57 protein-coding genes, 1 other RNA gene, 1 pseudogene and 2 other annotated features (1 of these 61 cut by a window edge) are annotated in these 57,671 nt (G+C 40.1%); of the genes and pseudogenes, 19 read left to right on the top strand and 40 right to left on the bottom strand.

The features are described from left to right. Positions 1-43: 43 nt before the first annotated feature. Complete coding sequence (locus BET01_RS18135) at positions 44-1,762, bottom strand: VanW family protein (RefSeq protein ID WP_120198280.1); 1,719 nt, start codon at positions 1,760-1,762, stop codon at positions 44-46. 182 nt (positions 1,763-1,944) lie between these two features. Between BET01_RS18135 and BET01_RS18130 the strand changes: the two genes are divergently transcribed. Further along, entirely contained in the window at positions 1,945-2,802 is an 858-nt protein-coding gene (locus BET01_RS18130) for a PHP domain-containing protein (protein ID WP_120198279.1), read from the top strand. Here the strand turns inward: BET01_RS18130 and hemB are convergent, their stop codons facing one another. Beyond that, positions 2,803-3,786 carry a porphobilinogen synthase gene (gene hemB, locus BET01_RS18125; protein WP_120198278.1) on the bottom strand — a complete coding sequence of 328 codons (984 nt, stop codon included), beginning with the start codon at positions 3,784-3,786 and terminating at the stop codon, positions 2,803-2,805. Between the two features lie 131 nt (positions 3,787-3,917). Here hemB and BET01_RS18120 point away from each other — a divergent pair, with 131 nt between their 5' ends. Continuing rightward, positions 3,918-4,172, top strand: a complete 255-nt coding sequence (locus tag BET01_RS18120; RefSeq protein WP_120198277.1) for a hypothetical protein — start codon at positions 3,918-3,920, stop codon at positions 4,170-4,172. A gap of 100 nt (positions 4,173-4,272) precedes the next feature. Then, positions 4,273-4,509 carry a polya polymerase gene (locus BET01_RS18115; protein ID WP_120198276.1) on the top strand — a complete coding sequence of 79 codons (237 nt, stop codon included), beginning with the start codon at positions 4,273-4,275 and terminating at the stop codon, positions 4,507-4,509. Between the two features lie 60 nt (positions 4,510-4,569). On the opposite strand, the gene BET01_RS18110 is transcribed toward BET01_RS18115, so the two are convergent. Further along, entirely contained in the window at positions 4,570-5,718 is a 1,149-nt protein-coding gene (locus tag BET01_RS18110) for an AI-2E family transporter (protein ID WP_120198275.1), read from the bottom strand. Beyond that, complete coding sequence (locus BET01_RS18105) at positions 5,705-6,883, bottom strand: alanyl-tRNA editing protein (protein ID WP_120198274.1); 1,179 nt, start codon at positions 6,881-6,883, stop codon at positions 5,705-5,707. Before BET01_RS18105 ends, BET01_RS18110 begins: the two co-directional genes overlap by 14 nt. A 154-nt stretch (positions 6,884-7,037) precedes the next feature. Between BET01_RS18105 and BET01_RS18100 the strand changes: the two genes are divergently transcribed. Continuing rightward, positions 7,038-7,304, top strand: a complete 267-nt coding sequence (locus tag BET01_RS18100; protein WP_120198273.1) for a hypothetical protein — start codon at positions 7,038-7,040, stop codon at positions 7,302-7,304. 55 nt (positions 7,305-7,359) lie between these two features. On the opposite strand, the gene BET01_RS21770 is transcribed toward BET01_RS18100, so the two are convergent. Next, complete coding sequence (locus BET01_RS21770) at positions 7,360-7,509, bottom strand: hypothetical protein (RefSeq protein WP_166428745.1); 150 nt, start codon at positions 7,507-7,509, stop codon at positions 7,360-7,362. 76 nt (positions 7,510-7,585) lie between these two features. On the opposite strand from BET01_RS21770, the gene BET01_RS18095 reads away from it, so the two are divergent. Together BET01_RS18095 and BET01_RS18090 are read left to right on the top strand one after the other, a co-directional pair. Continuing rightward, positions 7,586-8,119, top strand: a complete 534-nt coding sequence (locus tag BET01_RS18095; protein ID WP_120198272.1) for a hypothetical protein — start codon at positions 7,586-7,588, stop codon at positions 8,117-8,119. Positions 8,120-8,170: 51 nt separating this feature from the next. Then, on the top strand, positions 8,171-8,458 hold the full coding sequence (locus tag BET01_RS18090; protein ID WP_120198271.1) for a hypothetical protein: 288 nt from the start codon (positions 8,171-8,173) through the stop codon (positions 8,456-8,458). A gap of 51 nt (positions 8,459-8,509) precedes the next feature. Here BET01_RS18090 and BET01_RS18085 read toward each other — a convergent pair whose 3' ends face one another. The 7 genes from BET01_RS18085 to BET01_RS18055 all read right to left on the bottom strand — a co-directional run bounded on the left by BET01_RS18085 (position 8,510) and on the right by BET01_RS18055 (position 17,802). Further along, positions 8,510-9,136: a DedA family protein gene (locus tag BET01_RS18085; RefSeq protein ID WP_120198270.1), complete on the bottom strand. Its 627-nt coding sequence runs from the start codon at positions 9,134-9,136 to the stop codon at positions 8,510-8,512. Positions 9,137-9,423: 287 nt separating this feature from the next. Then, positions 9,424-9,684, bottom strand: a complete 261-nt coding sequence (locus BET01_RS18080; RefSeq protein WP_120198269.1) for a hypothetical protein — start codon at positions 9,682-9,684, stop codon at positions 9,424-9,426. Positions 9,685-10,127: 443 nt separating this feature from the next. Further along, positions 10,128-12,542 carry a leucine--tRNA ligase gene (gene leuS, locus BET01_RS18075; RefSeq protein WP_120198268.1) on the bottom strand — a complete coding sequence of 805 codons (2,415 nt, stop codon included), beginning with the start codon at positions 12,540-12,542 and terminating at the stop codon, positions 10,128-10,130. Positions 12,543-12,762: 220 nt separating this feature from the next. Next, positions 12,763-13,014: a binding site (T-box leader), on the bottom strand. Between the two features lie 46 nt (positions 13,015-13,060). Beyond that, positions 13,061-13,975: a CPBP family intramembrane glutamic endopeptidase gene (locus tag BET01_RS18070; protein ID WP_120198267.1), complete on the bottom strand. Its 915-nt coding sequence runs from the start codon at positions 13,973-13,975 to the stop codon at positions 13,061-13,063. Between the two features lie 152 nt (positions 13,976-14,127). After that, positions 14,128-16,230, bottom strand: a complete 2,103-nt coding sequence (locus BET01_RS18065; RefSeq protein ID WP_120198266.1) for an elongation factor G — start codon at positions 16,228-16,230, stop codon at positions 14,128-14,130. A 154-nt stretch (positions 16,231-16,384) separates the two neighbouring features. Then, positions 16,385-16,777: a hypothetical protein gene (locus tag BET01_RS18060; RefSeq protein WP_120198265.1), complete on the bottom strand. Its 393-nt coding sequence runs from the start codon at positions 16,775-16,777 to the stop codon at positions 16,385-16,387. Between the two features lie 44 nt (positions 16,778-16,821). Continuing rightward, complete coding sequence (locus BET01_RS18055) at positions 16,822-17,802, bottom strand: reverse transcriptase family protein (RefSeq protein WP_120198264.1); 981 nt, start codon at positions 17,800-17,802, stop codon at positions 16,822-16,824. Positions 17,803-18,212: 410 nt separating this feature from the next. Between BET01_RS18055 and aroF the strand changes: the two genes are divergently transcribed. Genes aroF through aroA form a run of 3 tightly spaced genes read left to right on the top strand, consistent with a single transcriptional unit; the run spans position 18,213 to position 21,613 of the window. Beyond that, positions 18,213-19,229 (top strand): 3-deoxy-7-phosphoheptulonate synthase, encoded by a 1,017-nt coding sequence (gene aroF, locus BET01_RS18050; RefSeq protein ID WP_120198263.1) that lies wholly within the window; start codon positions 18,213-18,215, stop codon positions 19,227-19,229. Continuing rightward, positions 19,226-20,323 (top strand): prephenate dehydrogenase, encoded by a 1,098-nt coding sequence (locus BET01_RS18045; protein ID WP_120198262.1) that lies wholly within the window; start codon positions 19,226-19,228, stop codon positions 20,321-20,323. The genes aroF and BET01_RS18045 overlap by 4 nt, the downstream gene beginning before the upstream one ends. Before the next feature lie 12 nt (positions 20,324-20,335). Next, complete coding sequence (aroA, locus tag BET01_RS18040; protein ID WP_120198261.1) at positions 20,336-21,613, top strand: 3-phosphoshikimate 1-carboxyvinyltransferase; 1,278 nt, start codon at positions 20,336-20,338, stop codon at positions 21,611-21,613. A gap of 173 nt (positions 21,614-21,786) precedes the next feature. On the opposite strand, the gene BET01_RS18035 is transcribed toward aroA, so the two are convergent. Further along, complete coding sequence (locus BET01_RS18035; protein WP_120198260.1) at positions 21,787-22,299, bottom strand: cysteine hydrolase family protein; 513 nt, start codon at positions 22,297-22,299, stop codon at positions 21,787-21,789. Positions 22,300-22,498: 199 nt separating this feature from the next. After that, positions 22,499-22,743 (top strand) — a binding site (T-box leader). Between the two features lie 231 nt (positions 22,744-22,974). Here BET01_RS18035 and BET01_RS18030 point away from each other — a divergent pair. From BET01_RS18030 to BET01_RS18020, 3 genes are read left to right on the top strand one after another with little or no spacing between them, the layout of a single operon-like run. Continuing rightward, positions 22,975-23,988 carry an ABC transporter substrate-binding protein gene (locus tag BET01_RS18030; RefSeq protein WP_120198259.1) on the top strand — a complete coding sequence of 338 codons (1,014 nt, stop codon included), beginning with the start codon at positions 22,975-22,977 and terminating at the stop codon, positions 23,986-23,988. Between the two features lie 36 nt (positions 23,989-24,024). Beyond that, complete coding sequence (locus BET01_RS18025; protein WP_207667653.1) at positions 24,025-24,912, top strand: ABC transporter permease; 888 nt, start codon at positions 24,025-24,027, stop codon at positions 24,910-24,912. Continuing rightward, the gene (locus tag BET01_RS18020; RefSeq protein ID WP_120198257.1) at positions 24,905-25,678 is read left to right on the top strand and encodes an ABC transporter ATP-binding protein; all 774 of its coding nucleotides are present in this window, start codon (positions 24,905-24,907) and stop codon (positions 25,676-25,678) included. Before BET01_RS18025 ends, BET01_RS18020 begins: the two co-directional genes overlap by 8 nt. 136 nt (positions 25,679-25,814) lie before the next feature. Here BET01_RS18020 and BET01_RS18015 read toward each other — a convergent pair whose 3' ends face one another. The 4 genes from BET01_RS18015 to BET01_RS18000 all read right to left on the bottom strand — a co-directional run bounded on the left by BET01_RS18015 (position 25,815) and on the right by BET01_RS18000 (position 29,546). Continuing rightward, a complete protein-coding gene (locus BET01_RS18015; protein WP_120198304.1) occupies positions 25,815-26,840 on the bottom strand; it encodes a sugar kinase in 1,026 nt (341 codons plus the stop codon). Between the two features lie 119 nt (positions 26,841-26,959). Next, positions 26,960-27,991 (bottom strand): sugar kinase, encoded by a 1,032-nt coding sequence (locus BET01_RS18010; RefSeq protein WP_120198256.1) that lies wholly within the window; start codon positions 27,989-27,991, stop codon positions 26,960-26,962. Between the two features lie 33 nt (positions 27,992-28,024). Further along, the gene (locus tag BET01_RS18005; protein ID WP_120198255.1) at positions 28,025-28,675 is read right to left on the bottom strand and encodes a bifunctional 2-keto-4-hydroxyglutarate aldolase/2-keto-3-deoxy-6-phosphogluconate aldolase; all 651 of its coding nucleotides are present in this window, start codon (positions 28,673-28,675) and stop codon (positions 28,025-28,027) included. 109 nt (positions 28,676-28,784) lie between these two features. Next, on the bottom strand, positions 28,785-29,546 hold the full coding sequence (locus BET01_RS18000; protein WP_120198254.1) for an IclR family transcriptional regulator: 762 nt from the start codon (positions 29,544-29,546) through the stop codon (positions 28,785-28,787). A 214-nt stretch (positions 29,547-29,760) separates the two neighbouring features. Here BET01_RS18000 and BET01_RS17995 point away from each other — a divergent pair, with 214 nt between their 5' ends. Both BET01_RS17995 and uxaC read left to right on the top strand, forming a co-directional pair. Continuing rightward, on the top strand, positions 29,761-30,762 hold the full coding sequence (locus BET01_RS17995; RefSeq protein ID WP_120198253.1) for a LacI family DNA-binding transcriptional regulator: 1,002 nt from the start codon (positions 29,761-29,763) through the stop codon (positions 30,760-30,762). Between the two features lie 27 nt (positions 30,763-30,789). Continuing rightward, the gene (gene uxaC / locus BET01_RS17990) at positions 30,790-32,187 is read left to right on the top strand and encodes a glucuronate isomerase (RefSeq protein WP_120198252.1); all 1,398 of its coding nucleotides are present in this window, start codon (positions 30,790-30,792) and stop codon (positions 32,185-32,187) included. A 68-nt stretch (positions 32,188-32,255) separates the two neighbouring features. Here uxaC and BET01_RS17985 read toward each other — a convergent pair. From BET01_RS17985 to BET01_RS17930, 12 genes and pseudogenes are all read right to left on the bottom strand, one after another. Next, positions 32,256-32,525, bottom strand: a pseudogene (locus tag BET01_RS17985) ((Fe-S)-binding protein); the annotation flags it as partial. Between the two features lie 18 nt (positions 32,526-32,543). Further along, the gene (locus tag BET01_RS17980) at positions 32,544-33,119 is read right to left on the bottom strand and encodes an electron transport complex protein RnfA (protein WP_120198250.1); all 576 of its coding nucleotides are present in this window, start codon (positions 33,117-33,119) and stop codon (positions 32,544-32,546) included. A 12-nt stretch (positions 33,120-33,131) separates the two neighbouring features. Further along, entirely contained in the window at positions 33,132-33,830 is a 699-nt protein-coding gene (gene rsxE / locus BET01_RS17975; protein WP_120198249.1) for an electron transport complex subunit RsxE, read from the bottom strand. A gap of 11 nt (positions 33,831-33,841) precedes the next feature. Then, complete coding sequence (locus tag BET01_RS17970) at positions 33,842-34,456, bottom strand: RnfABCDGE type electron transport complex subunit G (RefSeq protein ID WP_120198248.1); 615 nt, start codon at positions 34,454-34,456, stop codon at positions 33,842-33,844. Between the two features lies 1 nt (position 34,457). Beyond that, positions 34,458-35,381: an RnfABCDGE type electron transport complex subunit D gene (locus tag BET01_RS17965; protein ID WP_120198247.1), complete on the bottom strand. Its 924-nt coding sequence runs from the start codon at positions 35,379-35,381 to the stop codon at positions 34,458-34,460. Beyond that, on the bottom strand, positions 35,374-36,714 hold the full coding sequence (gene rsxC / locus BET01_RS17960) for an electron transport complex subunit RsxC (protein ID WP_120198246.1): 1,341 nt from the start codon (positions 36,712-36,714) through the stop codon (positions 35,374-35,376). The genes BET01_RS17965 and rsxC overlap by 8 nt, the downstream gene beginning before the upstream one ends. Positions 36,715-36,956: 242 nt before the next feature. Next, positions 36,957-38,819, bottom strand: a complete 1,863-nt coding sequence (locus BET01_RS17955) for an ABC transporter ATP-binding protein (RefSeq protein ID WP_120198245.1) — start codon at positions 38,817-38,819, stop codon at positions 36,957-36,959. Beyond that, positions 38,820-40,559, bottom strand: a complete 1,740-nt coding sequence (locus BET01_RS17950; protein WP_120198244.1) for an ABC transporter ATP-binding protein — start codon at positions 40,557-40,559, stop codon at positions 38,820-38,822. A 4-nt stretch (positions 40,560-40,563) separates the two neighbouring features. Then, complete coding sequence (locus BET01_RS17945) at positions 40,564-41,067, bottom strand: MarR family winged helix-turn-helix transcriptional regulator (protein WP_330513156.1); 504 nt, start codon at positions 41,065-41,067, stop codon at positions 40,564-40,566. A 345-nt stretch (positions 41,068-41,412) separates the two neighbouring features. Continuing rightward, the gene (locus tag BET01_RS17940; RefSeq protein ID WP_120198243.1) at positions 41,413-41,622 is read right to left on the bottom strand and encodes a hypothetical protein; all 210 of its coding nucleotides are present in this window, start codon (positions 41,620-41,622) and stop codon (positions 41,413-41,415) included. Then, entirely contained in the window at positions 41,615-42,256 is a 642-nt protein-coding gene (locus BET01_RS17935) for a hypothetical protein (protein WP_158585099.1), read from the bottom strand. Before BET01_RS17935 ends, BET01_RS17940 begins: the two co-directional genes overlap by 8 nt. A 237-nt stretch (positions 42,257-42,493) precedes the next feature. Further along, positions 42,494-43,069 carry a thymidine kinase gene (locus tag BET01_RS17930; protein WP_120198241.1) on the bottom strand — a complete coding sequence of 192 codons (576 nt, stop codon included), beginning with the start codon at positions 43,067-43,069 and terminating at the stop codon, positions 42,494-42,496. Between the two features lie 390 nt (positions 43,070-43,459). Here BET01_RS17930 and BET01_RS17925 point away from each other — a divergent pair, with 390 nt between their 5' ends. Together BET01_RS17925 and BET01_RS17920 are read left to right on the top strand one after the other, a co-directional pair. Beyond that, complete coding sequence (locus BET01_RS17925; RefSeq protein WP_120198240.1) at positions 43,460-44,062, top strand: hypothetical protein; 603 nt, start codon at positions 43,460-43,462, stop codon at positions 44,060-44,062. A 174-nt stretch (positions 44,063-44,236) separates the two neighbouring features. Continuing rightward, on the top strand, positions 44,237-44,437 hold the full coding sequence (locus BET01_RS17920) for a cold-shock protein (RefSeq protein ID WP_120198239.1): 201 nt from the start codon (positions 44,237-44,239) through the stop codon (positions 44,435-44,437). 302 nt (positions 44,438-44,739) lie between these two features. On the opposite strand, the gene BET01_RS17915 is transcribed toward BET01_RS17920, so the two are convergent. From BET01_RS17915 to BET01_RS17905, 3 genes are all read right to left on the bottom strand, one after another. Next, entirely contained in the window at positions 44,740-45,438 is a 699-nt protein-coding gene (locus BET01_RS17915; protein WP_120198238.1) for a class I SAM-dependent methyltransferase, read from the bottom strand. A gap of 70 nt (positions 45,439-45,508) precedes the next feature. Next, positions 45,509-46,030, bottom strand: coding sequence for a hypothetical protein (locus BET01_RS17910; RefSeq protein WP_120198237.1), 522 nt, complete (start codon positions 46,028-46,030; stop codon positions 45,509-45,511). A 161-nt stretch (positions 46,031-46,191) separates the two neighbouring features. Then, positions 46,192-46,683, bottom strand: coding sequence for a pyridoxamine 5'-phosphate oxidase family protein (locus tag BET01_RS17905; protein WP_120198236.1), 492 nt, complete (start codon positions 46,681-46,683; stop codon positions 46,192-46,194). A 639-nt stretch (positions 46,684-47,322) separates the two neighbouring features. Here BET01_RS17905 and BET01_RS17890 point away from each other — a divergent pair. Continuing rightward, positions 47,323-48,123, top strand: coding sequence for a hypothetical protein (locus BET01_RS17890; RefSeq protein ID WP_120198235.1), 801 nt, complete (start codon positions 47,323-47,325; stop codon positions 48,121-48,123). Between the two features lie 114 nt (positions 48,124-48,237). Here BET01_RS17890 and ssrA read toward each other — a convergent pair. The 4 genes from ssrA to BET01_RS17870 all read right to left on the bottom strand — a co-directional run bounded on the left by ssrA (position 48,238) and on the right by BET01_RS17870 (position 53,073). Next, positions 48,238-48,580: a transfer-messenger RNA gene (gene ssrA, locus BET01_RS17885) on the bottom strand. A 90-nt stretch (positions 48,581-48,670) separates the two neighbouring features. Beyond that, positions 48,671-49,714, bottom strand: coding sequence for a ribonucleotide-diphosphate reductase subunit beta (locus BET01_RS17880; protein ID WP_120198234.1), 1,044 nt, complete (start codon positions 49,712-49,714; stop codon positions 48,671-48,673). Between the two features lie 49 nt (positions 49,715-49,763). After that, positions 49,764-52,022: a ribonucleoside-diphosphate reductase subunit alpha gene (locus BET01_RS17875; protein WP_120198233.1), complete on the bottom strand. Its 2,259-nt coding sequence runs from the start codon at positions 52,020-52,022 to the stop codon at positions 49,764-49,766. Between the two features lie 103 nt (positions 52,023-52,125). Continuing rightward, a complete protein-coding gene (locus BET01_RS17870) occupies positions 52,126-53,073 on the bottom strand; it encodes a tRNA dihydrouridine synthase (protein ID WP_120198232.1) in 948 nt (315 codons plus the stop codon). 140 nt (positions 53,074-53,213) lie between these two features. On the opposite strand from BET01_RS17870, the gene BET01_RS17865 reads away from it, so the two are divergent. Then, positions 53,214-54,164 carry an N-acetylmuramoyl-L-alanine amidase family protein gene (locus tag BET01_RS17865; RefSeq protein ID WP_120198231.1) on the top strand — a complete coding sequence of 317 codons (951 nt, stop codon included), beginning with the start codon at positions 53,214-53,216 and terminating at the stop codon, positions 54,162-54,164. A gap of 69 nt (positions 54,165-54,233) precedes the next feature. Then, positions 54,234-55,907: a S8 family peptidase gene (locus BET01_RS17860; RefSeq protein WP_120198230.1), complete on the top strand. Its 1,674-nt coding sequence runs from the start codon at positions 54,234-54,236 to the stop codon at positions 55,905-55,907. Positions 55,908-55,975: 68 nt separating this feature from the next. Here BET01_RS17860 and rd read toward each other — a convergent pair whose 3' ends face one another. From rd to BET01_RS17840, 4 genes are all read right to left on the bottom strand, one after another. Continuing rightward, positions 55,976-56,137 (bottom strand): rubredoxin, encoded by a 162-nt coding sequence (gene rd / locus BET01_RS17855; RefSeq protein WP_024835565.1) that lies wholly within the window; start codon positions 56,135-56,137, stop codon positions 55,976-55,978. A gap of 92 nt (positions 56,138-56,229) precedes the next feature. Further along, positions 56,230-56,574: a cupin domain-containing protein gene (locus BET01_RS17850; RefSeq protein ID WP_120198229.1), complete on the bottom strand. Its 345-nt coding sequence runs from the start codon at positions 56,572-56,574 to the stop codon at positions 56,230-56,232. Positions 56,575-56,584: 10 nt separating this feature from the next. Next, a complete protein-coding gene (locus tag BET01_RS17845) occupies positions 56,585-56,926 on the bottom strand; it encodes an arsenate reductase family protein (RefSeq protein WP_120198228.1) in 342 nt (113 codons plus the stop codon). Between the two features lie 64 nt (positions 56,927-56,990). Beyond that, a protein-coding gene (locus BET01_RS17840; protein WP_120198227.1) for a mannitol dehydrogenase family protein crosses the window boundary here: on the bottom strand, positions 56,991-57,671 show its final stretch. It continues 942 nt past the right edge of the window; only the last 681 of its 1,623 coding nucleotides appear in the window; its start codon lies off the right edge, out of view — the gene reads right to left on this strand; its stop codon occupies positions 56,991-56,993.

The following is a 57,671-nucleotide window of genomic DNA, read 5'->3' as shown; positions in this document are numbered from 1 at the left end:
CGGACAGTGTGAAATGTCCAGTCTTTTCTATCTTAAATACCTATCAGTTCATTGGATTTGGTGGAACAATATTTTCCGTAGCCGAGGAAGCGTCTCCTCCATTATCGGAGGGCCCCTGTGGTTTTGTAGGCTGTGTCTCAGGTGCAGTTGGCTTTTCCTGCTGCCCTTCCGTTGCGGATGGAGTTACAGGAACCTCATTCCCATGAGGAGCCGTTGTTTCCCCTGGATTTTGAGAACCTGTTGGATTACCAGTATCAGACGGATTGGTGCCTGGCACTACTACACCAGAGGTGTTTCTCTTAATAGTAGCTGGTTTTCCCCGGTAAGTGCTGTTATGAAAAAACTCATCACTGGTTACTACACCATCCTTTTTCTTCACCAAATTGGTTACCCACCGGCTTCCCTTAGTTTCCGCTTTAACAATCTTTTGCTCATTGGGTTGTAGTGTCTGGTCCTCCTCATAGTTCGGAGCAGGGGCATCTAGCTCTGCGGTCTTTTTGGAAGACATGGAATAGGTAATTCCATCCTCTAAAATCGGGATACCAACAATGGATATTTTAAGTTTTTGTTTAGAAAAACTTGCTCTGATGGCGATGGCACTGGAAGAACTATTTACGAATTTCATATCCGGTCCACCAAAGCTTACCATAGCATCTTCTCCTGGTGTTACATAGGAAGGTTCATAGCTGTGAGCGTGGCGCTCTGTTGTCGTAAGACCAGAGAAAACCACTGCATTATATAAGGTAGAAGAAACCTGGCATACACCACCTCCTGGCTCTTCAACCAATACTCCGTTTAGATATGCTCCTGCTGGACGGTAACCTTTAGCAGAGGATCTTTCCCCAGTTGCTTTATTAAAGGAAAACTCTTCTCCGGGCTTTAATATCAGACCGTCTAATGCATTAGAGGCCAGTTCGATATTCTTATTACGTTCACTGTTTGATGTGGTTGTGGTACCATAAGTACCAATTGTTTTATAAAGCTTTTTCGCCTGAGCTTCTGTAATCTTTGGAGCTACTTCTTTGCCTGTTGCGGGAATTACAGCCTGAAAATTCTTTGTTTTAAGCTGTGCCAGTAAATCTGCAGTAAGTTTATCCTGATCGATTACAACACCATTTTGTTCACCCGCATAAGTGAATTCTCCAGTTTTTTTGTCAAATCCGGATATGGAACCGTTTTTCGCTTGAACATCCCATTTTTCAGCAATTGCTTTCACTTCAGCCTTAACATCCTCTTCCATTCCATCGAGGCTTAAGGTGTAGCTTTCTTTCGGATCTTTTGTATAAATCTCCTCTAATAAGGCGTCTACCTTTTTATCCAAAAGATTTTTAAATTTATACTCATCGTCTTTATAAGTAATATTTATTTGCCACTGATACTTTTTTTCAATCGCATCACGAGCTTCTTCTCTTGACATTCCTGTAATGGAAACATCCTCAATTTTTACATCCTTTTTTAACTCAGTCTGCTGCACCGTTGATGAAATCACTTCTGTCTCCTTGGCTTTACCACTTCCGACCAACTTAACAGCCGCCATAACCCCGATTACCGAGATAACAGCGATAATAATCCCCAACAACACTTTCGTTATGTCGTACTGAGGACCTCTTCTTCTTTTCTTACCACGTCTTAACTGATTCGAGCCGTTTTGCCTATAGGACTGGCTTGTTCTTCGGCTTGTTCCCTGCGTGTTTCTTTTGTCTTCGTTCTGGGAGGAGTTGGTTCTTCCTCCACCTCTTTGTCTGTTATCCACCTGACTCATTAATTTCACCTTTTTACATGATTATGTAGTTTTACATTGAGTAGTATACCATACTTTGTGGTAAATGCTATTACGATTTTATGAATTTTATTTATTTAGTTTTCGAGTTTTTTCTACATTTTACAGAATGTAAAAAACATGTTATTATAGTGTTACCAAACTATTTCAATTTGGAGGTTTCTATGAATTTAGTTGATTTACACGTTCATTCCAATGCCTCGGATGGAACCTTGACTCCATCTGAGATTGTGTCGCTTGCCGTCAAAAAAAAACTGACAGCCATTGCGCTGACAGATCACGATACCATTGACGGTTTAGAAGAAGCGAAAGAGGCTTCTTTTAACCAGCCCTTAGATATTATCCCGGGCATTGAACTTTCCTGCGTCTATAAAGGTCAGGAAATTCACATTCTGGGACTATTTGTGGATTCTTCCGATCCGCATTTCATTTCAGAAATCAGCGTACTTAAAAATATCAGGGACAAAAGAAATCAGGAGATAATCCGACGCTTCCAGGAAGCCGATATGAAATTTACCCTGGAAGAAGTAACCGCCGGCAACCCAAGGACAGTCATAACCCGTGCTCATTTTGCCCGGGTGCTCTGCGAAAAGGGATATGTTAAAACCATGGATCAAGCATTTAAAAAGTACTTGACTTATGGTTGTCACTTCTGCCCGAAAAAGGAAGATATCACTCCAGAGCATGCCATGAAAATCCTGAAGGATAATCATGCATTTCCAGTTCTGGCTCATCCCTATCTATATCACATGGGAGATAAAAAAACGGAAGAGCTGGTAATGGATTTAAAAGATCTGGGACTTCTTGGTCTGGAGGTTTATCACTCTTCCAACAATTCCTATGAAAGTGGAAAACTAAAAAAGCTTACAAAGCAATACGGACTCTTCCCAACAGGAGGTTCAGACTTCCATGGAAGCAACAAACCTGACATTGATTTAGGCAACGGTCGGGGAGGACTTCGTATCTCTTATCTTCTGCTTGAAGACATCAAAAAGTACCGTCAGGAACAGTTGGAGCTTTAATCAGCCTATTTTTCCTTCTTCCATAAAACCTGCCAATTCTATTGCAAAATAAGTGATTAAGATATCTGCCCCAGCACGGAAGATGCTGACTGCAGATTCGCATATCACCTTTTCTTCATCTATAAAGCCTGCTTTTGAGGCTGCTTTTATCATGGCATATTCCCCACTAACGCTGTACGCGGCAACTGGAACTTCATGTCGGTCTGCCACTTCTCTTATAATATCAAGATAGGAAAGGGCAGGCTTAACCATGATAATATCAGCACCTTCGGATACATCTAGGTCTGTTTCCTTTAATGCTTCTTTCCGGTTATGATAATCCATCTGGTAGCTTTTTCGATCTCCAAAAGACGGTGCAGATCCGGCTGCTTCCCGGAATGGACCATAAAATGCCGAAGCATATTTTGCAGAATAAGCCATAATGGGCACATTTAAGAATCCGGCTTCATCGAGGGCCTCCCTCATGGAGCCGATACGCCCATCCATCATATCAGAGGGAGCCACCATATGCGCGCCTGCAAGGGCATGAGATACTGCAATCTTATTTAAATATTCAAGCGTCTTATCGTTATCCACGTTTTCCCCGCAGAGAATGCCACAGTGGCCATGAGACGTATATTCGCACATACAGACATCTGTAATAATATATACATTAGGATAGTTCTTTCTAATAAAGCGGATTGCCCGCTGAACAATACCCTCATCATCAAATGCCTGGCTTCCACAGGTATCTTTTTGTGCCGGAATACCAAATAGCATTAATTTTTCCACTCCGGCACTTACCAATCGGTCCATAATAAGAGAAAGCCTGTCTACGCTGTAGCGAAACTGCCCTTCCATGGTGGAGATTTCCTCAGTAATGCCTTCTCCATCTATAACAAACAGGGGATAAATCAGAGACTGCTTGGAAACTCTTGTTTCCCTTACCATTTTTCTCAAAGTATCCGATGTTCGCAGCCTTCTTGGTCTGTATAATAAATCCATTTATCTTACCTCCATTTTATTCCTGTCCTATTATACACCCTCTTTTATAAGATTCAAGTAATTCTTGCAGTCAAATGAAAAAATGCTTATAATAGTATTTGTATAATACGAAATAGAAATGAGGTACCTTTATGGAAGAACTGTATCAGGCAATAGAAGAAACCATCCGCATGAGCGGTTATAACGGCCCAGTGAATGGGGAAGAGATTTATAATGAAATCAGTGATGAGATTGAAGACAAAGAACCAGGTGCTTATGTCTTCATGTCCAAAAAGACAGATGATATTTTTTACGAATACAAAATACAGATTTTTGATGACCAATTTAACTTGAGTTCAATGGATGTTCATACGCCCACCCAGGTCTTTCATGCAGACTTTGATTAAGGCATTTTCTTAATTTCATATTGTAGAATCTGGGAATCATTGGTATAATATAAGCGTAGAAACATTGACATTTCCACCCCTATCCTAAGGAGGGATTTATATGAAAGTTCATAATATTAAAGATGTTGAGAAGTTTTTTAAAGTCATCGAGGAATGTAAGGGAACAGTAGAATTGGTTTCCTCGGAAGGGGACCGAATCAATTTAAAATCAAAACTAAGCCAGTATTTTTCTATGGCTACTATCTTTTCCAACGGCTTCATTGATGAGCTTGAGCTCGTTGCCCATGATCCGGAAGATGTAGAACGACTGATCAAATACATGTATCAAGGAATATAAAACTTAAAATCCCCTGGAATCTTGGACCGATGTTGCAATGCCAAGATTCCAGGGGATTTCTTATGGTATTAAGGTTTTTTTACTTTTGACTGCCTTCTCTTTTTTTAGTCTCACATTGACTGCTTCCCGTAGAAGGGTATACAATACAGAGCTCAAAGGAATGAATATAAGCATTCCCACGACTCCCATGGTGCTGCCTCCAAGGGTGACAGCTACCAGTACCCACATAGAAGGAAGACCAACAGAATTTCCAACTACATGAGGATAGATTAAGTTTCCTTCAATCTGCTGAAGTACAAAGAATATGATAAGAAATATCAATGCTTGCAGAGGCTGAACCATGAGCATTAAAAACGCTCCGATCGCACAGCCTATAAACGCTCCAAACATAGGTATCAACGCAGTAAATGCAATTAATACGCCGATTAAAAGAGCATAGGGAAGCTTAAAGATGGATAGTGTAACAAAAAACATACTTCCAAGTATCACTGCCTCCAGACACTGCCCCGCAAAAAAGTTGGCGAATGTAGTATGGACAAGATCCAGTATTTCCAACGTGCGTGTAGTCACTGCATCCGGGAGATAAGCTCTCATCACCGTTTTAAACTGGCGTGATAACGTTTCTTTCTGTAGCAGAATATAAACAGCAAATACAAAACCAATAACAAAGGTGGTAACCCCACTTATAATAGACATAGCTGCGGATAGTGTAGATGATAACACCGTTCCTGCCCCATTGGATAGAAACTCTACCACTCGGTTTAAAAAGGATTTCCAGTCTATTTCAATGCTATTAATATAATCTGCAACTTCCGGGAACTGGGCAAATAGCTTCTCTGCCTCAGTTTTAACTCCTGTTAAGAACGCAGGCATGCTATTTTGCAAACTTAAAAGAGTATCAATCACCTGAGGCATAACTACGAAGGTAACCAAAACTACAACTCCAACCACAAAGATGATGGAAATACATAAACTTAATGGCCGAAGTAGCTTGCTATCTCTCTTTAAAGGCAAAAGTGTTTCAATTCTCTGCATAGGAACATTGATAATAAATGCCATAACCCCACCCAGTAAGAATGGTGTAATAAATCCAAATATCTTTACAACGTATCCAAATACACTTCTGTAGTTAAAACCTATAACTACGGCTGCCACTGCAAATACAATCAGCCAACGAATTTTCTTAATTGTAGCCTCACTTAACTCCATCTTGTTCTCCTTTTATCTCGTTTACAAATATCTCTTCTATCTCCTTTGCAAAAGCACGGAAGGTTCCCTGTGCCATCAAAGAATTTCCGCCACCACGACCGCTAAGCTTCTCATTTAAAACCTTTGATAAGGAACGCATATCCATTAAGCTGCTTCCAACTGCATACTGATACATATCATCTGCACCGGAACACACAAGAACCACATTTCCTTTTTGCGCTTCATACAGCATGGTACAAAGTTGTCTAAGTTGAACCGGAGTTAATCCATCTTCAAATACTGCAAGAGGCTGTTCAGATATGGGATATTCCAACACTTTTCTCTCTAGTAGCTCCTTAAACAAACGGCCAATCAAGCCGTCCTTTTTCAACCCTTCCTCTTTTAATTTATCCACTGCATCCAAAATCCCATCAGGCTTGGCCGATAAAAGGGCAGAAATAGTGGATACGGATTTCATTTTCTTACGATAATCAAGAAGGGCCAACTTCCCACACAGCATTGACATTCTTACTCCGCCTTTGTAATTCATAAGACTGGTCACTTTTACCATGCCAATCTCTCCTGTATTCATTACATGAGTTCCACAACAGGCACAAACATCTCCATTTGGAATTTCTATGATACGGACCTGCCCGCTTAATTCTTTTTTGCTGCGGTAATCCATAGAAAAAAGTTCTTCTTTGGAAGGATAACATTCATTTATGGGTACATTTTTCCAGATAAGGTCATTTACCTCTTCTTCGATAGCTTCTGCCTGATCCCAAGTAAGCACTCCATTAAAATCTACTGTAATCTCGTCTTTTCCCATATGAAATCCCACATTATCATAACCATAATGTTTATGTACGATGCCGGACAAAATATGCTCCCCGGAGTGATTCTGCATGTGGGAGAACCTTCTATCCCAGTCTATGATTCCTATCAACTTACTTCCAGGCAATAGCTGCATGTCAACGATATGAACAATCCCCTCTGCCCTTTCCTGGACATCAAGAACCTTAGCTTCTCCAAGCCTGCCTGCATCTGCTGGCTGGCCACCGCCTTCTGGGTAAAACGCTGTCCGATTCAAATAAACCTCGTACTGTCCGTTCTTTCCCGGCCTGCAGTCAACGACTTCGGCTTCAAAATTCGTTACATATGGTTTTTCATAATATAATTTTTCCATCTTCTGCACCTCTTTTTCCTGTTGTTACTTATTATACACAACAATTGGATAAGTTCAATCACATGAAAACTAAATTTTTTCAAAATATTTGGAAACAGTGGCAAGCTGACATTCATACACTTACATTGTAAACAAAATATTTGGAGGAACCAATATGAGTGATCTGGCAGCAACTAACTGTGGATGCGGATGCGACAACGGAGGATGTAACAATGGAAGTGGCTTTAATTTTATATGGCTTATCCTGATCCTTTGCTGCTGCGGTGGCGGCGGCAATAGCGGTTGTGGCAACAATTGCGGTGGCGGTTGTGGCGGTAATGATGGTTGTGGTAGTTGGATTTGGATCATCATTCTTCTGTCCTGCTGCGGCGGCGGTGGCGGTTTTGGTGGTTTTGGTGGTGGAAATAATTTCTGCTGCTAAAAACGAACATAAAATGGGGCCCGATTCCTTATGAATCGGGCCCTGTTTTCATCCGTTAGCGGCTCTGGCCGCCGTTCTGGTCTGGCCTCATATATGGGCCTTGGTTTTCGCTTCCCTTACTGGGGTTACGGGTCTGTTTCCTCTTCATACACTCATCATCAATTTCGTATACGGCATTACCATCTATAATTAATCTACTTCTCATATCAATATCACTCTCCTGTAATACTAATATATGCAGCCGCATATATTGTCAACAAGAAAATTAAGGATCTTAAGCTATGAACGATGAACAAAATATGCGCGCTAATGATCTAGATTCTCGCATCGAAAATAATCATTTACAGATGATGAAGGCCGCTCTGCCTTTCATGGAAGCGCCTCAGCAGCGTTTTATCTCTTACTTTGTTAAATTCAACGAGCTGCAGCGCACTATAAACCTATTTGAGGAGGAAGAGGTCGCAACTATGGGAATCTGTTCTGCCGATAATCGTCAGTCACCAGACTCTCCCATCGAGATGCTTAACACCATCAAGCACTTTGCTAACCAGAACGAACAGGACTTAATAGACTTAATCCTCAATACTTTTCAGGGATTTAAAATTGCGGGTGCGTATCAGGACTTTGTCCCTACTTCCAGCGTCCCTGTACAGGCTCAGTCCGAAGGAGAGAACAAAACGCAAAATACCAAGCGTCAAAACAATCCTTTTGGCAGAATGCCTTTTGATCAGATAAAGAATTTTATGCCACCAGAACAGCAGTCCATGTTTGACACAATGCAGCTAATGATGTCCGCCATGCAGCAGATGAATTAACACGCCACCAGAAGAATTTACATATTCACGCAGAAAGGAAGATCGCAATCCATGAACTCAAACTGGAAACAGGACCCAAGGCTTAAAAAGATGAATTCCCAGAAAATTGCTTTGCTAAACGAATTTGCTAACCGGGTAGAAAAAACCCCACAAAACCAGCTCATGACTACACTCATGTCTTTGAACGCAGAAGCTAGTCAGAAAGGGATCCAATTTAATAACGAGGAAACCGACCTGCTCATCTCTATTATGAGTGCTAACATGTCTCCAGCGGAGAAAAACCGTATGGAGACCCTCCGCATGCTATCAAAGAACCTAATGAATCGGAATAAGAAGTAAAAAAGGGACATTATGGTTGATTGTAAAATCAACCATAATGTCCCTTTCCCTCTATTCTTCTATCTTCGCTTCTTTAATCCGCTTTTTTAAGAATAATAAAAATGCTGCACCACAGGCACAAAGAACCACTGCACCAATTACTGAGGTTGCAAACCCTAGTTTATGTACAATGACTTTCCAGTTATTTCCTGCCGCTGCTCCCATATTTACAAGTATCAGGTTCCAAAATAACGAACCGATAAAGGTAAATAAGATAAATATTGGCAAGTTCATCTTAGAAGTACCAGCTGGCAGTGAAATGAGACATCTTAAGACTGGAACGCATCTACAAAACAATACCGAATATTTTCCTTTTTTTTGAAACCACTCCGTGGATTTATAAATATCGTCTTTTTTAAAACCAAGGAGCCTTCCTAGTTTTGTATCCACCAAAGCAGCCAGCCTATCTTCCGATATAAAGCGTCCTATGCCATATAGCCCAAGAGAACCCACTACCGATAAAACAGTGGCGTCTATGATGACTCCTGGCACTGTCATGGCAGTTTGAGTGGTCATAAGCCCCGCAAATGTCAACACAAGTTCTGACGGAACAAAAGGGAGAATATTTTCAAGTACTACAAAAACCATGATTGCAAGATATCCGTAATGATTCATTGCCTGAATGATAAATTGATCCATTTTAATGCCTTTCTATGAAAAGGACATTATCAGCCATATTAATATGCCATAATGTCCTTAATGTATGTTATTTAATTGATATCGCTTGATTGATTAAAATTACATTGATAGTATAGGCTACATATGCGTTATCGTCAAGGTTATACAAACTTAACAAAAGATTTACCTGAATTTGATACCGCCAGATAAGCTATGTATCTTACCTTATTTCCTATCAACTTAAACATTCTTCATGTCTGGAATATCAAACTTAATGTTTATTTACAGCTTATTCGTACATTGTAATCTTATTTTTCATCTAATAAATGAAACAACTCATCCTGATCAAAATACAGACCACTGATCGTTAGATCATTAACTATTTTATTTATCATAAAAAGTTGACATTCTTTATCCCACTTGCTTAGCTCACTCTTAATCGTATCAAGCCCACCTTGTTTGTTAAATCTATAGCGATCTTTTAAGCATTCAAAATAATACTCATATTGATTGGTGAAATGTTTATTACTTACTTCTTTCATCTTCTCTAAATCTTGTAATGTTTTCATTGGTCTTCTCCCATAGATTATCTTAATTACCCTAATCATTTGCCTATATAAAACTATTATTGTAACTTCCATGAAACAATAATAGAATCACTATTAAAGCGATTATACTTCCTATTTGAATAACTTGCAATGCTTTCCTGCTAAACCTACAATTTTTAAATAAAGTACCGTTATTCTAAAATATTTAAAGTTTATCTTGATCCTAACAATACGTAAATTCCACTACTAGTTTGCAAGTAAACGCTGTAACCCACTCCACAAAAACTATACCTCATAAGGTATTAACAACCCTATTATGTAATACAAAAACAAGGACATTAGAACCGCATTTCTACAGTCATAATGTCCTTATCATAATGCTATAATTAATCAATTTACTTGATCAATTATAAGCTCTTTCATTAGTTCGGCTATTCCAAATATTAATTATAGCTCAGATGTCTCTATTTACAAACCACATTAATGATTCTACCTGGAACGTAAATTTCTTTTACAATGGTTCCTGTAATTTTATCAAGAATCATTTCCTTACCTGCTAATATGGCATCTTCCTTTGATACATCAGCAGGAAGCTTAACCACTGCCTTTGTCTTACCATTTACTTGAACTGCGATCTCAACTTCATCATCTTTCATTGCTTCCTGGTCACACATAGGCCACTGATCATGGAAAACAGAATCGGTTCCACCAAGCTGGTTCCATAATTCCTCTCCGATATGAGGAGCAAATGGAGCAAGTAAAACCACGAAGGTCTTAAGTGTCTCTTTATCAATGCCGCCTGTCTTTTTGGACAATTCAATGAATTTATTGTTATATTCCATGAAACCGGAAATTACAGTATTTAAATTAAACTGATTGAATCTCTGGTCAATATCAAAAATCATCTTATTACGAAGACGGATCATGTCTCTGGTTGGCTCTATGTCCTTTTTGCTGCTTTCTGCAACTAAATTCCAGAAACGGTTTAAGAAACGGCTGACTCCTTCAATTCCTCTGTCATCCCATTCTGCATCCAAATCTGGTGGTCCAACAAAAAGCTCATACATACGAAGGGAATCACAGCCATAATCACGAACCAGTTCATCAGGAGAAACTACATTTCCTTTTGACTTACTCATCTTAATTCCATTCTTACCAGTAATCATACCCTGGTTGAACAGTTTTACGAACGGCTCATCAAAATCTACCACTCCAATGTCATTTAAAAACTTGGTGTAGAAACGGGAATATAAAAGATGAAGCACTGCATGCTCTACGCCTCCGATATACATGTCTACTGGAAGGAATTTATCTGCTTTTTCTCTGGAAACCAGTTCATTGTCATTGTGGCTATCTACATAACGAAGGAAGTACCAGGAAGAACCAGCCCACTGTGGCATGGTATTGGTTTCTCTCTTAGCTGCACCACCACACTGAGGACAGGTAGTGTTTACCCATTCTTCGATGTCTGCTAGAGGTGATTCTCCTGTTCCAGTTGGCTGATAGGTTTCAACCTCTGGAAGTGTGAGTGGAAGCTGATCTTCTGGAACCGGTACATTACCACAATGTGGGCAATGAATGATAGGAATTGGTTCTCCCCAATAACGCTGTCTGGAAAATACCCAGTCACGAAGTTTGAAGTTTTCTGTTTTCTTGCCAAGACCTCTCTCTTCAATCATGGCAGGTGCTTCTTTTTTAAGAACGGAAGATTCCATGCCGTTCCATTCTCCGGAATTGATCATGATTCCGCTGGCATCGGTATATGCTTCTGTCATGTTCTCAATTTCTTTTCCGTCCTTTGCAATAACCTGGATAATCGGAACATTATATTTCTTTGCAAAATCAAAATCTCTATCATCATGAGCTGGTACACACATGATAGCACCGGTTCCATAATCAGCAAGAACGTAATCAGAAAGCCAGATCGGCACCTTGGCACCATTTAACGGATTGGTGGCATAACTGCCGGTAAATACGCCAGTCTTTTCCTTGTCCTGAAGACGGTCTACGTTGGATTTCATGGAAGAATCATAAATATAAGCCTCCACTGCTTCCTTATTCTCAGGAGTAGCAAGGGACGTTGCAAGACCATGTTCTGGTGCCAATACCATAAAAGTAGCACCAAATAAAGTATCAGGTCTTGTGGTATATACGGTAATCGCTTCGTCTCTTCCTTCTACCTTGAAATCGATCTCAGCGCCGTAAGATTTACCAATCCAGTCGGTCTGCATCTTTTTTACTTTATCCGGCCAGTCCAGCTTATCTAAATCATCTAACAATCTGTCTGCATAAGCAGTGATCTTTAACATCCACTGTCTTAAATTCTTCTTTGTTACAGGAGTTGCGCAACGCTCGCAGCAACCATTTACTACTTCTTCATTGGCAAGACCTGTCTTACAGGAAGGACACCAGTTGATTGGGAATTCCTTTTCATAAGCCAATCCCTTTTTAAACATCTGAACAAAGATCCACTGAGTCCACTTGTAAAACTTAGGGTCTGTGGTATTAACTTCCATATCCCAGTCATACACTGCTGCAATCTCATTGATCTGACGTTTGATATTTGATACATTTTCTGCTGTAGATTTTGCTGGATGAACCCCCATCTTAATGGCATAATTCTCTGCCGGAAGACCAAATGCATCCCAGCCCATAGGATGGATCACATAATGTCCTTTTAAAATCTGATAACGGCTCCACACATCAGAAATTACATATCCTCTCCAGTGACCTACATGAAGACCGCTGCCTGACGGATATGGAAACATATCCAAACAATAATATTTTGGTTTTTTTCCATCATTAATATTGATGGGGGCCTCCGCCCAGTTCTCGCGCCATTTCTTTTCAATGGCACTGTGGTTGTAAGATGTTGCCATAACATTTCCTCCTTTTAACTAGGGCTATCCCTTTCATTTAATGTCTGAGGAGCAAGGACAAAGAGTCTGGCTTGCCAGACCCTCGCACTGACACGCTGCCACGATCGTGGCAATCTTCCTTATGCGTGTCATGTGCATCCCGCCCGGTAGGGCTTTTTGTGTAATAAGACATGATCTCCTGTTACACAAAAAAAGCGCCTCAGGCCATTATAAAATCAGCCATAGAGACGCAGATTCATCCGCGTGGTACCACTCTATTTCATACAATACTCGTATGCTCTCAATTGGATATGAAATTCATATCCTCCCGTTATAACGGTCGGGTTTCCGGCAATACCTACGCAGAAAAAGATATTTTTCCTTCAGTACGCTACTCAAAGGCCAGTTCAGCAATCGTCCCCAACCAGCTCTCACCTACCGCTGGCTCTCTGCATGCTTCAGACTGCTTACTACTCCTAATCACTGTATTTTTGCTAACTGTAAATGTAACATAATAGAAGTACTGTGTCAACCGCATTTTACCGTATTTCTGAAAGAACAAAGGTCGCGGTAGAAAGTAGGAAAAAGAAAATCATACCGAAGTTTAAGAACAAAGTCTTAAAGCTTCCCCTTCCCCAAGTCTCTTTTTGCCCCGGCTGGAATATAAGGTTTTTTCGGTTTTGAAAGAAAATAACGATGCCTGCTGCCACAGCCATAAGCATAATGATTGAATAAATGGGAATCAGCCACCTAACTTCCTGAACCTTTAATCCAAGTATGGAACCAATGAAATTGATTGCCATATGAAAAAGGATTGTATAACGGAGTTTTCCCGTGTGTATGTAAATATATGCAAGTACAATGCCAATAAAAAACGCATAAAAAAACTGATAAAAATTGCCGTGGCTAAGTCCAAAGATAAAACCAGACATAATGATAGCCGCTTTGTCACCATAAACTCTTACTCGGTCGATTAACACCTTACGAAACAAGATCTCTTCAAAAATAGGTGCCATAATTACCATGACAAGTAAAATTGCCCAGCCGCTCAGACCATTTAAAATCTCTGTCACAGGGTTCACCATTGGTCTTCCCTGCAAAACAGATACCACTTTCATCAATGCAAGCCCCATTAAGTTGCCAATATATAAACCACTCATGCAGACCAAAAAGCCTGCAAAAAGTGTTTTTGCACTTACTTTTTCAGAATTCGTACTTAGAGTCACAGGCATACTACGGATAATGAGATACGAGATTCCACCTCCCACTACATAATTAGCCAGTGAACTAACAACTATGTACCAGTTTCCTATGGGGATATGAATGTTAAAGATTGATAACACTGCAATAAATACTCCAAATCCTAACTGCAATAAAAGAGTTGTGGCTATGAAAGCCCCATACCCAAATCCAATTCTGGAAAATGCCTTTACTACCTTTTTTTTGTCTTCCACGATTGATTGATACCTCCTGCTAGTTGTTAATAGTCTACCATAGTTGAGGCAAAAGCGCAATTCTTCTAGCGTTACAGGAGCTTTTAAGACACAATAAGAGGCGGCAAATGTTTGCCGCCTCGCAACTAACTATTTCCTTTGATTCTATGATATTAAGCAGTTCCTTTATCAACTTTTGAGGCCCGTTCTTCCACCTCTCTCTTCTGGATATCTCCAGGAGCTAGTTCGTAACGGCTAAATTCATATTCATACGTTCCCATACCGCCGGTCATAGAACGAAGATCCGTGTTATAACCAAACAGTTCGGAAACTGGTATATCCGCTTCAACAATCTGCTTTCCGTGATGGTCCGAATTCATACCAAGAACACGGCCTCTTCTCCGGTTTAAATCTCCCATGACATCTCCGGTAAATTTATCAGGAACTCTTACCTTAAGGGAGGCAATTGGTTCTAATAAAACGGGGTTTGCTTCCATAAATCCTTTTTTAAAGGCAGTAGTGGCCGCCATCTTAAAAGCTAATTCAGAAGAATCTACCGGATGGTAGGAACCATCTAAAAGCGTGGCCTTAAGCCCAACCACTGGATAAGCAGCTAACGGTCCTTTTAACACACATTCTGCTATGCCCTTTTCAACCGCAGGGAAATAGTTTCTAGGTACGGATCCACCAAAGACACTTTCCTCAAATATATAAGGTTTTTCCAAGTTGTCGGAGGGTTCAAAGGACATCTTAACATCTCCATACTGACCGTGTCCTCCGGACTGTTTTTTATATTTTCCCTGAACCTCTACTTTTTTGCGTAAGGTCTCCCGGTACGCAAATTTAGGCTTGCTCAGTTCGATTTCAACTTTATAACGGTTTAACAGCTTGCTAACAGCTACCTCAAGCTGCTGATCTCCAATGGCACACAATAGGGACTGGCGATTCTCTGTATCGTTTACCACCTTTAGAGTCCAATCTTCTTCCGTTAGCTTTGATAAAGCATTCGAAACCTTATCATCATCTCCTTTGGTCTTTGTGCGATAGCGCATGTAGGTATAAGGTGTTGATATCTCTGGTTTATGATATACAATAGGAGCAGAACGAAGAGCTATGGTATCTCCGGTCTGGGTGACGTTAAGTTTTGAGACTGCTCCAATGTCACCTGCTCTTAATTCAGAAACTTCAATGGCTTCCTTTCCTCTTAATACATATAGTCTTCCGAGCTTCTCTTCTGAGTCCTTATTTACATTAAATATGATAGAATCCGGTTTTAATGTTCCGGTACAAATTTTAAGAAGAGAATATTTGCCGATAAATGGATCTACGACGGTCTTAAACACTCGAGCCGATAAAGAAACATTATCATTATATTTGGCAGTGAATCGTTCTCCTGTGGATATATCCACACCAATGCATTCGTAATGATCTGGAGCAGGGAAATATTTATCAATTGCCTGAAGCACCATCTTTGCTCCCTGAGCATTAAGGCCTGACCCTAACATGACCGGAACAATGTTGCCTTCAGTGACGTGCTCCCTAAGAGCAGATGATATCTCATCCAGGGTGAATTCCTCCCCTGTAAAATAACGTTCCATGTATTCTTCGCTAGTCTCTGCTACCGCTTCCATAAGAGCTTCTCTGGCAATTACCAAGTTCTTTTGACTGTACTCCGGAATCTCACATTCCACGTAATCACTGTTGACCGTAAAGCGTCTTCCTGCCATCTTTACTACGTTGACAAAACCGATAAACTTCTCATTCTCACGAATGGGAAGATGGAAGGGTGCAATTTTTCTTCCAAATTCCTTTTCCAGCTTTAAGAGTAGTTCCCGGAAGCTGGCCTGATCATCATCCATATTGGTCACAAAGAAAAGTCTAGGAAGCTTGTACTTCTCACACATCTCCCATGCCTTATATGTCCCAACTTCAATTCCTGCTTTGCAGTTAACAACAATTACGGCTGCATCCGCTACACTGATGGCCTCTTCGACCTCTCCTACAAAATCAAAATACCCGGGAGTATCAAGCAGGTTAACCTTTATGGGTCCATCTTCTCCTTCATACTCCAAAGGAATCAGAGAAGTGGAGATAGAAAACTGTCTCTTGGTCTCTTCTTTGTCATAATCGCTGATGGTATTACCATCGATAATTTTACCCATTCTGCCAATGGCTCCGGTCACGTATGCCATCGCTTCAGCCAGTGTGGTTTTACCGGCTCCCCCGTGCCCTAATAAGGCAACGTTGCGGATCTGTTTGGTTCCATACACGTTCATAAGCATTCCTCCTGTTCCGTATTTAAGTCTATGATAATATTTTACTAAAAATGTCGTATAATTGCAAGCATGTCAGGCAATTTGCACAATTATTTTTCGACATTTTTCTTTTTCTGCAAAAAAAAGAGGGCTAAGCCCTCATTCTCAGTTAATCTTATTCATAAAAACTTTTGTTCAGTTTCCCACTAGATTCAAAATAATAATAGGCCTGTCCGACATAGGTTGGACCAGTGACCATATGACCATCAGCCTCAAAATAAAACCAATCATCACTAACTTGCTGCCAGCCTGTAACCATGTAACCATCCTGATCAAAATAGTACCATATGTTTTCCACAGCTCCAAAGCAGCCCCTTGCATAGGAACCATCGCTGTTTTTTAACCTCCAGCCGTCTAATTCCTTCTGCCAGCCAAACGCAGAAGCGTCTGAATTTGTCTGAGCATAGGCTTCCATCTGAACAGGGGTCCCGGACATACATGTCATAGCTCCAATGAAAAGCATACAACATGTCCCATAGGCAGCCAGTTTTTTCCATAATGTTCTCATATCTATCCCTCCACCTGTTTTATCTATTATATCAGACAATCCGCTTAGTGATCAAGTATACTTCGTATCTTTCCTTCCGCCTGCTTAAACCACAGATCCTGAGGATTAATAAATAGTAGGTAATTGATCTTTCCAAGAAGGGAAAACAGATAGTGACGCTCTATTTCTGGTTTAGGCTCTTCTCTCCCCGTCATTGTAATATGAGACTTCACTCCATATTTCAGGCAGTAATACACCTCTTGGCGTAGCCTCCTTCTGTAATCGGGTGAAACATGGGGTCTTTCATTGACCACAATTCCTGTTACCGTCTGTCTTCTTCCAGAGGAAAGAATCTTGGTTTTCTCCCGATTTAAGGCAAAGCCCATCGCATCTAAAAATCCAGATACTTTATTGATCACATGTCCAGGCTGAAAATCTCCTGAAAAGGTCATATCATCACAATATCTTGTATACGAAATATTCTTTTCTTCACACCATACCTTCATATAATCATCAAATGGCTTCATAACCAGATTGGAAATAACAGGGGAAGAAGGCGCTCCTTGAGGAAGATAATCATGATAACAGCAAAGAGCTGTCAGCAAAGTTCCCACAGTTGGTGGAAAATACTTGCTGGAAAATGCGCCATTTAAAACCATGGGAAACGTAATGCTTCCAAAAAAATCTTCTATATCTAGCTTAAGCACCAATCGCTTCCCTGTATGAATCGAAGCATTCTTAAGCACAGAGGTTCCTTTGCAATACGCAGACGCACAAGAAGATAATTCAAACCCAGACAATACATTCCTTGCAATGTTTCTCTGAATCATCTTTAATAAATCATCCGGTACTAAAAGCTGGCGCTTTGTTCCATCACTTTTGGGTATCATAGCTGTATGGTAATGGCGTTCCGTATGATTGCTGACTCCATAAAGGCATGCAATTACTTTTTGATCCGGCCAGTCCTCGCCCAAAAGCTGAAAAGATAATAACATGTCCTGGCAATGCTTTTTTGTACTATATTTCCAAAGTTCAGTCTGATACATAGGCCAAATCCCTCCGCTCTGTATGTAATCTAGAAATATAACAGCAGAAGCAATACTAAAATGATACCGTAAGATGCGAAGATGTACGCGCGCATGTCTTGCACATGCGTATGCACATGCAATGTGCGGAAGTACTTCGCAGCAGATTGCGGTCTATTGTAACCCTATGATAATCCGAACAACGACTCGCTGCCCAGCCGGCAGTTTTACCGGAAAAACTATAACTTCTGCTGTTATGTCAAATATTCTATCACATAATATTTTTTTAATCCATCCTTTTCATGGCAATGTATGGTCTAAATACGAATATGCGTTAAAGTGTTAAACTTTAAAGTATAAAAGCGTTGACAACGAGGATATCATCAGATACAATGGGGATTAAATATTTGAAAAAAGGGAGAACATAGATTATGATAATCATTATGAAGCCTAACGCTTCCGAGGAAGCTGTACTTAAAATCAAACAAATCATTGAGGATAATGGTCTTCAGGCTCACTTATCCAAAGGTACCCAAGTCACCATCGTCGGAGTGGTTGGCGACAAATCAAAGCTCCTTAGCGCAAACATCGAGCTCATAGAAGGAGTTGACAAAATTGTGTCTGTTACAGAATCTTACAAATTAGTAAATAAAAAGTTCCATCCTGATGACTCCGTTATCTCTGTGGGAACTGCTAAAATTGGCCCGGGACACTTTACCATGATGGCAGGTCCATGCGCCATTGAAAATCACGATATGCTTTTAGAAACTGCTTTCGCTGTCAAAAAAGCTGGCGCACAGTTTTTAAGAGGTGGCGCTTACAAGCCAAGAACTTCTCCTTACGCATTCCAAGGCCTTGAAGAAGAAGGTTTAAAATTCATGCAAGAGGCAAGAGAGGCTACCGGTCTTAACATCATTTGTGAAGCTACTAGTTTACGTTCCCTGGAAACTGCGGTAAAATATGTAGATATGGTGCAGATTGGCGCCAGGAACATGCAGAATTTTGAGCTTTTAAAAGAAGCTGGTAAGGCAGGTGTCCCTGTCCTTTTAAAGAGAGGGTTATGTGCCACCATCGACGAATGGCTCAATGCGGCTGAATACATTGCCTCAGAAGGAAATCCTAATATCGTTCTTTGCGAACGCGGCATTCGTACCTATGAGACTGCCACCAGAAACACCTTAGACATCAGTGCGGTTCCTGTAATCCGTTCTAAGAGCCATTTACCAGTCATCATTGATCCAAGCCACGCAACCGGCGTACGCGCTTACATCGAACCAATTTCAAAGGCATCACTGGCAGTTGGAGCCGATGGACTTATTGTAGAAGTACATCCATGTCCAGCCTGTGCATTATCAGACGGTCCTCAGTCCCTGACCTTTGAGCAATTTGATCATCTGATGGACGAACTTAGGCCTTACGCAGAACTCTCCAGGAGGAATACGAAATGAGTGAACCTTCCATTGCCTTTATCGGGCTTGGTTTGATTGGTGGCTCCATTGCCAAAGGAATCAAGCGTGAACACCCCAAATCCAAAATCATGGCTTACATGCGCTCCAAGTCAAAGCTATTAAAGGCTCAGGAGGAAGGAATTGTTGATGTGGTCCTAGACGGAATCGGGGAAGAATTAAAAGAATGTGATTTGATCTTTCTTTGTGCTCCTGTGGAATACAATGCGAATTACTTAGAACAGATTAAGCCCTATCTCAAATCGGGAGCCATTATAACCGATGTAGGCAGTACTAAGACAGATATACACGAAGCTGTGATTCGTGCTGGTCTGGAGCACTGTTTTGTCGGAGGGCATCCTATGGCTGGCTCTGAAAAAACAGGATATGAAAATTCCTCTGTACATCTTCTTGAGAATGCTTATTATATCATCACGCCTACTGCCCTTTCCTCTGAGGATCAGGTAAACCACATGGTTGATATGGGGAAATCAATCGGTTCCATTCCACTTGTAATGGATTATAAGGAACACGACTTCGTTACCGCTGCCATCAGTCATCTCCCACATATTGTAGCTTCCAGTATGGTAAACCTGGTAAAGGATTCTGACAACAGCCAGGAGTTGATGAGAAGGCTCTCTGCCGGTGGATTTAAGGATATAACCCGAATTGCCTCCTCCTCACCAGAGATGTGGGAGCAAATCTGCATGACCAATAGCAATAACCTTTCTCTCATTTTAAAGCGCTACATTGACTCCTTAAACGATATCCTTAAGGTGCTTGAGGCGAAGGACAATCAATATATCTATCAATTATTTGAAACATCCAGAGATTACAGGAATTCTTTTTCAGAGAAAGCAACCGGTCCCATTGAATCGGATTATTTCTTTACGGTAAACATGGCAGATGAAGTAGGAGCGATCTCCACATTGGCGGTTATTCTTGCGTCAAAGGGCATTAGCATAAAAAACATTGGCATTAATCATAACAGAGAACATGGAGAAGGTACTTTACGGATCGCATTTTACGATAAAGAATCTATGGACAACGCCTGGAAACAGTTGGAAAAATATCATTATGACTTAATACCGAACTAAGAGAGGTACTTTATGAAATTTACAAAAGCCTCCCCTTTAAAGGGAGAAATCACCATCCCAGGGGATAAATCCATATCTCACCGAAGCGTTATGTTTGGCTCCATTGCAAAAGGAACGACTGAAATCAGCCATTTTCTTTCCGGTGCCGACTGTCTCTCTACCATCTCTTGCTTTCAGAGCATGGGTGTTTCCATTGACATAAAGGGAGACTCCGTTATTGTAGAAGGAAAGGGCCTGCGTGGTCTAAAAAAGCCAGTCGATACTCTTGACTGCGGCAACAGCGGAACTACCACTCGCCTGATTTCTGGCATCTTGGCTGCTCAGAACTTTGACGTCACACTGACCGGTGACGATTCCATTCAAAAACGTCCTATGAAGCGAATCATGGAGCCACTATCCCTCATGGGAGCACAGATCACGAGTATAAAGGACAACGGCTGTGCACCTCTTTCCATCAGTGGTAAAAAGCTTCATGGCATTCACTATACCAGCCAGGTTGCTTCTGCCCAGATAAAATCTTCTATTTTATTAGCTGGCCTATATGCAGAGGGTGAGACAACGGTAACCGAGCCGTATATATCCAGAAATCATTCAGAAATTATGTTAAAATACTTTGGTGCTGATGTAAAGACTGAAGGAACCACAGCATGCATTGCTCCTCCAAAGGAATTATATGGCAACAAGATTAAGGTTCCGGGAGACATCTCGTCTGCCGCTTTCTTTATCGCAGCAGGGCTTATGATTCCTGGTTCTGAGATACTCATCCGTAACACGGGCATTAATCCTACCAGAGATGGCATCCTCTCCGTATGTCGTGATATGGGGGCTAATATCACCCTTTTAAACGAAAACACGGATTCCGGGGAACCAACGGCAGATATTCTAGTCAAATACTCCTCTCTCCACGGTACCACCATTGAAGGAAGTATCATTCCTAGACTTATTGACGAACTTCCTATGATTGCTGCTATGGCTTGCTTTGCGGAAGGGGAAACAGTAATCAAAGATGCAGCTGAGTTAAAAGTGAAAGAATCCAATCGAATTGAAGTTATGGTTCAAAACTTAACAGCTATGGGAGCCGATGTTACAGAAACAGAGGATGGCATGATTATTCGAGGCGGGAGACCCCTCCACGGTGTTGTCATTGATAGCAAGTTAGATCACCGAATCGCCATGACCTTTGCAGTCACCGGTTTATGCGCAGAAGGTGAAACAGAAATTCTGGGAGCGGACTGCGTAAATATTTCATATCCAGGCTTTTATAAAGATCTGGAAAAGCTGGGACATTGATTTCAAAGATAACAATTATTTGATGGTAATTATATATCTTAACTTTATGGGATCACGTGAAAACACGTCTTGTCTTGATACGGCTTTGTAAGCCACCAAGACAAAACGTGTTTTTGTTTTTGTATTCCATTTTAACATTTAATTTATTAGAAAACAAACTTTTTTTAAAAGAATCAAAACACTTCGATGTGACATATCTTCATTGCATTTAGCGCGTTTTCATGGCTTTTGGGGGTAACTCCAGCACAACAGGAGGAATCCACACGAATGGGAATCTCCGGTTCAAATGCCTTTAAAAGAAGGGCATTTGAAATTACACAGATATCCGTGCATAGACCAATAAGCTCGATAGAATCATATCCTTTATCTTTGATAAACACACCTAATTCTTCACTGCCAAATGTGTTTTTCTCAAATCGTTCTCCTTTATAACTCTTAAGTGAGTCGTGAAGCTCCCAGCCATTACTTCCCCGAGCGCAGTGTAGAACCGGAAGATTTTTCCCTTCTTGAGTCTCCAGATAGTTTTCTTCGTGAGTGTCCAGCGTAAAAACCACCTCGTCATCTAACGCCAGATATTCTTCTATCTTCTTCTTTACTTTTGGAACTATGTTTAAAGCTTCTAAGGTTCCAAGGGAACCGTCGATAAAATCATTTTGCATATCCACAACAACTAGTAATCTTTTCATAAGTAAAAACCTCCAGTCATATTTTGATTTCTTTTTCTAATCATGCAAACAATCCATGGTATGTGCGTATATTATAACAAATTACTTATGTAATATGCAAGTCTTCTAGGTGCTTCCAGGAATGGAAATATACTTATAGACGATTTTTCAAATATATATTGACAAAATGACTTTAACGCATTAAGATAGTGACTAATAAAACAAACCGTTGAAAAAGAGAAGTAAGCTTTACCTGCAATATTTCAGAGAGCCGCCGGTGGTGTGAGTGCGGTATAGAGCGGATAGCCGAATGGACTTTTGAGGGCAGCCTTGAACCTAGTGTTTTGTAGGGGCTGACGGATTCCACAACCGTTATTACTAGTGGCATATATGTCTGTATATGATAAGTGGACTTTTTTAAAGTCAAATTGAGTGGCACCGCGGATTGTATAATTCGTCTCAAGTACGTTTATTTACGTACTTGAGACTTTTTTTTATTTTATAGGAAAATTCTACGAACTCCCCTATAAAATAAAAAGCACTCCGTGCAGGATGCACATGACGCTTAAGAGGAAGATGTCACTAAAGTGACAGCGCGTCAGCGCCAGAGCCTGACAAGTCAGACTCTGTCTTGTTTCACGATATTTAATCTTCAATCAACCAATTAACAAAAATCAATGAAGGAGGATATATTTTATGAAAAAATCTGTTAAACTGTTATTAATCTCAGCAATTGCTGCTACTGCTCTCTCTGCCTGTTCAAAAGCTCCAGAAAAAGGTGCTGCAGGTTCCAAAGATGCAAATTATACCATAGGTGTGGCTCAATTTGCAGAACATGGATCACTGGATAACTGCCGGGAAGGTTTTATTCAAGGCCTAAAAGAGGAAGGTATTGAGGATGGCAAAAATCTTACAATCATGTATGAAAATGCTCAGGCCGATGGTGGCACTGCAAGCCAGATTGTAAATAACTTTATTGCTAAGAAAAGCGACCTTATCTGCGCCATTGCAACTCCTATGGCTCAGGCAGCATACAGCGGCGCAAAAAAAGCAGATATACCAGTTATCTATACTGCTGTCACAGATCCCGTAGCCGCAGCATTGGCGAAAGAAGATGGAGGTTCTGTTGGAGAAATTACAGGAACCAGTGATAAACTTCCCGTAGAAAAACAGCTTGAGATGATTCGCAAGATACTCCCTCATGCAAAAAACATTGGAATTCTCTATAGCACAAGTGAAGTGAATTCAGAAACCACCATTGCAGAATATAAAAAAGCCGCTCCAAATTATGGCTTTGAAATCGTAGAAGGACCAATCTCTGCTTCTGCTGATATCCCTCTTGCAACCGACAACCTCTTAGGAAAAGTGGACTGTTTAAATAACTTAACCGATAATACGGTTGTCAGCTCTCTTCCACTTATTATAGATAAAGCTGGCAAGAAAAACATACCGGTATTTGGAAGTGAAATCGAGCAAGTTAAAATCGGCTGTATCGCTGCCATGGGACTTGATTATGTAGATTTAGGCAAGCAAACTGGCAAAATGGCCGCTAAGGTTTTAAAAGGTGAGGCAAAAGCAAGCGAGATAAAGTATGAAGTGATCAAAGATGCAGCATTCTATGGTAATACAAAGGTAGCGGAAAATCTTGGAATCACCTTACCAACCGAACTTACAGATTCTGCAGCTGAGCTTTTTAAAGAAATTAAATAATACGACAATTAATAGAAACATATTGGAGGAAGTCATATCATGTCAATTATATTTGGCGTTATAGAAGAAGGCTTGGTTTATGCCATCATGGCACTGGGCGTTTACATTACCTATAAGATCCTGGATTTTCCAGATCTGTCTGTGGATGGTACCTTTCCACTGGGAGGCGCAATCACCGCAGTTTTAGTTTTAGCTGGAGTCAACCCTCTCATCGCTTTGCTCCTCGCTTTTATTGCAGGCGCTTTGGCTGGGTGCATTACAGGTATTATCCACGTAAAATTAAAGGTAAGAGATCTTTTGTCGGGTATTATTGTCATGACTGCACTTTACTCCGTTAACTTAAGACTTGTGGGGAAGTCTAATGTGGCATTTTTTAATAGTGACTCTATTTTTGAAAATCCATTTATCAACAAGATTATGCCTCAGGGACTTTCTGAAGTAAGTGTAATTGCTATACTGGTAGTTATTGTGCTGATTGTTAAAATACTTCTTGATTTATTTTTAAAGACCAGATCCGGCTATCTTTTAAGAGCTGTAGGGGATAACGAAACACTTGTTACTTCACTTGCCAAGGACAAAGGAACTGTTAAAATTCTGGGCCTTTCCATTGCTAATGGGCTTGCTGCCCTGGCTGGATCGGTTTATTGTCAGCAAAATGGGTTCTTTGACATCAGTATGGGAACCGGTACTATCGTAATTGGTCTTGCCAACGTTATCATTGGAACTAAGCTACTAAAACGGTTCGGTGCCATAAAAGCAACAACTGCCGTAATCGTTGGTTCCATCGTTTACAAGGCCTGTGTATCACTTGCAATCTTCTTTGGTATGGAGGCTTCCGACTTAAGGATTATTACCTCCGCTCTATTTTTAGGAATACTGGTAATAAGCAACGGAAGAGAAAAGAAGGTGAAAAATCATGCTTGAACTTCGTAACATCAATAAATATTACAATCATGGAACAGTCAATGAGATGTGCCTGTTTGAGAACTTTAAGCTGACCATAGAAAATCAACAATTTGTATCTGTAGTAGGAAGTAACGGTTCTGGCAAGACCTCTCTTTTAAACATTATTTGTGGCAGCATTCCTTTAGACAGCGGTTCCATTCAAATTAACGGCACAGATATCAGCAACATGCCAGAGCATAAACGCCTTCGACGTATTGGTAGGGTTTATCAGAACCCATCTGTTGGAACTTGTCCCAATATGACGATTCTTGAGAATATGGCAATTGCAGATACCAAGGGTAAGCCTTTTAACCTGCTTCCTGGTACCAACAAAAGCCGCATTGATTTTTACAGGGATCAGCTTCGCTCTCTAGGTCTTGGTCTTGAAGATAAGATGCATATAAAGGTAGGTGTATTATCAGGAGGACAACGACAGGCTATGGCCCTTCTCATGTCCACCATGACGCCGATTGAGTTTTTGATCCTTGATGAACATACTGCCGCATTGGATCCCAAAACTGCTGAAATCATCATGGAGCTGACAGATCAGATTGTAAAAGAAAAACAACTGACCACCATCATGGTAACCCATAACCTACGCTATGCGGTGGAATATGGAAACCGTCTTTTGATGATGCATCAGGGCAATGCTGTGATTGACAAGGCCAATGATGAGAAAAGCAGCTTAAATATAGAATATATTTTAGAAAAGTTTAATGAAATCAGCATTGAATGCGGGAATTAATTAAAAAACGATACAAAAATACGCCTTAATCTGGCTTACACAGCCGCTTGGTGTGCTCCTGTCCATAAGACAGTGATCACGCCAATGATTAAGACGTATTTTTTGATTCCATATTATAATAGTAATGCAATACTTCTTATCTACTCATCTCACTTTGAGGCCCTTTATCATTATGTTCCCGTATTACCGTATTAACCTCACTTAAATCTGAGGTTGGCAAATCTCCAGGAATGGTATTCTTTAAAGCTGCAGTGGCATTGCCGTACTGAACTGCTTTCATGCAGTCACCACCGCTGCTTAAGAGACCATAAAGCGCTCCCGCAATATAGGCATCTCCGCTTCCGATTCGATCTACTACATCAATGTTGTGATATGGATCTTCTTCGTAATATTCTCCTCTGGAGCCATCGTATATAACAGATCCAAAGGTATGGCTTTTGGGGCTATGTACGATTCTTTGAGTGGAGGCTACAATGGAAATTGGATATTCTTCTGTAAAGCTCTTCATCATCTCTTTGACGGTTCCCTCTTTTTTAAAGGTCAGTCTAGCCGTATCTTCGGAGCAAAAGAAAATATCTACATAAGGAAGAATCTGCTCGATGCATTCCTTCGCCTCTTCCCCTGTCCATAAATTGCCACGGAAATTTACATCAAAGGATATAATTGTTCCGGATGCCTTAAATTTTTGAATCATATCTATGGCAGTCTTTCTGGTATTTTCACATAGGGCAAGAGTTATGCCTGTTGTATGAAAGCAAGTAGTTGCTTTGTACATATCGTCTGGAAATGAATCTTCATTAATGTAGACAAAGGAACTGTTCTTTCTATCATAAACAACCTTAGGTTTTCTTGGATATGCACCATACTCATAGTAATAAAGTCCCAGTCTTGCATTGGAACTCTCATCATAAACAAAATAATCATCGCTAATTCCATAGGAACGAACTTTATTCTTTGCAAATTTACCCATATCGTGAGCCGGAAGTTGGGTAACCAAACCGGTATGAAGTCCTAAAAGGGCTGCACCTACTGCAACGTTTAACTCCGCTCCCCCAACCTGTTTCTGAAAGGAATCGCCTCTGACAAGCCTCTCCACACCTGCCGGAGACAGACGCAAAAGCAGTTCACCAAGGGTTAATAAATCAAATGGTCTGTCGCTCATACTGATATTTCCTCCATAAGTTTTAAAAAAGGGGGTCATTCAACATGACCCCCAATGTTTTATCCCTATTTAAATGGCAGGATTTAATTCTATCCTGTCTTAAAACAGCCGATCCGTGATTATCTCTGAACACGACCTGATCCGTCTCCGCCTGCAAGAGTCTCAACATCTTCTCTTGTTACCAGGTTGAAATCTCCAGGAATTGTGTGCTTTAATGCAGAAGCTGCTACTGCATACTCAAGAGCACCCTTAAAGTCTTTTTTGTCAACCATTCCACAGATAACGCCTGCTGCGAAGGAATCTCCGCCGCCTACACGATCTACAATAGGGGTAACATGATATTTTTTGGAGTGATAGAATTCACGGCTTGCACCATCCATGATACATGCAGACCACCCATTATCAGATGCAGAACGGCTCTCACGTAAGGAGCTTACTACATACTTAAAGCCAAATTTGTCGATCATCTGATTAAAGATATCTACATATCCCTGTAATTCAAGTTCTCCGCTTGTTACATCTGTATTACCTGGTTTAAATCCAAGAACTTTTTCTGCATCCTCTTCATTACCAATACAAACATCAACATACTGCATTAAGTTTGTCATAACCTTCTGCGCTTTTTCAGAAGACCATAATTTCTTACGGAAGTTTAAATCTACAGAAACAGTTACGCCATGAGCCTTAGCTGCCTTTAAAGCTGCTTCAGTCAGTTCAGCAGCGCCGTCGCTTACTGCTGGTGTAATTCCAGTAAAGTGGAACCAGTCAGCGCCTTCAAAGATCTCATCAAAGTTGAAATCAGAAGCTTGTGCTGTAGAGATAGAAGAATGTGCTCTATCGTAAACTACGGTAGAAGCTCTCATAGCGGAACCTGTCTCTAAGAAATAGATACCAAGTCTCTCTCCGCCTCTAGCTACATGCTTTGTTCCTACATTATATTTTCTAAGTGCTGCAACTGCACATTCACCAATTGGGTTCTTTGGTACTGCAGATACAAACTCAGCTTCATGTCCATAATTTGCTAAAGAAACAGCTACGTTAGCTTCTCCGCCGCCGTAGTTTACATCAAATTCATCTGCCTGAATAAATTTTTCGTTGTTCGGGGTAGATAATCTTAACATGATCTCGCCCATGGTTACGATCTTTGCCATTGTGTATTCTCCTTAATTTCTGATGTTTGTTTTTTATTTGCGTGCTGCTTCTACTGCTTCAACAAATTCTTTTGCTTTTGCAGTAACTGCTGCGAAATCGCCTGTATTAGCGCCCTTTGTTAAACTGCTTCCTGTACCAACTGCATATGCGCCAGCTTTGATCCATTTGTCAACATTATCAACATCAACACCACCAGATGGCATGAAATCGCCCTGTGGAAGAGGTCCTTTAAAGGAGCTAATTGCAGATGGCCCCATGATATTGCCTGGGAAGATCTTGATGATGTCACAACCAGCTTCTAATGCTGTGATCGCTTCGGTTGGAGTCATAACACCTGGAAGCATTGGTACTCTGTAACGGTTGCAAAGTTTGATTGTATCTACGTTTAAGCCAGGGCTTACTACGTAATTTGCACCTGCAAGGATGACTGCTCTTGCTGTTTCAGGATCAAGTACAGTACCTGCACCGATAACAACATCCTCATTACTCTTATATTTTTCAGACATTTTTGCGATGAATTCCACTGGGTTTCCTTCATCCATGGTCATAGTGATTTCAATAAAATTAATACCGCCTGCGATGATAGCGTCAACTAATGTTTCACCCTGCTCTAAGTTCTTTGCACGAACAACAGCTACAAGGCAATCTTTTTTCATCTTAGATAAAACTTGTTCTTTTTTCATGATTCTTGCTCTCTCCTTCTCTTAATTCGCATATACGAATCAACTTCATATTTACGATTCTTATATTTGAATATTAATCGTTTCTATTGATTTTGTCAACAGGTATTCCTCATATTTTTCCAAGATAACCTAATAACCTGGAAACCTCCATTGCCTTTTCCGATATCATGTTTCCAAGAGCAACATAGTCCTCCGCAGGCTTATAAAGCGTGGACATACTGATGGCTCCTAATACATTGCCTCCCCGGTCAAATATGGGGGCGCCGACACACTGCATATGCTCTTCCATCTCTCTTGCGTCAAAGGCATATCCCCTCTCTTTCACCTCTTCAAGTTCTTGAAGTAGTTGGTCTCTGTCCTTTATAGTACGCTCGGTAAACGGAGTAAATTTGATCCGGCCGATCATCTGCTCCCTCTTTTCTTCGTCACTGTATGCTAAAATAACTTTTCCAAGGGAGGTGCAGTACATAGGATTTCTTGACCCGACGGTTGCTGTGGTGATAATCGGGTTTTCCGGCTCAAACTTGCATATGTATACCACATGATGGTCGGAGGGCACTCCAAAGAAGATTGTCTTCCCTACTTCTTTCGCAAATGCCTTTAATATTGGTTCTATGGTGCCTATGAAATTCAGATTGTTTGTATAATTGACTCCTATGCGGTAAGACATTAAGCCTATGGTATAATTTTGCTTTTGCCCTCGCTTAACATTTATCATTCCCATCTCTGCAAGGGTGGTCACAATATCATAGGCACTTGTCTTAGGCAAATCCAGTTTTTCACAGAGATCGTCTAATGTGGCACCTTCCGGTGACCGGGAAATAAGCTTTAATATTTCCACTGTTCTTTGGGTGGTTCTATTGAGTTTCATAGCTTGCCTCCATTTCTCCATCTTAGTATACTCCTTAGGAACAAAATAATGCAAGTCAATTTTCGCATATACGAAGTTTTTGAAAGCATTTACATTTTCGTACTCATTTACTAGCATATTTATCGAAAAAAATAAATCAGGGATTGTATTATACATCATAATTAGGTATAATAAGTGAGGTATGTAAATACTTACAATTACGGAGGTGTTGCTTTTGAATATCTATGATGTTTCCAAACATGCCCACGTTTCAATTGCCACCGTTTCACGGGTAATTAATGGAAATCCTAATGTCAGTGAAAAGACCAGACAACGGGTTGTTGCTGTCATGGAGGAGCTGGGTTATACCCCTAACGTATTTGCAAGAAGCTTGGGGCTTAATACGATGAAGACCATAGGTATCATGTGCTCTGACTCCTCAGACCCATGGCTTGCGGAGGCTATTTCCTATCTTGAGAAAGAGCTTAGAAGCAATGGCTATGATTCCATCCTCTGCTGCAGTGGTTATCTTCCTGAAACAAAGAAGAAATACTTGGAACTCCTTTGTTCTAAGCGGGTGGACGCCATTATTTTAACTGGTTCCCATTATATAGAAGCAAAAGCAAAGGACAATGCTTATCTGTTAGAGGCGGCGAAGGACATCCCTATTATGCTAGTCAACGGCCATCTCGATGGGGAACAGATCTATAGCACAGTCTGCGATGACCAGGCGGCGGTATACGATGCTGTAACAAAACTGATTCAAGCTGGACGTACCTCTATACTTTACCTTTATTCCGGCAACTCTTATAGTAATTTATTAAAACTTTCCGGGTATCGTAAAGCATTGGAAGATGCTGGTTTACCACTTCGTGATGAGCTTTTGGTACTTTGCCCAAAGGATATCGACTCCGCTATGGAGCATCTTAAGCTTCTTTCCTCAAAAGGAATTCATTTTGATGCAGTCTTTGCTGCAGAAGACATTTTGGCTGTCAGTGCGGTCAAATATGGAGATCAGTCCGGTCTAAAGATTCCAGAGGATATTAATATAATTGGTTATAATAACTCCATTCTGTCAAGATGTACGACTCCTGAGATCACTTCTGTAGATAATAAAGTGGAAGCCATCTGCACCACTACGATTCATACTTTGATGAAGGTGCTAAACAATGGAAACGTACCGGCAAAGACAACCATAACACCGGAGTTAGTCAAACGAGGTACTACTAATTTTTAATCATATATACAAGGAGGACTCACTAACATGAAACAATTTATGGACCAGGATTTCTTACTGTCTAACGATTCTGCAAAATCCCTTTTCCACACCTATGCAGAGAAAATGCCCGTTGTGGATTACCATTGCCACATCAATCCTCAGGAAATCTTCGAAGACCGCAAGTTCGACACCATGACTCAGGTATGGTTGGGCGGTGACCATTATAAATGGCGCCAGATGCGTTCTAACGGTGTGGACGAAAGATATATAACTGGCGATGCTACAGATCGTGAGAAATTCCAGAAATGGGCAGAGACACTTTCAAAGCTCATCGGCAACCCTCTCTATCACTGGAGCCACTTAGAACTTCAGAGATACTTTGGCTATACTGGTTATTTAAACGGCGATACCGCTGAAGAAGTATGGAATTTATGCAATGAAAAGCTTCATGATGCTTCTATGAGCGCACGCAATATTATCAAACAGTCTAATGTAACTGTTATCTGCACCACGGACGATCCTGCGGATACCTTAGAATGGCATCAGAAGATTGCTGCTGATTCTTCTTTTGACACTAAAGTTCTTCCAGCTTGGAGACCGGACAAGGCTATGAACGTAGAGAAACCAGATTTTAGCTCCTACATTGCTAAATTGTCAACGGTAAGCGGTATGGAGATTAAGGATTTTGCATCCTTAAAGGCTGCTCTTATTAATCGTATGGAATTCTTTAAGAACCAGGGCTGTTCTGTTTCTGACCACGCACTTGAGTATGTTATGTACGTGCCAGCAGATGACGCTGAACTGGAAGCAATCTTTGCAAAAGGTCTTTCTGGAGAGACTATCTCAAAAGATGATGAACTGAAATACAAGACTGCATTCATGTTATTTGCCGCGAAAGAATACAACCGCATGGGCTGGGTAATGCAGCTTCATTATGGCTGTAAGCGTGATAACAATGCAATGATGTTTGAAACAATTGGTGCTGATACCGGCTTTGACTGTATCAATAACTACGCTCCATCTGCTCAGATGGCAGATTTTTTAAATGATCTAAGTGCTACCAACGAGATCCCTAAGACCATTATTTATTCCTTAAATCCAAATGACAACGCTTCCATCGGAACTATCCTTGGCTGTTTCCAGAGTGAATATCCAGGAAAGATCCAGCAGGGTTCTGCATGGTGGTTTAATGATCATAAGACAGGAATGACAGAGCAGATGACTTCTCTTGCAAACCTTGGCTGTCTTGGTAACTTCATTGGAATGTTGACTGATTCCAGAAGCTTCTTATCTTACACAAGACACGAGTATTTCCGCAGAATCCTCTGTGAATTAATCGGTGGCTGGGTAGATAATGGAGAATATCCAGATGATCAGAAAGCATTAAAAGAAATCATCGAGGGAATTTCCTATAATAACACAATCAAGTATTTTAACTTTTAATGAAAGAAATCCCCCCGGAATGCGACAAGCACTTCAGGGGGATTTCTTATTTTTATCTATGGGCTGGTCATTATTTCAAGGATTTTCTCCGCTGTTTTTGCTCTGCCTACAGGACAGGCTGTAGTTGGAGCACTGCCTTCCGCAATGGCCTTAGCCAGCGCATCACAGCCCGCATAGCCGCATCGGCCGCAGTTAATCCCCGGCAGTGCCTTTCTTACCAAACCTTCTTTATGGTCAGTCTCTAATTTCAATTTCTCGCCGGCTATGCCAAGGAGTAATCCAATGAAGAGACCCGTAATACCTAAAACAGCAGCTGCATAAAGCATACCAGTTATCATGTCAATCGTTCTCCCTCCTTATATCAACCCTGCAAACCCAAAAAATGCAATTGCCATAAGTCCTGCTGTTATTAAAATAATAGGAGAACCTTTAAAGGATTCAGGGATATCATTATATTTAATTTTCTCCCTGATTCCTGCCAGCATGACGATTGCTATTGTAAAACCAACGGATATACCGATTCCATTTACAACGCTTTGTATGATTCCATAGTTTTTTGAAACATTGGTAAGAGCCGCTCCAAGCACTGCACAGTTGGTAGTGATTAGTGGCAGATAGATTCCCATGGTCTTATGAAGAGGCGGCATGTTTTTTTTCATAAACAGCTCAACAAGTTGAACAAGAGCCGCAATCACCAGAATAAATGCCATAGTCTGGAGATATTCCAGATGAAGATTTACCAAAATTCCATTGTAAATCATACTGGTAACCAGGGAGGAAATAGTGATGACGAAAACCACCGCGGCTCCCATTCCAGATGCAGTTTTTACGTCTTTTGAGACCCCGAGAAACGGGCATAAACCAAGAAACTGACTGAGTACTACGTTGTTCACCAGAGCAGCGCCCACAGCAATTAACAACAGTTCTTTCATCCTTTTATCCTCCTATTCTTTCTTATTCCCATGGTTTCCAGCTACCAGACTCTTCTTCCCAGAAAGTTCCCCGCAGGAGCCGCAGCCCACACTACAGGAGCCAGATCCGCCATTGGTTGCCGATGGAGCCTTGAATTTGTTTTGTAAAGCAGTGAGTACGGCAAGGGCAAAGAACGCACCTGGCGCCAATACAAAAGCAGTAATGTGATATTTTTCTGGTATCACCACCGTGCCTAACACGGAACCTGCACCAAGAATCTCACGAACAAAACCAATTAAGGTCAAAGCAATGGTAAATCCGATCCCCATGCCCAGTCCGTCAAAAGCTGAGAGTATCACATCATTCTTAGAAGCAAAAGACTCCGCCCTGCCTAAGATGATACAGTTTACCACAATAAGCGGAATGTATATTCCAAGTGCGGTATAAAGAGACGGGATATATGCCTGTAAAAGCATCTGTACCGTCGTTACCAGAGTGGCAATAATCACAATATACGCTGGTATCCGAATATTGTCAGAAATGATCTTACGGAGAAGTGAGATTAATATATTGGAAAACATTAATACTAAAGCTGTTGAAATCCCCATTGCAAAGCCGTTGATTAACGAAGTAGTAACAGCTAGGGTGGGACACATGCCAAGCATCAAGACAAACGTAGGATTCTCCTTTCCTATGCCATTCCATAAGCGTTCCATATTCTGATTTTTCATCTCTTCACCTCCTATTGGTCCACATTATGAGATACAAGATAAAGGACTGCATTGACTGCATTTGTAACTGCACGGGAGGTTATGGTTGCTCCGCTGATGGCATTGATCTCGGCATCGCCTGCATTTCCTGATTTGATGACCGTCAGGCTTTCTCCCGATTTTCCAGAGTACTGTCCCTTAAATTCCGGTTCTTCTGCCCTCTGACCCAGGCCAGGAGTGTCATTAAGCTCTAACATTTCAATTCCTTTTATTGTCTTGTCTTCATTCACCCCAACCAGAATTTTAACCACACCATCATAGCTGTCATTGGAATGTGACGTAACCAAGTAACCAATGATAGCTCCATTTTTGTCGATTACCTGCAATGCCTGATCGATCCCCACATTGCCATAATCTTGTGTAGGTAGCTCTTCATTGGTCTTTTTAAGAGCCTCTTTCAGCTTATCATCTTCTTTAAACTCAGCGGCATCAGGAAAAACAGTTTTGTAAGCTTCCATATAGGCAGAATTGGAAGACTCTGCAATGATATCCTTTGTTAGTTCATGAACACCGCCAAGAATTAGTCCGGATATTACAGTTATGGCAAATAGTATGAACGCATCTTTTATGATTGTTTTACTCTTCATCTTATCTTCTCTCCTTTCCAAATGGGATTGGAAAAGATATTTTCTCAATCAACGGTACGAAAAGGTTACTGATAATAATGGCATAAGAGACACCTTCTGCAGAACCGCCAAATAAGCGGAACAATCCAGTCAATATACCCAGAAGAATTCCAAAGAGAATTTGACCTTTGCTTGTAATGGGGCTGGAGGAATAATCCGTTGCCATAAAGAAGGCACCGAAGATAATGCCGCCTCCACATAAATGAGCCAGGACATAGCTTAAGTCTTGTCGCCCAAAAATAAAGACAAACAAAGCAAAGGTAATTAGATAAGCGGCTGGTATTCTTAGGGTAATTACCTTGCGGACCAACATATAAACAGCGCCAATTAAAAGGGCAATTACAGATACTTCGCCCATAGATCCTGGGATTTTACCAATAAACATGGCAGTTAGATCTACAGACTGTCCTGCCTTTAGTGCAGCAAGTGGAGTTGGGCTTACAACCGTGTCATGGTATGTAAACGTGGTCATCTCACCTGCAAAAGATATAAGCAGAAAACATCTGGCTGCCAGAGCTGGGTTCATGAAATTCTGACCTATGCCTCCAAATAACTGTTTTACAACAATAATAGCAAAAATACCGCCTAAAAAGGGAATCCATAGAGATATGGTTGGTGGCATATTAAGTCCAAGTATCATGCCGGTAACCAAAGCACTTCCATCACTTACTGTAACTGGTTTGCCCATGAGTGATTGATAAACAAATTCACTGAGCACACAAGAAATTACAGTGACAAACAAAACCAGGGCCGCTTTGATTCCAAACTGATATACTCCGTATGCAGATGCAGGAATCATGGCAATTGCAACATCAAACATAATGTTTGGGGTTGTTACCTGACTTCTGATATGAGGTGACGCTGAGATGCTTAAAGATTTAGTCATTTTGATTCCTCCTACCCGATTTTTTAACCTCGTATACCTTACGGTTCATCATGGAAAAGTTCTCGGTAAGGGGAATCCTGGCCGGACAGATATAGGAACAGCTCCCGCATTCGCAGCAGTTAGTTCCATTTAATTTCAAATACCGATCCATATCAGAATGAACTGCCGCTATAATCATCTGCTGTGGTACGATACGACCTGGACAGACACTGACACATCTGCCACAACGGATACAAGATGTGACCGGATCATTGGTTCCCTCATCATCCGCCATACAAAGAAGCGCGGAGGAAATCTTGGTAACCGGGATGTTTGTATCAGCCAAGGCACGTCCCATCATCGGTCCACCCGAAATCAGCTTAACTGGCTCTGCCTTAAATCCTCCCGAAGCTTCCACTAGCAGTTCATAACTGGTGCCTATCCTTACGTTATAATTCTGAGGATTTTCTATGGCATCTCCTGTCACGGTTATAATTCTACGGATCAGGGGCTTACTCTCTGCCACCGCCTCGTAAATGGAAATCACGGTATCCACATTGTCTACGATACAGCCAACTTCTGCAGGCAGAAGATTCGTGCCTACCCTTCTTCCGGTAATGCTAAAAATCAAGGTCTTCTCCCAACCTTGAGGATACTTTGATTTCACAGGGAATATGGTGATCCTTGGTTCATCCTTTACAAGCTCTTGAAGCTTTTTTATCGCTTCCGGCTTATTGGATTCAATTCCAATTACTCCCCGTGCATTTTCAAACAAACGAAGTATAATTTGAAGACCTTTGATAAGCTTTTTAGGCTCCTCTATCATCATGCGATAATCAGAGGTCACATACGGTTCACATTCTGACCCATTAACAATTACCGTATCGATCTTAGCCTCTTCTCTTGGCGAAAGTTTTATGCAGGTAGGAAATCCCGCCCCTCCAAGGCCCACTATACCTGATTCTTTTATTATTTCACGAATCTCTTCTTTTGTTAATGTCTCTATATCCCGCTTTATGCCAAAAGATTCCACGGTCTGTTCCTGTCCGTCATTTTCAATAATAATAGAAGGGACTATGAAACCACCTGCTGTCATTCTTGGTTCAATTCCTTTTACTGTGCCTGATACAGAACTGATGATACAGGCTGAAATAGCACCATCCATTTCTCCAATTTTCTGGCCTATTAAAACCTTATCCCCTACTGCCACCAAAGTCTTGGCGGGAGCACCGATATGCTGGGACAATGGAAATACCATCTCACCCTTTGGTTCAAGTAAGACTATCGGTTTATTTTCAGACAATTCCTTACCTTCATAAGGATGAATACCGCCTTTAAATGTAGGCAAACCCATCTAACTACCCCTTTCTATGCAAACGCTCATGGTTTTAACAGTATACCATAATTTGTAAGCTGAAACAACGAAAAATCTTGCGTCATATAATGACAGTTTCTCATCTTTCTCACCATCATATTTTATTTCATACTAGCTTTTCTATTCCTTTTTTCTAAAAATCCTTCATTTCTCTTACAAAAAACTAGGAGCATGGACAAAATATATCCCTGCTCCTGGTATCAGCCAGTCAAACTTGACTCTTAATCAAGCTCTACTACACCTGTATAAAGTTGATAATATCGGCCTTTTTGAGCCAACAGTTCCTCATGATCGCCCCGTTCAATGATTTCTCCATCTTCCAGCACCATAATGGCATTGGAATTGCGTACCGTTGACAGACGATGAGCGATAATAAAGGTAGTTCTATCCTCCATTAGACGATCCATTCCCCTTTCAATATGCTTTTCCGTCCTGGTATCTACAGAACTGGTTGCTTCATCAAGAATTAGAATGGGTGCCTTAGAGATGGCCGCCCTTGCAATATTTAGTAGCTGTCTCTGCCCCTGGCTTAAATTAGCTCCATCACCTTCCAAAACCGTATCAAATCCAGAAGGGAGTCTTGTAATAAAGGAATATGCTGATGCTGTTTTTGCCGCTTCTATTACTTCTTCATCACTAGCATCAAGCCTTCCATAACGAATATTTTCCATTACGGTACCGGTAAATAAATGTGTATCTTGCAGTACCATGGCAATGTTTTCCCGCAAATTATGCTTCTTCAAATGACGGATATCCGTACCATCAATGGTGATTTCGCCGCCCTGAATATCATAAAAACGATTTAGTAGATTTGTTATGGTAGTCTTACCAGCTCCGGTTGATCCCACGAAAGCGATCTTCTGTCCAGGTTTTGCATATAGGCTTATATTTTTTAATATTACCTTATCTGGGCTGTAACCAAAAGTTACATTTTTCAATTCCACATTCCCGCTCATTGGTTCTAAGACAACAGCGTCCTTATCATCTTCAGGCTCTGGCTTTTCATCCATAATAGTAAAGACACGCTCTGCTCCTGCCAAGGCAGAGAAGACATTGCTAAGCTGCATGGAGATCTCATTAATAGGACGGCTAAATTGTCTGGAGAAAGATAAAAAGACAGTTAGTCCTCCCACATCAAATCCACGAAGAACACATAAAAGTCCACCAATACATGCGGTCAATATATAATTAAGCTGACTCAAATTTCCCATGATAGGCATGATAACACCGCCGAAAAATTGTGCGTGAACCATGTTATTTCTTAAATCTTCATTTAAAATTCCAAACTCTTCTTCCGCCACATCCTCATGACAAAATACCTTAACTACCTTCTGACCGGTGATTGTTTCTTCAATATATCCATTCACCGCACCCAAAGAAGCCTGCTGTGCTGAGAAGTACTTCTGACTTCTTGTCGCAATTGCCTTCCCCGCATTTACCATAATAGGGACAAGGACAACAGTCACGAGAGTCAGCCAGATATTGGTATAGATCATAAGTATCAGTGTTCCCACAATGCTTAATGCTCCCGAAAAAAGCTGAATCAAAGTATTGCTTAGCATCTGCCCAATGGTGTCTACATCGTTGCTGAAACGACTCATAAGATCGCCGTTATTGTTGCTATCATAAAATCGAACTGGCAAAGACTGCATTTTCCCAAAGAGGTCATTTCTAATTTTCTGGAGCGCATTCTGAGCAACGGTCAACATGAGTCTGGATTGCACGTAGTTCGCCGCTACACCTATTAATAAAACTGCTGCCATTAATGTGATTCCTCTTAACAGACCGGCTACATTTCCTGGACTGCCATCTGGAGGGGCAATGAACTGATTGATTATAGGCCTTAACATATAAGCTCCAGAAAGCTGTGCTAGAGTTCCTACGATCACAGAAATAAGCGCCAGACCCATGTTGAGCTTATAATCATTTAAATAGGATAAGAGGCGTCTTATGGTTGCTTTTGTATTATTAGGCGCACCTGTTTTTATCGCTCTTCTTCCACCCATACCGCCATTATGTTTGGTGGGTGGTACCGAACGTCCGTAACGATGTTTTAAGCTTTCAATTCTTTGTATATTGTCCATCTATGCACCCACCTCCTCTTTTTTGTCTCTCTGTGAATAATAAATTTCCTGATATGCTTCACAGTCTTTCATTAGATTCTCGTGAGATCCCATTCCTACGATCTCTCCTTCATCAAGCACAATAATCTTATCCGCCATTTCTACGGAACCAATTCTCTGAGCAATGATAAATTTAGTCGTTTCCTTTAAGGTCGTTTGAAAGCATTCACGGATCTTTGCTTCTGTTGCAGTATCCACTGCAGACGTACTGTCATCTAAAATCAATATTCTTGGTCTCTTTAACAGGGCTCTGGCAATGCAAAGCCTTTGTTTTTGACCGCCAGACACATTAGATCCACCCTGCCCAAGATCAGTCTGATATCCGTCCTTAAAACTTGTAACAAATCCATTGGCCTGGGCGCTTTCTGCCATTTGAATCACATCTTCTGTTGAAGCAGACTCATCTCCCCAGAGAAGATTTTCTTCAATGGTTCCTGAAAACAAAACATTTTGTTGTAATACCATGGCAACACTTTCTCTTAAATTTCGAAGAGAATAATCCTTAACATCAATGCCGTCCACCATGACTTTGCCCGAATCCGCATCATAAAGACGTGGGATAAGCTGCACCAAAGAAGTCTTGCCGCTTCCGGTAGAACCGATGATACCGATGGTTTGTCCTGGCTCGGCTGTGAAACTGATTTTTTTCAAAACCATATCTTCTTTGCCTTTCAGATATTGAAAGCTAACATCACAAAACTCAACCTTACCCTTTGTAACGGTTGCAGTTTTTTGAGCCGCTTCTTCATCAGTCAGATCAATTTCAGTATTTAAAATTTCATTGACACGTTTTAGAGAAGCCATAGCACGAGAAGCCTGCAAAAATACCATGGATAACATCATAAGGGACATGAGTATCTGTATGATATAAATGGTGAATGCAGTTAGATCTCCTACCGGCATTTTTCCAGCGATTATCAAATTGCCACCATACCAAACTACGGCGATGGTAGTGATGTTCATAGCAAGAATCATGACTGGAAAGGCGGTAACGACTACCTGCATCGCTGCAAGACTGCCTTCCTTTAAGTCTCTGTTGGTAGCTTTAAATCTCTCTTCCTCATGATCCTCTCTTACAAAAGACTTAATTACCCGTACATTAGTAAGAGCTTCCTGAACACCAGAATTTAATCGATCAATCTTCTTTTGCATCGCTTGAAATCGTGGATATGCAGTTATTAGAATAATAGCAATTGCAATGATAAGCAAAGGGATTACAACAAGAAGAATCATCACCAACTGGCTATTCATCAAATACGCCATAATAAGGCCACCTATTAGCATTCCTGGAGCACGAAACAATAGACGAAGGCTCATCATAATTACATTTTGTATCTGCTGTATGTCATTGGTTAATCTTGTAATCAGTGATCCTGTGCTGAATTCATCAATGTTTTTAAAGGAAAACTGTTGGACTTTATGAAAAATGTCCCTTCTTAAATCCGTACTAAAACAAATCGATGCCTTAGATGAAAAATAAGCTCCTCCAATTCCACCTACAGCCATAAATACCGCAATTCCAATCATGATTGCACCTGTATGCATGATATACCCTACATCTCTGCCCGCCACTCCGTTATTGATAATCATGGAAGTAAGCTTAGGGAGTATGATCTCTCCCAAAACCTCTGTCAACATGAGTAATGGCGCCAAAATAAATGCAGCAAGATAAGGTTTTATATATTTCCAATATATCTTCAAACCATCAATCCTCTCTTTCTGTCATGTCCTTATCCATTTGGATTTCAGATAAATTATTGTAAATTCGATTCATAAATTGTTCCATGACAGCCAACTCTTCTTTTGAAAAATCATGAAACATCCGGGTCTCTACACTCATAAAATATTCCCTGCTTATTTCAACCATATGCCTGCCTTGTTCCGTAAGACAAAGTTTATTCATACGATTATCATTCTGATCCATAATGCGGGTAATATATCCGCCCTGTTCCAACTTTTTAACTGACACCGCTATGGTGGCAGTTGAAACATAGAGTCGTTCCGCCAGTTCTTTTTGAGATAAATTGGTATGGTCTGTCAATATCATCAAAATCTGATGCTGGCTGCGGTAAACGCCGGTATTTTTTAAACGCATCTCCAGAATGCAGCGGTGTAGTTTCATGGTCTTCATATAGCTTATCATTACGCTTCTCCGCATGGAATGAGGCGCATCTTTGTTTTCGTCCTCATTTCCGCTTACTGGCATCATCGATAGCACCCCCTTTTTGTTAGCTTCTTAATCATTAGCTAATTAACTATATGTGAGTATAGCACCATCAGTTCTCATTTGCAACTATCGAAATAATGGAAATTAGATGAAAATAATTATCAATTTTGTGTTTTTCTTACAAAAATAAGCCTCAGCCTTTCAATTATTAAAAAGCAAAGTTCTATCGTTATGTTATTCCACTATTGATGGGGTTTTATAAGGAAATTAAATCAAGAAAATAATGAGGAAAAACCAGAGATATTATAACAACTAGATAACTTAATATGAAATCTATGTATTTGATAAAATAAAATGGGGATGTACGTTCACCATAAGATGAACGTACTATTCCCCAATTAAAAGTCCAATTGCCTCTTTTTCTGAAATCACTTCATAGCAGTCAAATTCCGGAGCATCCGGATAGAAGTATCCAAGGGAGAGCCCACGCCTTACCCACGAGCCTTTCTCATAACCAAAAAACTGTCTTCCTTCTTGTTTTATTACAGTTCCCTGGTTCTCATAATCGGTTAATTTCAAAAATCTCGTATCATTCATGAGTTTTCACCTTTTCTATGCCCTTTGGAATTTTCATAGAATCAGACAGTTCAAACATCCTATCACCTAATTCTATGTACCCTTTGCTGCTTACATCTCTCATAGGCCTTTGTTTTTCGTATAGTTCATGCATCTTCCCATTTTTTATCCCAAAACTTTCATGAGTGTGGTACTGAAGTTCAAAGGTCAGTCCCTCGGGAGATTGCATCGTCGTATTGATTCCATTGTATGGATTTTGTTTGTCTAGCCAGTAATTTTTGACTTCAATCGTATTATAACCTGAAACGGAGTACAGCTCAATCACTTTTGAGAGTTTTTCCACCAATTCTTCCTCAGAAGCCGTATAGGTATATCTTAATATATCCTTTACTTCATAACAGTTCCCTTTGGGTCCGTTTTTTCTGCGAATCTTTTTTAAATATGACCGCCTGGATTTAATTCTACACTCTGTCCCGGCCATGTCCATTCCGGCTTCCTTGGCCGCCTTTGAGACCTGTTTTGTGATTTCAGGTTCTCTTTTTACCGTACGATTGTAATATAATATTCCTTTCATTTGGGCTGTAATATTCCCTCTTTCCTTAAATAGCTCTCGATTACTGTTATACATCATTGTATCCAGTGAACTTTTATGCAACTTTTTTCCTCTTCGCATTGCTTTGTAATTCCTTTGGCATTTTTCTCATATGATTCAGAATATGCAGGAATTCCAAAAACGTGAAAAGTATTTTAAAATGAGACCTTAGTTTAAGAAAAAAGGGAAAGTTGAATTAAAAAAACCGCGAGCGGCTGGGGTCCGTTTGCGGTTTGCTCATACGATATTAAAAATTTCATTCATTCTGGACAGAACTTTCTCCAATTATACTGCAAAAATCTATGAGATATCGTCTCTAATTTTATTCTCAATATAATGCTTTCTGCACAATGAGACATATTTATCATTTGCCCCTAACACGATTTGTTCTCCATTTCTAAGAATGTTACCTTCTTTATCTAATCTGGCATTCATAATCGCATTATTGCCACACCAGCAGGCCGTTTTTAATTCCTCTACTTCATCTGCCAGCTCCAAAAGACGTTTTGATCCTGGAAACAGGTGAGAAGTAAAATCCGTTCTCAGACCATAACAAAATACCGTAATGTTATAATTGTCCACGATATAAGCTAAAAAATCGATTTCTGGTGTCATAAGAAATTGGGCTTCGTCCACAATAATCACGTCATATCCCTTGATTACTTCTGGATCATAGCCTTGTAATTCTGAAAACAAAATACACTCAGCTTCTAAGCCCATTCTGGATTTGATTTTTCTTTTATCATCTCGGGTTTCAATATCAGGCTTTATAAGCAAAGCCTTTTTCCCTTTCTCTATGAAGTTGTATCTTGTCATCAGTGCATTGGCTGTCTTTGAACTTCCCATTGCACCATATTTAAAATATAATTTAGCCACGTTTCCTCCTAATGCCATTCTATATTGTAGTAAGACTCTACGATTTATTCTGGTTGAATTAATTCTTATGTAATTTAGAGTCTGAATTTGGCAGCGATATTATAAGCCTTGCTATTCTGGATTTATTATAATCAAACTTCATAAATAATCAATCATTGATACAATTAACAATTATATCATTTATCCCCATGCACGGAAACCCTTATTTTGAATATTCAGAGAAACATAACGCTAACGTTATGGTGAAGATTGGGTAATATATTATACTGATTTGGCTTTTTACCAATGTAGTGCTTCGACTATCATCGTAATCTAAGATTTTTTAGATTAACTCCACGTATTTACATACTTTCATTATAATCGTACATACTTACATTGCGAGGTGATTATATGAACATTTTGTATATCTTTGAATTTGCTTATCGTTGTTTCTTACTTGCTTTGGCCGTTTATCACATGGTAAAACACAATACCCGATTCATGAAATCCATTCTTCTAGTATTTGCTTTAACTTTTTTGCCTAAGCTTGTTTACCTCATATTTAAAATAGAAATTGATTCTTTTAGCATACTTGTCTATCTCGTCATCTTATTTATGACATTATACCTTGGCGGTTCTTATGGCTATTATGATAAATTCAGTTGGTGGGATCGGATTACACACTTTCTTTCAGGAGCTGCGTTTGTAGGTTTTGGGATTGCCACGATTCGCGCAGGCTCTGAAATATCTACTATATTAATTTTACTCTTTGGATTTAATTTTTCTATTACTCTTCATGTCCTTTGGGAGGTACTGGAATATCTAAGCGATTGTATTCTTCATGGCAATGCCCAACGCTGGCAAAAAATCCACGTAAATAAGGATCACTTATCTATCAATCATGTATCTGACAAAGCCATTCAACCAGCCGGGCTTGTTGATACAATGAATGATTTTAACTGCTGTATTATAGGTGCTGCATTGGCAACAATCATTTGGTGGATTATCTTATAATTTACTGATTTATTGATTGACTTATGTCCTTCTTCATGCTATACTAAGCATGTATTTTGAATAAAGTTTTGATTTCGCATATATTTGTAAGTCATTATTCTATTGATGATTTACAAATATGTGCGATTTTTCTATCTTTAAGAAATACATTATAATTTTAAGGAGGTATCTTTCATGAAAAAAGGTACAGTTAAATGGTTTAACGCGCAGAAGGGTTTTGGATTTATTTGTGATGAAGAAGGCAACGATATTTTCGTTCATTTCTCTGGTTTGGCTATGGAAGGCTTTAAGTCTTTAGAAGATGGTCAGTCAGTTGTTTTTGAAACCACTCAGGGCAACCGTGGTCTTCAGGCTGTTAACGTTCACATTGCATAATCTTCCTACATTGAAATTTATCACATCTGACTTATCTAATTTTAAAAATACCGAATTGATAAAGTGATTATGTTTCATCAATCTGTATATTAATAAGTCAGAGCAATGTTAATTATTACAGCTAAGTCAGCAAGGTTTATATTTATATTCCTTGCTGACTCAACCTAAAAAAGAAAATCTAAAACATTACAGTAAGAACAAGATAAAAAACTACCAGCTATGCAATCATAGCCAGTGGTTTTATTTTTTGCGGTTATTTATGATTCATTCTTATATACCCATTCTTCTGCATACAAAGCATTCTATATTTTCTTGCTGGTTAAAAAGTATTGTATCATAGGACCCACTTTTTCTTTATACTCTATCATAAAATAATTATCAATCAAACCATCAAACTCTCTAACAGACATATTATATTTATCCTCTCTACCTAAATACTCCTCAATTATCATAGTAATTCGACATTCAGGAGATCCTATATCTGGCACATCAAGAACAAACTTTCCATTGTGTTTTAAAATGCGATATGCTTCTATTATTACCTTCTCTACAAAATCTTTTTCAAAATACTCCAAAGAGCCAATACAAGTTCCTATATCAAAAAAGCTTGTTTCAAACGATGTTTCATGCATACTGCAACACTCTAAGGAACCTATCATTAATTGATTTTTTTCAACAAATTCATGCAAAAGCTCAATGGTTTTGCTGCTTATATCCACACCATGATACGTTGACGCCCAATCTTTGTATCCACCAAACTTTAAGTTTAAACAACATCCAAGATCAATGAGATTCATTCCGGATACTGGTGATAGATAGTCAACAATTTCTTGTCTCCCACTTTCGGATAGAGATTCCGCCTCTCTCATTTTTTGAAATAACGGATAACCAGGATCATTTTTGATATGCTCTGGTAGTTCATTATAGGAATCTATCCCTCTTCTACCCAGATCAATTTCTCTATCATAAGACTTTGCTACCAATTCTAATTGCTTTTCCATTAAATTAATCCCCCTATAAATTATTGATGTTACGTTTTGGAACTATCCGTAAATTTTCTACTCTTATTACTTAAAAGTATTTATTGTAAGGCTCTGATGGGAAAGGTGCCTCTAACCCTAATACTCTTGGCCAAAAACCTGTATCATCAATTATAAATCCCATGATCATACCCAAATGAGTATGGAGATGCCGATACTGCGCTAATATCAATGTAAATCTGTTATACTCACAGCATGGCGGATTCTCTAATAATTCATCATCCGATAATTGGTCCAAATACTTTTTTATCTTTATTTCTATTTCTTTAAATAAAGTATTAATATCCTCTTTTGAAAGCTGCTTTGAGGATACAACATCCAGATTATTTAAATGTTTTTCATGAATTTCCGGTTCTATGAATGATGGGTCACGTGGATTGATGAACCACATATTTAAAGAAAAAAGCATATGGTAGATGTGCTTCCAACATGGCATATCACAGTAACTTTTGTCCCACAATTCACCAGGAACACAATCTATTACATTCTTAACTTCCCACAAAGCTCTGTTTGTCTGCTCTCTTATGATTGATGCCAGAGAATTCACTTCCATATTTTCTCCTCTAAGCTTTTTTATCATTATACAGGAATTTAATTTATCTATGCAACTTAAAATACTACAAATAATAAAAAGCCTAGCAATCGCTAAGCTTTTTTAATGAGGCAATCGAAATTCAAACCCGTCAAACAACATAGACAATTAAATTTCACTTATTAAAAAATACCCCCATTTTCCATATCAGTCTTATTCACGAAATCTATGTGATATAATTTTTCCCAATGGTTTATATTTAATGTTCCCTTAGAGAGATGGATTGCTAAAATGCAACAATTTTCATTCTTTTCATTATTTGCCATATCGTACCACTCAGAAAAAGATGTACGAAGTTTACTTCTTATTTCGGCATTACTTGGATCAAGCACCCAGCCAAGGTTTTCACCCACCCCGTTAGCGGTAAACATCTCCAAACAACCCGAAACTGAAATCTCCGGATTTTGAGCGATTTGTTTCATTTTGTTTGACTTCCCATTTGTGATAACATAAAATGTGCCATCTTCATAATAGGCATCCACACTACGGACAGTTGGACGGGGAATTCCGTTAACACCCGGCTCCCGCGCTATTGTCGCAAGGGAAATAACATTATCCTTGCCATTGCCGAACTTTTCTTCAATTAATTTTAGCCCTTCTTCGTAATTGCTCATTTGTTTTCCTCCAACACAAATATATTATTTTTCTCGTTTCTTAAAAGGAATCCACAACTTAACATAAGTGATGCGTACTTTTATTGTATATCTCAGGGAAAAATCCATCGGCAATTAGATCATGCTTTTTTAACCAAAACCGAGTGTATCTCATTGCCTCACCCAAAGAAATTATCATCTGTTCATGAGTTTCCGCCAATTCTTCGATTTGGATTTCTTCACCGAGATGTTCTTCCATGTGGTTCAGAGTTTTTTGTATGGTTTCCCATGCGTGTATAAAGATTCCTTTCCCTAAAACAAAATATCACAGACGAGAATTAAATGCTTAACCGTTTCTGCTCTTTTTGATCTAATGTGTAAAGCGAAAAAATGTACATCTGTTCATACTGAAATCTACCACATGTTATAACCAAGAATATCTATTTAAAATAATATAACATAATTTACTTCTTTAGGGAATATTTAAACGCTTAATTATACTTCTTTAAAAATATGAAGCGTATATAAAAGAAATAAAAGAGATAGAGTAGTACGAATCTCCTACTATTTTTTAATCTAGGGACAAGTAAGTCATTTATTCATTGTCATTAATAGTGAATATTGTTATAATAATTTCAAACGTTTATGGAGGGGTTATATATGAATATGGAAAAAAGGCAGAAATTTAACAAATTTAGAAATAAGACTAAAAAAGATATTAGGGTGCTTATTGTGGTTTCACTTGGCATCTTATCATTATGTTCTTGTAATTCAAATAATAAAACTATATCCAAAGAATATATGGATAAAGTTGAACTATTAAACCAGGGTGGTGTTCCAACTCTTCAAGAAGTGAAATATTTAGATACTGAATATTACAATCTAACCCCTAAACAAAAAGAGCTTGTAACAAATTATGGGACTATAAAAAAGTATCTTAATTTAGATCTCGATTCGATTCACAGTATTCAATCAGCCATAGACAATGGTATTGCACAAAATAAAATCTCTTATAAAGAAGTAAGTGATATAGAAGAACGGTATAATAAATTATCGTCTGATGAAAAAAATTATGTCCTAAATATAGATCAGCTTGGAAAATATAAAGAATTGAATGAATATGATAAAGCATCTATTGTTGCTATAAGATATCTGAAGCAGATATTAAAAAATAGTGAAAGTATCAAAGTTTCTGAATTAAACGGGAAAAAAGATGGTGAATGGTATTTTATAAAAATAAAATATTCTGCAACCAATGATTTCGGTGGAAGAAAAGACGATGAGGCTTGCCTTGATGTTTCATCGGAATTTAAAATTGGAGTTATTTCATTTTTTATTGAAAATAATGATTTTAAAGAAACATCTGATTCATTTCTGATTGGCTATAAGAATGATATTAAGTCAAGTGAAGTTTCTATTGATAGCGATAAGGTACTGGATAATATCAATAAGGAATTCTAATATAAATAATTTAAAAATCCAAGCGAAGTGTCAACCTCACTTGGAAATGTGATTTTGATCAAATAAAAAACCGCTAAATCCCTTTATTTCAAGGCATTTGACGGTTTTTTACTAAAGTGGAGCAGACGGGATTTGAACCCGTGTCCAAAAACTAATTCCCTGTTCTTCTACTATCATAGTCAGTTTATTGACATTCCCTCCACTGCACGGGAGCTGACACCCTTACAGCTTTAGTAGCTTCATAATACGGCCGTATACTCAAAGCTTTGTACACGTCGTTTCCCACATAGTCGATGCCGGGGTCTTAAAGTGTGAGTGCCTTAAGTCCGACAAGCTGCATTAAGCAGCTAAAGCTAATTTATTATTGTTAGCGTTTAAATTTAAGTTTGCCATTTGACGCATCGCATACGGATAGCTTCACCAGCTGCATAGCCCCTGTCGAAACCAGTACTGCCCCTAACTGGTACTCTTCCATGAGAGTATTATTATAGTAACATGAAAAAAAAAGTTTGTCAAGGGAACCACTTCTGCTGGATTCTTTCTCTTATTACAAATCATCAACCAATGCGCTGCTTTTTGCATATGCGGTACTTCTGGCTTCAAAAAAATCTGTTTTAATTAAATTAGCATTGCTGTACTGGCTGACCCAAGACATGCTCTCTGGTTCCCTGTCATGACCTTCGTATACGGGCTCCCAGCCAAGACTTGCACAGCGCAAGTTTCCAAGATACTTAATATAATCTGTAATCATCTGGGATGTTAATCCAGGCACTTCATCACCAATGGCATAACATCCCCACTCCATCTCCTGCTCGCAACCCTCACGTATCATATTGCGGTAAGTTTCCACACATTCTTTTGTAAATAGCTGTGGTTCCTCCTTAGCAAGTTCTAAGATCATATTGCGAAACAGCCATAAATGAGTATTCTCATCCCGATTGATATAACGAATTTCCTGAGAGGATCCTGTCATCTTTTGATTCCGACCTAAATTATAAAAGAACATAAATCCACTGTAGAAATAAATTCCTTCTAAAATATAATTAGCGACTACTACCTTCATAAAGGCAAAATAACTTTTATCCGTTTGAAATTCATTGTAAAGATTGCCAATGAATGTATTTCTCTTAAGAAGATAAGGATCGCTTTTCCACTGGTATAACACCTCGTTCCTGGTCTGAGGTTCGCAGATAGAGTCCAGCATATAGCTGTAACTCTGGCTATGAACGGCTTCCTGGAAGGTCTGAATGGAAAGACAAAGGTTAATCTCATTTGCAGTCACATATTCTCCGATGGCTGGGAGATTCGCCGTTTGTATGCTGTCTAAGAATACCAGAAAGGATAAGATCTTATCATAAGCTCTTCGCTCTGGCTTGCTTAACAATGGATAATCTTTGGTATCCTTGCCCAAATTTATTTCTTCTGGTATCCAAAAGTTATTCATAGCCTGGCGGTACCAGTCACTTACCCAGGAATATTTCATATTGTTAAAATCATTGAGATTTGTAGTATTGCCATTTATCATCCGACGTTTTCTTACATCAGTATCACCGTCAGGGTTAAATAGCGGTCGTTTTCTTAATTGTTCCATACAGTTTTCCTGCTCCCTTCTTTATACTTGCATGATTAGATGTGTAAAATCAACTGGAGCAGGACTCGCATTCCTCAACTTCCAGACTCTTGGACCGAACATAATACAGGGTCTTTACGCCCCATTCCCATGCCAGAATATAAAGGTTTAATACCTGGCGGAGGGTATAGTCATTGGTAATGTATAGATTCATGCTCTGGGCCTGGTCTATATGTCTTTGACGGACCCCTGCTGCCTGAATGGACCACTTCTGATCGATCAGATGCGCATTTTTATATCTCCAGAAGGTTTCAGGAGTCAAATCCGGGGCTACACGAGGAACAAGGCCATTTTTCTTTTCCTCAAGATAATACCGGCTCATAACAGGATCAAGCCCTGCCGTAGTACCGGCGATCATGCTGGTGCTGCTAGTAGGCGCAATGGCTATCAGCCAACCATTTCTTATGCCCTTATCCGCTACTTTTTGGCGCAGACGATTCCAGTCCGGTGAATGATAGTCCCGTTTGGTAAAATAGGTTCCAGTCTGCCAATCACTGCCTTCAAACTTTTCATAACTGCCTTTCTCTGCGGCAATATCACAACTAGCTTCAATGGCTGCAAAATTAATCGCTTCAAATATGCGATCTGCAAATTCCAAATGTTCTTCGGACTCCCATGAGATCTGATTCTTTGCCAGCATATGATGATAACCACTCACGCCTAAACCTACTGGCCGGTAACGGATATTGTTAAGTTTTGCATAGGGAACCGGAAAGAAATTCAGATCAATCACGTTATCAAGAGCCCTTATGGCGCTCCTGGTAAGCTGCGTTAACTCATCAGAATCTTTTAGTTCAATCTTTCCTAGAGAAAGACTAGCCAGGTTACATACCACAAAATCTCCAGGCTTTGTGACAGTAACCACCACAGTCTCTCCATTGATAGTTTCATAGCGCTGCTCAATTTCTTCCACACCACTCATATTCTGAGCGATTTCCGTACAGAGATTACTGCAATAGATGATGCCGCTGTGACTGTTGGGATTTGCTTCATTTACAATGTCTCGGTTAAAGGCAAAAGGCGTTCCTGTCTCTACGGCGCTTTTTAACACAAGGCGAATAATATCCTTAATGGGAATCACTCGCTTTTGAATCCGACTGTCGTTGATACAGTCATAATAGCGCTCCTCCCAAAGGGATCCATAAGAATCTTCCAGCGCCCAGCCTTTTATCGTAAGAATATCGTGGGGGCACATCAGATGCCAGTCGCCCTCAATGTTCTCCTTTGCAAGCTTCCAAAATAGATTGGGATAACATACTGCTGGAAAGACATCATGGGCTTTCATCCGGTCATCTCCATTATTGGTTCTGATGGCAAGAAACTCTGGCAGATCCCTATGCCAAGCATCCAGATAAACAGCTACCGCTCCCTGTCGCACCCCCAGTTGATCTACGGCTACTGCCGTGTCATTGGCCAGCTTAATCCAGCGGATTACGCCTCCTGCTGCTCCTTTAAACCCACGTATGGTACTTCCGGCCGCACGTACCTTGCCAAAGTAAAGACCCATACCGCCTCCAAATTTGCTTACTTTCGCGAAACTATCAATACTACGATAGATTCCATCCAGACTATCTGGAACCGTGTCAATAAAGCAGGAAGACAACTGATGATAAGGTTTTCTGGCATTGGATAGCGTTGGCGTAGCCATGGTTACTTTTAAAGAGCTCAACATATCATAAAAACGCTTCACCCAGCCATCCCGGTCCCTCTTCTCTTCCATAGCAAGATGCATGGCAATGCCAAGAAACATCTCCTGTGGCGTCTCCAGGGGTACATTGTGATGGTTTCTTATTACATATCGGCTAAGCAGCAGCTCTAGCCCTGAGTAATTAAAAAGATGATTTCTGGACGCAACTATGTATGTCTCATAGCGGTCAACTTCTTCCTTCTTATAATGCTCCAGTATATAATCTCCATAGAGACCTTCCTTAGTTAAAGCTAATATTTTATCGTAAAAAGTTCTGATGTTCTGTTGTTGCAGCTCCGCTATAAGATTCTCTTCGAATTGAAGCATCAACAGCCTAGCACCAATGTACTCCCAGTCAGGGGCCTCCTGGGTGGTCAGCTCTACGGCGGCCTGTATCAGTAGCTTAAACCGACCAGATAGACTTTCTTCCCCTTTATAAAACGTCTTGAATTTATCATAAAGAAGGGTAAGGCTATAGGAAGGCTCCTCCCACTTCTCTTCTATACTCTTTAGTGTCGCATTAAGCTCAGGCAGCTCCTGAAATAGTTGTAAAAATTCTTTATATTTATCTCTTATATCCATCGATTATTCCCACCATTCTATAGAACAAATATCAATACCAATTACTGTTATTAGATGTACTATAAAAATATACCACAAGATATAGTTAATTTCAACTACTCAATCACAAAATATTCCATTTTAAATTCAAATCCCGAAATAGAGCATCCACTGCACTTAGGTAATCAAAAAGGTTTTGTGCTTTACGAATTTTCTTTACATGCTTGTCTCCGGCATCAAAGCTTTGTATCAGATATGCCCATAGTTCTTTCATCTTAAATAAGAGATTTCTATCCCCAGAAATAACCTTCTGATACCCGGATAGCACCTCATCATGGAAGGCTCTAAAACGTTCTTTATTCGATTTTTTTCCATTCCTAAACTCTTCTGCAAGCCCAGGATTCGCAATCAATCCTCTTCCCATCATTACCCGGTCCAGAGTTGGAAATTCACTTGTAATCATTTCATAATCCTTACGCTCAAATAGATTTCCATTATAACAAAGGGGATTTTTACTTGATAAAAAAGCCTCTTTAAATACTGGAAGGTTAGGTTGGTTTTTATAAAAATCTTTTTGAACCCTAGGATGAATAATCAGCTCTTTCATTGGATATTTATTATAGATTTCTATCAAATGGCTAAACTCGTCCGGATGGTCTTTTCCGATTCTAGTCTTAATGGATATTTTCATATCAAGGGCCGAGAATATCTCATCAAGAAAATGATCCAGTTTTTCCGGTTCACTTAAGAAGCCAGATCCTTTTCCCTTTGTCACAACCGTCGCTGATGGACATCCAAGATTTAAATTAACTTCTTGATAACCGTACTGTGAAAGTTCTCTTGCTGCCCATATAAAGTCATCCCCTTTATTGGTTAGAATTTGTGGGATAACTTTCAACCCCTCATTGTGCTCAGGCAGAATATCGTTTTTCTCTTTGGAAGGAAATAACCGTTTCTGGTTTGGTACAATAAATGGGGTGAAATACACATCTATATCTTTAAAATACTTATGGTGGGCATTCCGGTAGATGTACCCGGTGATCCCTTCCATAGGTGCAAAATATAATTTCATACAATGGCCTCTCTCTCTTGCTTTCCTTCTGCCTGTTCATTTTATCATAAGATGGAAAGAAATTAAATAAGACCATTTACAAATTCTTTCCAGAAGTGTTATAATATGAGATAAAATGCTAATATTCGGGAGGATCTGTCATGATCAATTTTAAAAACGTATTAACGGCTTCCGCCAGCGCCTTACTACTGGCAACTCTTATTTCCACCACAGCTATGTCTACCGCATGGGCGGAAGAGGAAACCGGACCTGCGTTTGCTCCTCCAGTTTCTAAAATAAGTGCTCCGCTTATTGGACCTGGTGCTAACCGTTCCTCTAAATTAGTGGTTGTTTTAGATCCAGGACATGGAAAGGTAAATGGTCATTATTCCGGTTGCAACTTTGAATATAATGGAGTGAAGTATTACGAAGATGAGATTAATATGAAAATCTCCACTTATACAAAGAAGTACCTGGAAGAGAACACGGATTATATTGTCTTACTAACAAAGGACAGTGTGGAAAAAACGGTTCCTCTGGAACAACGTGCCGCATTAGCTGCTTCCGTTAAGGCTGATTTGTTTGTCAGCCAGCATGTAGACTCTGCTCCTGGCAACGGAACCATTAAGAATGCCTACGGCGTAAGCTCCATGGCTCCCAAAACAGGTCGTTTCAACAATGAGCTTGCCCTGCAGTCTCAAGATGCTGCCAATACTATTTTAAACCAGCTAAGCTCAATTGGTCTACATAACCGGGGGCTGATTCTTAGAGATTCTCAAAACGGAACTATGTTCCCTGATGGAAGCATGGCAGATTATTATGCGATTCCACGTTATTCCCAGATGTATGGCATCAGAGGTTTTATCATTGAACACGGATTTCTAAACCATACCAGTGATCTGACTTCATATCTTTCTACAGAGGAGTCATATAAGGCACTTGGAGAAGCTGACGCAAAGGGAATCATTGAATATCTAAAGAAAGCCGGAAAATCAAGCTTTACGCCAAACGTAACAACAAATACAGATACCACTCAGGTTCCACCTGTTGATGGAACACCTGCAAGCGAAACAAAAGGACCAGAGGCCAGCGCCCCACAAACAAACAGCTAAAACTCATAATCTTAGCCCCCCTGCATAATATATAGCATATGCTTTGCTAAATTGGCAGGGGGGTTAATTTTGTCCAAAATTCTAGATAACAGCTACTATGACTTATTGATCACTACGGCTTTGGCCCCGACATACGATACCGGCGACAACATTACTTACTTAAATCGTCAAAATTCCCTGCTCCATATCCCAATTGGAACCCCTAACCCATGCGATTTAGGACGGCATTCCTACAGCAGCTTTCCAACATTGTATGTACAGACCTCCACCGTAAGCCTTGAGCGCTCCGGTGTAAATACGGTACAAAACAATCCTAATCTTGCTCTGTTTGGAAGAGGTGTTTTAGTCGCTGTGATTGATACGGGTATTGACTACAGCCATCCTGCCTTTCGAAACAGCGATGGAAGTACCCGGATTGTATCTATTTGGGATCAGACGGTGCAAACAGGAACCATTCCTACTAATTTCACCTTTGGATCAGAATATAGCAGGGAGCAGATCAATACCGCATTAAACTCTGAGGACCCACTTTCTGTCGTACCTACAACAGACCCAATCGGGCATGGTACGGCAATTGCCAGCATACTGGCCGGCAGCCCCAATGAAGAGCAATCGTTTCGGGGAGTTGTTCCACAGGCTGAGTATATTATAATCAAGCTTAAAGAGGCAAAGGAGAGCTTAAAATCCCTTCTTTTTGTACCGGCGAGCAAGGTATGCTATCAGGAGACTGATATTCTACTGGGCATCCGATATGCTGTAACGGTAGCCGAACGCAACAATAGCCCCATGGTCATATGTATTGCTATGGGAACCAGCCAAGGTAGCCATTCAGGGAGAGGTCCCATAAGTGATTATCTGGATCACCTTACTCTTCTTCCAGGCAATGGAGTCTCCGTATCTGCTGGAAATGAAGGAAACAATCAAAGACATTACTTCAATGCCACAGCTGCTCCTCCGTTCTATAATGATGTAGAGTTAAGGATAGGAGAAAAAGACACTATGTTCTCCCTGCAAATATGGTCCTTCTCTCCTTCCAGAATTACAATTGATATATCTTCTCCTAACAGGGAATCCACCCAGCCTATTTTCCCCACCTTAGATCAGTGCAGGAGATTCAGTTTCATATTTAATCAAACCACAATCTATGTAAACAACACAATTTTCGAAGGAAAAACCGGAGATCAGATGATACTTTTGCGCTTTAATAATCCTCTTCCCGGCATATGGTATCTGCGCATCCAAGCTACCACAAACGAGCCTTTTACGTTTCATTCCTGGCTTCCCTCCGGAGACCTTTTATCAAACGAAACCTTCTTTTTAAATTCAAACCCTGATACTACCATTACTGCACCAGCAAATTCCAGGCACCCTCTGACGGTAACTGCCTACAATCAAAATAACAGCAGTATTGTTCCAGAATCTGGAAGAGGTTATACAAGGACTGGACTGATAAAACCCGATATTGCAGCACCTGGTTTTCAGATTACTTGTGCAGTCCCTGGAAATCAATATGGAACAGCCACTGGTACAGGCGCGGCAGCGGCCCATGCAGCCGGTATTATAGCAATGGTCTTTGAATGGGCCATCGTCAAAGAAAACTATGTAAGAATGACAGGAAATGATGCCAACCGGCTAATGATAGGCGGGGCCGTCCGTAATCCAGCTTACTCTTATCCAAACAATATATGGGGATACGGGCAAGTTGAAGTCAATCAATTATTTGAGCGGTTAATTACACAATAATATAATTTCAAAAAAATAAAACCTTCAAGCCAGCTGATTACTCATCAACCGCTTAAAGGTTTTATTAATTATTCTTCTACTACGAACATATCTTTACCCACACCACAAACTGGACATACCCAATCATCTGGGATATCTTCAAATGCTGTACCCGGCTCAATACCGGAATCTGGATCTCCGATTTCTGGATCGTATACATATCCGCATGGCTCACAAACATACTTTGCCACTAAAATCACCTCCTTTAATCACATGTGTATCATTTATAGCATATTATACCATTTTTATCAATAGCTTTATACTTTTTTCATAAACACAGTACTTATAAAAAGTCTTCCCTCATTGGAGTGAAAATATCAACCAAGATTCCTTTTTCCAAACAAACGCAGCCGTGAACAACTCCATCCTGCTTTAACAGGGTATCTCCTGTCTCTACAACTTTTGTCTCTTCCCCTATGGTAAATTCAAATTTACCGCTTGCAACATAGGTAATTTGCGTATGAGGATGATGATGAAGTTTTCCAATAGCTCCCTTTTCAAAATGATTTTCCACGCACATCATCTCATCCGCGTATGCCAGTATCTTTCTTTCTACGCCTTCTGAAGCCTGTTCTCCTTGAATATCTTTGTTAAACACCCAGTTCTGACCTTTTTCCGGTTTTCTCATTGCGCCTCCTCTATTCCCAGTTCTTCCAAATCTCCGGCTTGTACCCTACGGAAGCCAGCTTTCCATTTCTGACAATAGGGGTCTTTAAAACCTGTTGGTTTTCCAGGATTTTTTCATCCTTATCCTCGTCCGGGGAGTATTTTATAAGGGCCAATGCATCCTGATCCTGACAGTCCGTACAAAGCAAAGCTTCCCTGCCTCCAACTGCCTGTCTTACATTTTGATACTCTCCCTTACTTAAACCCTTTTCCTTTATGTCTATGAGCTGGTACTTGATGCCGCGTTCCTTAAAATACCGTTCCGCCTTCTTGGTATCAAAGCACTTTTTGGCTCCAAAGATTTGTATATTCATGGTATCTCTGCCTTTCAAACATGTTTTAACGCATGTCTTATTCTAGCACAGCAAGGAGTCAAATTCAATGAGCGGAGTTTAAATATTCTTGTAACGTCTTACGGACAGCTCCCGGTCCAGCAAGCATTTTACTAAGCATAACTTCTATTTTTCCAGAAAGGCCGGCTTTTACAAGATCCGTGCCAAAAAGGATAGGGCTTGATAAGATTCCATTCAGTCCAGACTTTACAGACGTTATCTCCCCGAACTTAATATCCTTTAACTGTTCTTTTAACTCGGAAAGCATAGGATCACTGCTGATCTCCATGGAATTTCCTTTGTCATCCACACCCAGTAGATAGCGAAGCCAGCCAGCGATGGCAAGAGGAATGGCAGTCAGGCTTTCTACATCAAGATTCTCTTCCTCTAGATAAGCCTTAATGGTCTCACCAAAACGAATGGAGATTTTCTGGCTGGTATCAGTCGCAATTCTTTGAGGTGTATCTGGAATGAATGGATTGGGAAGTCGGACTTCAATGACTTCTTTTAAGAAATCCACTGGTTTTAAGATACCAGGATCTGTTACAACCGGCATTCCTTCTACGTACCCGATTCGCTCCACAAGAGCCTTTAATTCTTCATCTTTCATCTCAGCCGCAATGCTTTCATAGCCCAAAAGGCATCCGTACACAGCCAGCGCCGTATGAAGTGGATTTAAACAGGTGGTTACCTTCATTCGTTCTGTCTTGTTTACAGTATCACGGTC

The organism is Lacrimispora algidixylanolytica (genome assembly GCF_003609635.1).
In the GTDB taxonomy this organism is placed as follows: domain Bacteria; phylum Bacillota; class Clostridia; order Lachnospirales; family Lachnospiraceae; genus Lacrimispora; species Lacrimispora algidixylanolytica.
Note: the sequence above shows the minus strand (reverse complement) of the source record. Positions and strands in the feature narration are given on the sequence as shown.

Coding starts and splice junctions, on each gene's coding strand:
- BET01_RS17850 (WP_120198229.1), bottom strand. CDS start 56,574: ATGAGAAAACCGGAAAAAGGTCAGAACTGGGTGTTTAACAAAGATATT.
- BET01_RS17915 (WP_120198238.1), bottom strand. CDS start 45,438: ATGGAAAAGCAATTAGAATTGGTAGCAAAGTCTTATGATAGAGAAATT.
- BET01_RS18135 (WP_120198280.1), bottom strand. CDS start 1,762: ATGAGTCAGGTGGATAACAGACAAAGAGGTGGAGGAAGAACCAACTCC.
- BET01_RS17910 (WP_120198237.1), bottom strand. CDS start 46,030: ATGGAAGTGAATTCTCTGGCATCAATCATAAGAGAGCAGACAAACAGA.
- BET01_RS17940 (WP_120198243.1), bottom strand. CDS start 41,622: ATGAATGATACGAGATTTTTGAAATTAACCGATTATGAGAACCAGGGA.
- BET01_RS17845 (WP_120198228.1), bottom strand. CDS start 56,926: ATGAATATACAAATCTTTGGAGCCAAAAAGTGCTTTGATACCAAGAAG.
- aroF (WP_120198263.1), top strand. CDS start 18,213: ATGATAATCATTATGAAGCCTAACGCTTCCGAGGAAGCTGTACTTAAA.
- BET01_RS18100 (WP_120198273.1), top strand. CDS start 7,038: ATGAGTGATCTGGCAGCAACTAACTGTGGATGCGGATGCGACAACGGA.
- BET01_RS17980 (WP_120198250.1), bottom strand. CDS start 33,119: ATGAAAGAACTGTTGTTAATTGCTGTGGGCGCTGCTCTGGTGAACAAC.
- BET01_RS18000 (WP_120198254.1), bottom strand. CDS start 29,546: ATGAAACTCAATAGAACCACCCAAAGAACAGTGGAAATATTAAAGCTT.
- BET01_RS18045 (WP_120198262.1), top strand. CDS start 19,226: ATGAGTGAACCTTCCATTGCCTTTATCGGGCTTGGTTTGATTGGTGGC.
- BET01_RS18095 (WP_120198272.1), top strand. CDS start 7,586: ATGAACGATGAACAAAATATGCGCGCTAATGATCTAGATTCTCGCATC.
- BET01_RS17880 (WP_120198234.1), bottom strand. CDS start 49,714: ATGGAACAATTAAGAAAACGACCGCTATTTAACCCTGACGGTGATACT.
- BET01_RS18065 (WP_120198266.1), bottom strand. CDS start 16,230: ATGAACGTGTATGGAACCAAACAGATCCGCAACGTTGCCTTATTAGGG.
- BET01_RS18080 (WP_120198269.1), bottom strand. CDS start 9,684: ATGAAAACATTACAAGATTTAGAGAAGATGAAAGAAGTAAGTAATAAA.
- BET01_RS18010 (WP_120198256.1), bottom strand. CDS start 27,991: ATGGCAAAGATCGTAACCATGGGCGAGATCATGTTAAGATTATCTACC.
- BET01_RS18015 (WP_120198304.1), bottom strand. CDS start 26,840: ATGAGCGACAGACCATTTGATTTATTAACCCTTGGTGAACTGCTTTTG.
- BET01_RS17920 (WP_120198239.1), top strand. CDS start 44,237: ATGAAAAAAGGTACAGTTAAATGGTTTAACGCGCAGAAGGGTTTTGGA.
- BET01_RS18060 (WP_120198265.1), bottom strand. CDS start 16,777: ATGAGAACATTATGGAAAAAACTGGCTGCCTATGGGACATGTTGTATG.
- rsxE (WP_120198249.1), bottom strand. CDS start 33,830: ATGAAAAATCAGAATATGGAACGCTTATGGAATGGCATAGGAAAGGAG.
- BET01_RS17870 (WP_120198232.1), bottom strand. CDS start 53,073: ATGAAATTATATTTTGCACCTATGGAAGGGATCACCGGGTACATCTAC.
- BET01_RS17905 (WP_120198236.1), bottom strand. CDS start 46,683: ATGAGCAATTACGAAGAAGGGCTAAAATTAATTGAAGAAAAGTTCGGC.
- aroA (WP_120198261.1), top strand. CDS start 20,336: ATGAAATTTACAAAAGCCTCCCCTTTAAAGGGAGAAATCACCATCCCA.
- BET01_RS17865 (WP_120198231.1), top strand. CDS start 53,214: ATGATCAATTTTAAAAACGTATTAACGGCTTCCGCCAGCGCCTTACTA.
- rsxC (WP_120198246.1), bottom strand. CDS start 36,714: ATGGGTTTGCCTACATTTAAAGGCGGTATTCATCCTTATGAAGGTAAG.
- BET01_RS18120 (WP_120198277.1), top strand. CDS start 3,918: ATGGAAGAACTGTATCAGGCAATAGAAGAAACCATCCGCATGAGCGGT.
- BET01_RS18085 (WP_120198270.1), bottom strand. CDS start 9,136: ATGGATCAATTTATCATTCAGGCAATGAATCATTACGGATATCTTGCA.
- BET01_RS17965 (WP_120198247.1), bottom strand. CDS start 35,381: ATGACTAAATCTTTAAGCATCTCAGCGTCACCTCATATCAGAAGTCAG.
- BET01_RS18115 (WP_120198276.1), top strand. CDS start 4,273: ATGAAAGTTCATAATATTAAAGATGTTGAGAAGTTTTTTAAAGTCATC.
- uxaC (WP_120198252.1), top strand. CDS start 30,790: ATGAAACAATTTATGGACCAGGATTTCTTACTGTCTAACGATTCTGCA.
- BET01_RS17970 (WP_120198248.1), bottom strand. CDS start 34,456: ATGAAGAGTAAAACAATCATAAAAGATGCGTTCATACTATTTGCCATA.
- leuS (WP_120198268.1), bottom strand. CDS start 12,542: ATGGCAACATCTTACAACCACAGTGCCATTGAAAAGAAATGGCGCGAG.
- BET01_RS18130 (WP_120198279.1), top strand. CDS start 1,945: ATGAATTTAGTTGATTTACACGTTCATTCCAATGCCTCGGATGGAACC.
- BET01_RS17955 (WP_120198245.1), bottom strand. CDS start 38,819: ATGGACAATATACAAAGAATTGAAAGCTTAAAACATCGTTACGGACGT.
- BET01_RS18020 (WP_120198257.1), top strand. CDS start 24,905: ATGCTTGAACTTCGTAACATCAATAAATATTACAATCATGGAACAGTC.
- BET01_RS18105 (WP_120198274.1), bottom strand. CDS start 6,883: ATGGAAAAATTATATTATGAAAAACCATATGTAACGAATTTTGAAGCC.
- BET01_RS18030 (WP_120198259.1), top strand. CDS start 22,975: ATGAAAAAATCTGTTAAACTGTTATTAATCTCAGCAATTGCTGCTACT.
- BET01_RS17945 (WP_330513156.1), bottom strand. CDS start 41,067: ATGATGCCAGTAAGCGGAAATGAGGACGAAAACAAAGATGCGCCTCAT.
- BET01_RS17890 (WP_120198235.1), top strand. CDS start 47,323: ATGAATATGGAAAAAAGGCAGAAATTTAACAAATTTAGAAATAAGACT.
- BET01_RS17875 (WP_120198233.1), bottom strand. CDS start 52,022: ATGGATATAAGAGATAAATATAAAGAATTTTTACAACTATTTCAGGAG.
- BET01_RS17925 (WP_120198240.1), top strand. CDS start 43,460: ATGAACATTTTGTATATCTTTGAATTTGCTTATCGTTGTTTCTTACTT.
- BET01_RS18090 (WP_120198271.1), top strand. CDS start 8,171: ATGAACTCAAACTGGAAACAGGACCCAAGGCTTAAAAAGATGAATTCC.
- BET01_RS18110 (WP_120198275.1), bottom strand. CDS start 5,718: ATGGAGTTAAGTGAGGCTACAATTAAGAAAATTCGTTGGCTGATTGTA.
- BET01_RS18055 (WP_120198264.1), bottom strand. CDS start 17,802: ATGTATCAGACTGAACTTTGGAAATATAGTACAAAAAAGCATTGCCAG.
- BET01_RS21770 (WP_166428745.1), bottom strand. CDS start 7,509: ATGAGAAGTAGATTAATTATAGATGGTAATGCCGTATACGAAATTGAT.
- BET01_RS18005 (WP_120198255.1), bottom strand. CDS start 28,675: ATGAAAAAAGAACAAGTTTTATCTAAGATGAAAAAAGATTGCCTTGTA.
- hemB (WP_120198278.1), bottom strand. CDS start 3,786: ATGGATTTATTATACAGACCAAGAAGGCTGCGAACATCGGATACTTTG.
- BET01_RS18035 (WP_120198260.1), bottom strand. CDS start 22,299: ATGAAAAGATTACTAGTTGTTGTGGATATGCAAAATGATTTTATCGAC.